At 70.0% G+C, this 57671-nt stretch carries 44 protein-coding genes and 1 pseudogene (1 of these 45 running past the window's edge); 24 read left to right on the top strand and 21 right to left on the bottom strand.

Annotated elements, in window-relative coordinates:
- A protein-coding gene (locus tag ACTWQF_RS13150) for a hypothetical protein (protein ID WP_443279527.1) crosses the window boundary here: on the top strand, positions 1-549 show its end. The gene continues 1785 nt to the left of window position 1, outside the view; only the last 549 of its 2334 coding nucleotides appear in the window; the start codon falls outside the window, past its left edge; its stop codon occupies positions 547-549.
- A 110-nt stretch (positions 550-659) separates the two neighbouring features.
- Here ACTWQF_RS13150 and ACTWQF_RS13145 read toward each other — a convergent pair whose 3' ends face one another.
- Complete coding sequence (locus ACTWQF_RS13145; RefSeq protein ID WP_443279526.1) at positions 660-2084, bottom strand: MFS transporter; 1425 nt, start codon at positions 2082-2084, stop codon at positions 660-662.
- A 431-nt stretch (positions 2085-2515) separates the two neighbouring features.
- Between ACTWQF_RS13145 and pglW the strand changes: the two genes are divergently transcribed.
- Positions 2516-7180 carry a BREX system serine/threonine kinase PglW gene (gene pglW / locus ACTWQF_RS13140; RefSeq protein ID WP_443279525.1) on the top strand — a complete coding sequence of 1555 codons (4665 nt, stop codon included), beginning with the start codon at positions 2516-2518 and terminating at the stop codon, positions 7178-7180.
- Positions 7181-7273: 93 nt separating this feature from the next.
- The gene (gene pglX, locus ACTWQF_RS13135; protein ID WP_443279524.1) at positions 7274-10867 is read left to right on the top strand and encodes a BREX-2 system adenine-specific DNA-methyltransferase PglX; all 3594 of its coding nucleotides are present in this window, start codon (positions 7274-7276) and stop codon (positions 10865-10867) included.
- 85 nt (positions 10868-10952) lie between these two features.
- On the opposite strand, the gene ACTWQF_RS13130 is transcribed toward pglX, so the two are convergent.
- The gene (locus tag ACTWQF_RS13130) at positions 10953-11165 is read right to left on the bottom strand and encodes a DUF397 domain-containing protein (RefSeq protein WP_443279830.1); all 213 of its coding nucleotides are present in this window, start codon (positions 11163-11165) and stop codon (positions 10953-10955) included.
- 2 nt (positions 11166-11167) lie between these two features.
- Entirely contained in the window at positions 11168-12022 is an 855-nt protein-coding gene (locus ACTWQF_RS13125; RefSeq protein WP_443279523.1) for a helix-turn-helix domain-containing protein, read from the bottom strand.
- Positions 12023-12227: 205 nt separating this feature from the next.
- Between ACTWQF_RS13125 and ACTWQF_RS13120 the strand changes: the two genes are divergently transcribed.
- Positions 12228-12797, top strand: coding sequence for an ATP-binding protein (locus ACTWQF_RS13120; RefSeq protein ID WP_443279522.1), 570 nt, complete (start codon positions 12228-12230; stop codon positions 12795-12797).
- On the opposite strand, the gene ACTWQF_RS13115 is transcribed toward ACTWQF_RS13120, so the two are convergent.
- Positions 12742-13875 carry a beta family protein gene (locus ACTWQF_RS13115; protein ID WP_443279521.1) on the bottom strand — a complete coding sequence of 378 codons (1134 nt, stop codon included), beginning with the start codon at positions 13873-13875 and terminating at the stop codon, positions 12742-12744. The two genes, ACTWQF_RS13120 and ACTWQF_RS13115, sit on opposite strands and share 56 nt — an antisense overlap.
- Before the next feature lie 245 nt (positions 13876-14120).
- On the opposite strand from ACTWQF_RS13115, the gene ACTWQF_RS13110 reads away from it, so the two are divergent.
- Genes ACTWQF_RS13110 through ACTWQF_RS13095 form a run of 4 tightly spaced genes read left to right on the top strand, consistent with a single transcriptional unit; the run spans position 14121 to position 24238 of the window.
- Positions 14121-17915 (top strand): BREX-2 system ATPase PglY, encoded by a 3795-nt coding sequence (locus tag ACTWQF_RS13110; protein ID WP_443279520.1) that lies wholly within the window; start codon positions 14121-14123, stop codon positions 17913-17915.
- Complete coding sequence (gene pglZ / locus ACTWQF_RS13105) at positions 17912-20758, top strand: BREX-2 system phosphatase PglZ (protein ID WP_443279519.1); 2847 nt, start codon at positions 17912-17914, stop codon at positions 20756-20758. The genes ACTWQF_RS13110 and pglZ overlap by 4 nt, the downstream gene beginning before the upstream one ends.
- Positions 20755-22083: a BREX system ATP-binding protein BrxD gene (brxD, locus tag ACTWQF_RS13100; protein WP_443279518.1), complete on the top strand. Its 1329-nt coding sequence runs from the start codon at positions 20755-20757 to the stop codon at positions 22081-22083. Before pglZ ends, brxD begins: the two co-directional genes overlap by 4 nt.
- 1 nt (position 22084) lies before the next feature.
- A complete protein-coding gene (locus ACTWQF_RS13095; protein ID WP_443279517.1) occupies positions 22085-24238 on the top strand; it encodes a DEAD/DEAH box helicase in 2154 nt (717 codons plus the stop codon).
- Positions 24239-24303: 65 nt separating this feature from the next.
- Here the strand turns inward: ACTWQF_RS13095 and ACTWQF_RS13090 are convergent.
- The 4 genes and pseudogenes from ACTWQF_RS13090 to ACTWQF_RS13075 form a co-directional block, all read right to left on the bottom strand.
- Positions 24304-24714 (bottom strand): annotated as a pseudogene (locus ACTWQF_RS13090) (hypothetical protein); the annotation flags it as partial.
- Positions 24715-24728: 14 nt separating this feature from the next.
- Positions 24729-26939 (bottom strand): acyl-CoA dehydrogenase, encoded by a 2211-nt coding sequence (locus tag ACTWQF_RS13085; protein ID WP_443279829.1) that lies wholly within the window; start codon positions 26937-26939, stop codon positions 24729-24731.
- A 58-nt stretch (positions 26940-26997) separates the two neighbouring features.
- Positions 26998-28290, bottom strand: coding sequence for a hypothetical protein (locus ACTWQF_RS13080; protein WP_443279516.1), 1293 nt, complete (start codon positions 28288-28290; stop codon positions 26998-27000).
- Positions 28287-29435, bottom strand: coding sequence for a hypothetical protein (locus ACTWQF_RS13075; RefSeq protein WP_443279515.1), 1149 nt, complete (start codon positions 29433-29435; stop codon positions 28287-28289). Before ACTWQF_RS13075 ends, ACTWQF_RS13080 begins: the two co-directional genes overlap by 4 nt.
- A 153-nt stretch (positions 29436-29588) precedes the next feature.
- Here ACTWQF_RS13075 and ACTWQF_RS13070 point away from each other — a divergent pair, with 153 nt between their 5' ends.
- From ACTWQF_RS13070 to ACTWQF_RS13055, 4 genes are all read left to right on the top strand, one after another.
- Positions 29589-30224, top strand: coding sequence for a class I SAM-dependent methyltransferase (locus ACTWQF_RS13070; protein ID WP_443279514.1), 636 nt, complete (start codon positions 29589-29591; stop codon positions 30222-30224).
- A 223-nt stretch (positions 30225-30447) separates the two neighbouring features.
- Entirely contained in the window at positions 30448-31317 is an 870-nt protein-coding gene (locus tag ACTWQF_RS13065; RefSeq protein WP_443279828.1) for an N-acetylmuramoyl-L-alanine amidase, read from the top strand.
- A 128-nt stretch (positions 31318-31445) separates the two neighbouring features.
- Positions 31446-32330, top strand: a complete 885-nt coding sequence (locus ACTWQF_RS13060) for a hypothetical protein (RefSeq protein WP_443279513.1) — start codon at positions 31446-31448, stop codon at positions 32328-32330.
- Between the two features lie 128 nt (positions 32331-32458).
- Positions 32459-33466 (top strand): LLM class F420-dependent oxidoreductase, encoded by a 1008-nt coding sequence (locus ACTWQF_RS13055; protein ID WP_443279512.1) that lies wholly within the window; start codon positions 32459-32461, stop codon positions 33464-33466.
- Positions 33467-33576: 110 nt separating this feature from the next.
- Here ACTWQF_RS13055 and ACTWQF_RS13050 read toward each other — a convergent pair whose 3' ends face one another.
- The 3 genes from ACTWQF_RS13050 to ACTWQF_RS13040 are packed head-to-tail and all read right to left on the bottom strand — an operon-like array spanning position 33577 to position 36846.
- Positions 33577-34644 (bottom strand): prenyltransferase, encoded by a 1068-nt coding sequence (locus ACTWQF_RS13050; RefSeq protein ID WP_443279511.1) that lies wholly within the window; start codon positions 34642-34644, stop codon positions 33577-33579.
- Complete coding sequence (locus ACTWQF_RS13045; RefSeq protein ID WP_443279510.1) at positions 34641-35420, bottom strand: methyltransferase domain-containing protein; 780 nt, start codon at positions 35418-35420, stop codon at positions 34641-34643. The genes ACTWQF_RS13050 and ACTWQF_RS13045 overlap by 4 nt, the downstream gene beginning before the upstream one ends.
- A 58-nt stretch (positions 35421-35478) precedes the next feature.
- Positions 35479-36846 (bottom strand): glycosyltransferase family 4 protein, encoded by a 1368-nt coding sequence (locus tag ACTWQF_RS13040; RefSeq protein WP_443279509.1) that lies wholly within the window; start codon positions 36844-36846, stop codon positions 35479-35481.
- A 262-nt stretch (positions 36847-37108) separates the two neighbouring features.
- On the opposite strand from ACTWQF_RS13040, the gene ACTWQF_RS13035 reads away from it, so the two are divergent.
- A complete protein-coding gene (locus tag ACTWQF_RS13035; protein ID WP_443279508.1) occupies positions 37109-37780 on the top strand; it encodes a TetR family transcriptional regulator in 672 nt (223 codons plus the stop codon).
- Between the two features lie 106 nt (positions 37781-37886).
- Here the strand turns inward: ACTWQF_RS13035 and ACTWQF_RS13030 are convergent, their stop codons facing one another.
- The 3 genes from ACTWQF_RS13030 to ACTWQF_RS13020 form a co-directional block, all read right to left on the bottom strand.
- The gene (locus ACTWQF_RS13030; protein WP_443279507.1) at positions 37887-38501 is read right to left on the bottom strand and encodes a DUF4865 family protein; all 615 of its coding nucleotides are present in this window, start codon (positions 38499-38501) and stop codon (positions 37887-37889) included.
- 27 nt (positions 38502-38528) lie between these two features.
- Positions 38529-38936 carry a (R)-mandelonitrile lyase gene (locus ACTWQF_RS13025; protein ID WP_443279506.1) on the bottom strand — a complete coding sequence of 136 codons (408 nt, stop codon included), beginning with the start codon at positions 38934-38936 and terminating at the stop codon, positions 38529-38531.
- Between the two features lie 136 nt (positions 38937-39072).
- Positions 39073-40047, bottom strand: coding sequence for a DUF5937 family protein (locus ACTWQF_RS13020; protein ID WP_443279505.1), 975 nt, complete (start codon positions 40045-40047; stop codon positions 39073-39075).
- Positions 40048-40094: 47 nt separating this feature from the next.
- Between ACTWQF_RS13020 and ACTWQF_RS13015 the strand changes: the two genes are divergently transcribed.
- Positions 40095-40724, top strand: coding sequence for an isochorismatase family protein (locus ACTWQF_RS13015; RefSeq protein WP_443279504.1), 630 nt, complete (start codon positions 40095-40097; stop codon positions 40722-40724).
- A 94-nt stretch (positions 40725-40818) separates the two neighbouring features.
- On the opposite strand, the gene ACTWQF_RS13010 is transcribed toward ACTWQF_RS13015, so the two are convergent.
- From ACTWQF_RS13010 to ACTWQF_RS12995, 4 genes are all read right to left on the bottom strand, one after another.
- Positions 40819-41433, bottom strand: coding sequence for a suppressor of fused domain protein (locus tag ACTWQF_RS13010; protein WP_443279503.1), 615 nt, complete (start codon positions 41431-41433; stop codon positions 40819-40821).
- A gap of 162 nt (positions 41434-41595) precedes the next feature.
- A complete protein-coding gene (locus tag ACTWQF_RS13005) occupies positions 41596-42477 on the bottom strand; it encodes a biotin-dependent carboxyltransferase family protein (protein ID WP_443279502.1) in 882 nt (293 codons plus the stop codon).
- The gene (locus tag ACTWQF_RS13000; protein WP_443279501.1) at positions 42467-43213 is read right to left on the bottom strand and encodes a 5-oxoprolinase subunit B family protein; all 747 of its coding nucleotides are present in this window, start codon (positions 43211-43213) and stop codon (positions 42467-42469) included. The genes ACTWQF_RS13005 and ACTWQF_RS13000 overlap by 11 nt, the downstream gene beginning before the upstream one ends.
- Positions 43210-43989, bottom strand: coding sequence for a LamB/YcsF family protein (locus ACTWQF_RS12995; protein ID WP_443279500.1), 780 nt, complete (start codon positions 43987-43989; stop codon positions 43210-43212). The genes ACTWQF_RS13000 and ACTWQF_RS12995 overlap by 4 nt, the downstream gene beginning before the upstream one ends.
- Positions 43990-44113: 124 nt before the next feature.
- Between ACTWQF_RS12995 and ACTWQF_RS12990 the strand changes: the two genes are divergently transcribed.
- The 5 genes from ACTWQF_RS12990 (at position 44114) to ACTWQF_RS12970 (ending at position 48780) form a co-directional block, all read left to right on the top strand.
- On the top strand, positions 44114-44839 hold the full coding sequence (locus ACTWQF_RS12990; RefSeq protein ID WP_443279499.1) for a GntR family transcriptional regulator: 726 nt from the start codon (positions 44114-44116) through the stop codon (positions 44837-44839).
- A gap of 122 nt (positions 44840-44961) precedes the next feature.
- Positions 44962-45747, top strand: coding sequence for a DUF969 domain-containing protein (locus ACTWQF_RS12985; protein ID WP_443279498.1), 786 nt, complete (start codon positions 44962-44964; stop codon positions 45745-45747).
- Positions 45744-46712 carry a DUF979 domain-containing protein gene (locus ACTWQF_RS12980; protein ID WP_443279497.1) on the top strand — a complete coding sequence of 323 codons (969 nt, stop codon included), beginning with the start codon at positions 45744-45746 and terminating at the stop codon, positions 46710-46712. Before ACTWQF_RS12985 ends, ACTWQF_RS12980 begins: the two co-directional genes overlap by 4 nt.
- Positions 46713-46813: 101 nt before the next feature.
- Complete coding sequence (gene pcp / locus ACTWQF_RS12975; RefSeq protein WP_443279496.1) at positions 46814-47476, top strand: pyroglutamyl-peptidase I; 663 nt, start codon at positions 46814-46816, stop codon at positions 47474-47476.
- Entirely contained in the window at positions 47473-48780 is a 1308-nt protein-coding gene (locus ACTWQF_RS12970) for a DUF2891 domain-containing protein (RefSeq protein ID WP_443279495.1), read from the top strand. The genes pcp and ACTWQF_RS12970 overlap by 4 nt, the downstream gene beginning before the upstream one ends.
- Before the next feature lie 76 nt (positions 48781-48856).
- Here ACTWQF_RS12970 and ACTWQF_RS12965 read toward each other — a convergent pair whose 3' ends face one another.
- The 3 genes from ACTWQF_RS12965 to ACTWQF_RS12955 all read right to left on the bottom strand — a co-directional run bounded on the left by ACTWQF_RS12965 (position 48857) and on the right by ACTWQF_RS12955 (position 51763).
- Positions 48857-49822 carry an LLM class flavin-dependent oxidoreductase gene (locus ACTWQF_RS12965; protein ID WP_443279494.1) on the bottom strand — a complete coding sequence of 322 codons (966 nt, stop codon included), beginning with the start codon at positions 49820-49822 and terminating at the stop codon, positions 48857-48859.
- A gap of 169 nt (positions 49823-49991) precedes the next feature.
- On the bottom strand, positions 49992-50225 hold the full coding sequence (locus ACTWQF_RS12960) for a ferredoxin (protein ID WP_443279493.1): 234 nt from the start codon (positions 50223-50225) through the stop codon (positions 49992-49994).
- Positions 50226-50266: 41 nt separating this feature from the next.
- Positions 50267-51763 (bottom strand): aldehyde dehydrogenase, encoded by a 1497-nt coding sequence (locus tag ACTWQF_RS12955; protein ID WP_443279492.1) that lies wholly within the window; start codon positions 51761-51763, stop codon positions 50267-50269.
- 188 nt (positions 51764-51951) lie between these two features.
- Between ACTWQF_RS12955 and ACTWQF_RS12950 the strand changes: the two genes are divergently transcribed.
- The 5 genes from ACTWQF_RS12950 to ACTWQF_RS12930 all read left to right on the top strand — a co-directional run.
- Positions 51952-53025 (top strand): MBL fold metallo-hydrolase, encoded by a 1074-nt coding sequence (locus ACTWQF_RS12950; RefSeq protein ID WP_443279491.1) that lies wholly within the window; start codon positions 51952-51954, stop codon positions 53023-53025.
- Between the two features lie 463 nt (positions 53026-53488).
- Positions 53489-54868, top strand: a complete 1380-nt coding sequence (locus ACTWQF_RS12945) for a prenyltransferase/squalene oxidase repeat-containing protein (protein ID WP_443279490.1) — start codon at positions 53489-53491, stop codon at positions 54866-54868.
- A gap of 20 nt (positions 54869-54888) precedes the next feature.
- A complete protein-coding gene (locus tag ACTWQF_RS12940; protein ID WP_443279489.1) occupies positions 54889-55602 on the top strand; it encodes an SCO2322 family protein in 714 nt (237 codons plus the stop codon).
- A gap of 3 nt (positions 55603-55605) precedes the next feature.
- Positions 55606-56958, top strand: coding sequence for a CbiQ family ECF transporter T component (locus ACTWQF_RS12935; protein WP_443279488.1), 1353 nt, complete (start codon positions 55606-55608; stop codon positions 56956-56958).
- Positions 56955-57671: ABC transporter ATP-binding protein (locus ACTWQF_RS12930; protein WP_443279487.1), on the top strand; the 717-nt coding region annotated here is incomplete at its 3' end. The genes ACTWQF_RS12935 and ACTWQF_RS12930, both read left to right, overlap by 4 nt.

Genomic DNA, 57671 nt, shown 5'->3' with positions numbered 1-57671 from the left:
CGGGAGGGATACGCCCTGCTCAATGACTCCATGAACCGGGCGATAGTGCACGACATCATGAGCGCGCCCGAAAGTGACCCCACGGGCGCCCTGCGCCGCACGGGGCACACCATCGGTTTCCTGGAAGAGGCCCGCTTCCAGGCCGTCGACGACGAGAAGGCAGCGGAGAACAGGGAGGCGAGCTGGAAGAGCACAGTGGGCTTCATCAGCGTCGCCGCCCCCGCGGCCTCGTTCCTGCCGCCCCATGTGGCCAACGTCGTCGACCGTGTCGCGTGGATGAGCAGCAAGGCGTGGCAGTTCGATGAGGAGGACCGCATCGCCAACGAGGCGACCCTCAACAACCAGAGCGCCAGCGAGCTGCGCGACAAGCAGCTCAAGGTGTACTCGGATCTCTGGTACGACGAGCACAAGTCCTTCGCCCAGACCCGCACGCCCGAGGGCCATGTTCTGTACCCGGACTACAACGAGAGGGAAGACGCGCGGGCGCGTATCGCCTATGCCGCCGACCACGGTGGCATAGGCGCGAACCGCTCGGCCGGAGAGGGTTAGCCGGACACGCGCGCGGAATGCCGACGCGGCGGGGGCCTGGAGCCATCATTCCCACCCTCGCCGCGGACGCTGCACGGCGCCAAGAGGGGAAGTGTGTCCAAACGGGACTGCTAGTCCTTCACGGTGCGCGGTAGCGCAACAAGCATGAACAGCACGCAGGCGCCGAGGAGTACGGCGCCCGCGTAGAAGGCCGTGCCGTATCCGGCGGCCAGTGAGGCGGGGTCCTCGGCGCCGTCGGTGCGGGCCGCGGCGACCGTGGAGAGTACGGCCAGGCCGAGCGCGCCGCCCATCGTGCGGCCGGTGCCGAACAGCCCGGACAGCAGGCCCGCCTCGCCCGGGTCGTCGGTCGCGGTGGCGATGGTGGCCAGCGGCGTCGCGGCCAGCCCGGCGCCGAGCGCCATCAGCACACCGGGCCCCAGAAGCGTCGTCACATAGGCGCCGTCGGCCCCCATGGAGCCCTGCCAGACATAGCCGAGACCCGCCATGGCGGCGCCCGCGACGGCAAGCAGGCGGTCGCCGATCCGCGCCATCAGGAACGGCGCGATCTTGGAGCCGAGGACGATGGTCAGCGAGTGCGGGATCAGGGCGAAGCCCGCCTGGAGCGGGGTGTAGTGGAGCACGTTCTGGGTGTAGAGGGACAGGAAGTACCACATGGCGAACATCGCCAGCCCGTTGATGAAGATGGCGACGTTCGCCGAGGAGACGGCGCGGCTGCGGAACAGCCGCAGTGGCACCAGCGGCTCCGCCGAACGGGCCTCCACGGCGACGAACAGCGCGAGCATCACCAGCCCGCCACCCAGCGGCCCCAGCGCGCTGGGCGCTGTCCAGCCCGCGCTGTCCGTCCGGACGATGCCGTACGCCACAGCGCCCAGGCCCAGCGTCACCAGCAGCGCGCCGGGCACGTCCAGGCGGCGTACCGACTCCTCGCGGCTCTCCGTCAGCCATACGGCCGCCGCCACCAGAACCAGCGCGCCCACAGGGACGTTGATCAGCAGCACCCAGCGCCAGGACAGTGCGTCGGTGAGCACCCCGCCCACCAGCCCGCCCGCGGCGCCGCCGCCCGCGCCGACCGCCGACCAGGTGGCGATGGCCTTGGTACGGGCCGGGCCCTCCGGCACGGAGGTCGTCAGCAGCGTGAGGGTGGCCGGTGCCAGGATCGCGGCGCCCATGCCCTGGATGCCGCGGGCCGCCAGCAGCTGCCAGGGCTCCTGCGCGAGGCCGCCCGCCAGGCTCGCGGCGGTGAACAGCGCCAGTCCCGCCAGGAAGACCCTCTTGCGCCCGAACAGGTCGGCGGCCCTGCCGCCGAGCAGCATCAGACCGGAGAAGGTGAGGGTGTAGGCGTTGACCACCCATTGCAGACCGGTCTCGGAGAGGGAGAGGGTGGCGCGCATCGAGGGCAGGGCGACGTTGACGACGGACACGTCGAGCACGACGAGGAACTGGCCGGCGCACGCGGCCAGTACGACCGCCCACAGGCGGGGCGGTCTGCGCTGCTCGGGAGGTGATATTCCGAGGGGGGACACCATTTGAGGCATGGCGCCTATCGTCGCACCGTAGTCTTGAAGGACTGCCAAGGATTCTTGTGACCACGACGAGCAAGCGCCGATCGGGAGGGCCGCATGCGCTCATGCGCGGCTCGAGCGCACCACCCTCTTGAGCCCTTCGTGACAGATGCCTTGCGCTGGTCAGGTTCACAGCACAGTTTGGCGGCTGTCCTTTGGTCGATACCGACCGAGCGGTGCCGGGCGACGGAGGGACCTGCTTGCCTTGTTCCCCCGCTTCCACAATGCTGTCCGCTTCGGCAGCCAGAAACGGGCCGACCACGGGACAGACTTGACATGGCGCTCCCAGTCCACGACTCCCGTATTCATTCGTTCCCGCCGAGCCTGAGCTGGCAGGATGACAGGTGTCGTAGCCGCTTCCGCGGGCATCCCGGGGACTTCGAGGAAGAAGGGGTACAGCAGGAATGCGTGAGGGAGGTCGCTGGACGACGATCACTCCGTCCCAGTACGAGCATGAACGCAAAGCCCTGCAGTACATCCGTGACCGGCTGCCGGACAGCGAACCGTACCGCGCATGGTCGAACTTCACGTTCACAGCGGACAGCGGGCACACCCCCGAGGTCGACCTGCTCGTAGCCGCACCCGGTGGGCTGTACCTCATCGAGATCAAGAGCTGGCACGGCCGGGTAGCCGCCAGTGGCAGCGACTGGCTGCACAACCGGCGGGTCGAGTCCAACCCCCTGCATCTGGCCAACAACAAGGCCCAGAAGCTGAAGTCCCTTTTGGCCAAGGAAAATCAGCGGCAGAACACCCGCATCAGGATTCCCTTCATCCAGCATGCGATCTTCTTCTCCGAGCCGGGGCTGCGCATCGACCTGCCCCCACACCAGCGGAACTGGCTCTTCGGCCCGGAGCCGCAGCCGGGCGGCCAGCCCGGCCCGTTGCCCTCGCTGCTCTCCGACCTGCTGCTCAAGATGCCTACGGACGTGCGCCGCGCAGTCGACGCCACGACATCCCGGGCGCTGCCGAACCTCTTGTCTGGCATTGGCATCGCCAGAAGCAGGAAGTACTTCCAGCTCGGGTCCTGGGACCTGGAGTCGAAGCCTCTCGATACCGGTCCGGACTGGGAGGACTATCTTGCGGACCACCGCGAGTTGCCCTCCGAGCACCGCCGTGTCCGTATCTACCTGGTCGAGCGCAATGCGGCGCAGACCGAGCGGGCCGCGATCGAGCGGGCGGCCCGGCGCGAAATGCAAGTCCTGCACGGCATCAGCCATCAGGGCATTGTTCAGGCCGACACATTGGAACGCCACGAGAACGGCCCCGCACTGGTCTTCCGGCACCCACGTCATGCGAAGCGCCTTGATCACTACATGGCCGAGTACGGCAGCCAGCTCGGTATCGACACCCGACTGGACATGATCAGGCAGTTGGCCGAGGCCCTCGCGTATGCCCATCGCCGCCGGCTGCATCACCGTGTGCTCTCCGCGCGCAGCATCCTCGTCGCCCCGGACGAGCGCCGCAAAACAGACATCAAGGAATCTCCGGAATCCGGGGGTGCCCAAGGTCCCACCATTGCCCAGTGGCTGCGCCCGCAACTCCAGGTGAGCGACTGGCAGACGGCGATCCGGACCACCGACTCGCTGAGCCCGGGGCCGAAGGGGCGCCCGGTCGCTACCCCGGCGAGCAAGCTTGGCCGCTGGGCCGACACCGCGGCGGAGCTGTACCTCGCACCGGAGACGACCTTCGCACCCGGTCCCGACACGGTGGCCATGGACATCTTCGGGCTGGGGGCGCTCACCTACCTGCTCCTGACGGGGCAGCCTCCGGCCACGGACCGCACCGAACTACTCGCACGCGTCGGCCACGAGGACGGCCTGCGCCCGGGGGCAGTCGCCGAGTCCGTGACGCCCTTGATGGACGACCTGGTGCGACTGGCCACCGCTGCCGTCCCGAGCCAGCGGTTCTCCAGCGTCGCGGAATTCCTGGAACAGCTCGAAATGGTCGAGGAGGACCTCACAGCACCGGAGGTTTCCCCGGACGAGGAGCAGGAGGAGATCAACCTCCTGGAGGCGCGCCCCGGTGACCTGGTTGGCGGGGAGTGGCGGATCAGGAAGAGGCTTGGCACCGGGTCCACCAGCCGCGTCTTCTACGCCGACAACGAGCGCACCAAGGCCAAGGAAGTCCTCAAGGTCGCCCTGTCGGACGACAGGGCCAAGCGGCTCGTGCACGAGGCCACCGTGCTGGGGGCCTTCCCCAGCGACTCACGGGTCATCCGGCTGAAGCGCCCGGACACCGTGCGGATCGGCGGCTGCACCGCCCTCGTGCTGGAGCACGTCGGTGAGTACACCGTCGCCCGCAAGCTGCGCGAGAGCGGCCGGCTGGAGACCGGCGAGCTGGAGACCTTCAGCGAGTACCTGTTCGGCGCTGTCGACTTCCTCGAAGGCGAGGGTGTCTTCCACCGCGACATCAAGCCCGACAACATCGCCATCAAGTCCCGGCCCAACCGCACGAAACAGCTTGTCCTCTTCGATTTCTCCCTCTCGGGCATCTCCGTGCGGGAGACCCAGGCAGGCACTCCCCGCTACCTCGACCCGTTCATCGGCACGCCTGACCGACCGGTGTACGACACCCACGCGGAGCGCTACGCCCTGGCTGTAACGCTGCACGAGATGGCCTCCCGCGAACTGCCCGTGTGGGGCGACGGCGCCACCGAGCCGCGCTACGTGGACGAGCCCGTCACTCTGGCCAGCGAGGCTTTCGACCCCGCCCTGCAAGCCGGTCTGGTCGACTTCTTCACCAAGGCGTTGGCCCGCGACGCCGAGGACCGTTTCGAGTCGCTTCAGGACATGCACAAAGCGTGGCGCCGCGTCTTCGATACGGCTGACTCCAACCATCCAGCCGGCTCCCGTCTCACCGGCCTGGAGGCCGACGAGGACCCCGAGAAGGCCGCGAAGGCGCGGGACGCCGCTGCGGCCAAGGCCACGCTCAAGACGTCGTTGGCGGGGGCCGGTCTAACAGAGCGAGCCGTCTCCGCCGCTCACCGGCTCGACGCTGCGGTCGTCGAGGACCTCTTGCCGTTGGGTGGGCGGATCACTGCTCTGCCGGGACTGGGTGCCCACACCCGCAAGGAACTCCAGGCGCGGATCAAGGAGTGGCGTGCCCGGCTGGGACCGGGCGCCGTCGACCGTCGCGCACAGCGCAAGGCCGCGGCACGCGAAGTCGCCGAGGCGGAGGCGGCAGCGCAGGCAGAGGCGGAGAAGGAGGCGGCAGAAGAGGAGGCGCGAGCGCATGCCGCTGGGAGCGGGGCCACGGGCGAGGCCCGCCCCGGTGGCGCCCCGGCCACCGGCGAGAAGGGCCCCGCGGACCCGGGCTCCGTGACGGATGCCGCTCTAACCCGTATCGGCCTGGACTCCATCGCGGCCCTCCTGGTCCCGGCGCTGCAGAAGAACCGCGGCAACGAGAACGAGGTTGAAGCCGTACGCCTGACGCTGCGGCTCCCGGACGCCGAAGGGCAACTGCCGGACCTGCCGATGTGGCCCACGCAGCAGCACGTCGCCGACCAGGTAGGGATCACCGCCCAACGCGTGGGCCAGATCCTCGGCAAGCACCGCAAGCACTGGGCCCAGATGGCGGTCCTCCGCAGCGTGCGCGCAGAGCTCGTCGAGCTGCTGGCCGATGCGGGACGAGTGGCGAGCATGGCAGAGCTCGCCGACGCGCTGCTGGCCCGGCGCGGCTGCGGCGAAGCAGCGGATGACCTGCGCCGGGCGCTTGCCGCCGCGGTGGTGCGTGCGGCTGTGGAGGCCGACAACGAGGCTGAGGGTCATCGGTTCCTGCTCCGGCGGCGAGGCGACCGGCTGCTCGTCGCGCTGGAGATAAGCGATGACGACGGCCCGGACACACCCGCGGCCCCCGCGCTGATCAATTACGCGCTCAGGCTCGGCGAGGTCGCTGACCGGCTGGCCGGCCAGGAGATCCTCCCAACGTCCGCCTCGGTCCTCCGCCAGCTTGGCACGGTCCGCGCGGAGGCGTTCGGTTTACTGCGAGAGTTCGACCACGCACGCCTGGTGAAGCTCGCCGCCGCCGCTTCCGCGAACGCGGCGGCCTCGCCCCGGCTGGAGATCTATCCGCGTGACTTGTCTCCCGTACGCGCGCTCCGTCTCTGCCAGGCGGGAGTCGCACCCGTTGCCACACCGGAGGGCGGGACAGGGGCCAGGGACAACGGTCAACAGGTGCTCCGTCCGGAACAGATCCAGGAGCGGGTACGGGCACGCTTCCCGGATCTGGCCCCGCTTCCGGCACACCCCCGGTTGCACCGACTGCTCCAGGAGGCGGGCTTCGAGCTGTCCTGGAAAGGCACCGGCCGCCGTGGCGGCTATGTGGCTCCCCGTGGCCCAGGTTCCACCACCGGTACGGTGCAGTCGCCATCCCAGGGGCATGCCGACCGGCCGCCCTCCCACTGGCAGGCGGGTTCCCCGGAAGAAGCTGCCGCCATACGTGTGCAACGGCTCCTCGCGGGAGCGCGGGAACGGGACGGCTTCCGTGCGCTGACTGTCAGCGTGGAACGGTACGCGGAGGCACGTGACCAGCTCGTGGAGCGCTTCGGTGCCCAGCCGGCCGACGTGAGCGCGCTGTTCACCGGCGCCTTGCGAGAACTCGTCGCCCGCAATGAGCAGCCCTCCTGGGAGACCGTGATGGAGGCCGACACCGCGGAACCGGGGACGGTGGACTACCACCGCTTGCACCACCTCTTCATCGATCCGGCCTGGGAGCTGGTACGGCCACGGCTGGAAGCAGCGCTGGCGGCGCTCGGGACCAACGCGGCGGACGTCGCGGGCTCCGCCCCGGCTGCGTCGGGTGCCTCGGCCGCCGTCGCGACGGACGCCGGTCCGTTGCTGCTGTACGGTGCGGGACCGCTGGCCCGCTACGACCGGATGCAGCTCCCGCTCCAGCTTGCGGAGACCAGCCGTACCCGAGGCGTGTGGCTGCTGTGCCCCATGGACGACCCGACGGTCGAGCCGATGGTGGACCAGGAGTATGTGCCGCTGGAGACGAGGGAACAGTGGATCGCGCTGCCCGACTCGTGGATCACGGTGCCACGGCAGCGCACAGCGGGCACAGCAGAGTGACGGGGGAGGAAGAATGGGGGCTGCGGCCCCCATTCTTCCTCCCCCCCGGTGGCCGCACCACGCCAGAACGATGAGGGATGAGGAGAGCGCTCCGTGATCGACCGTGACGCCTTGCTGAAGGACCTGCAACGCTGGGTGAAGGCCCTGGAGACTGACCTGCGTGAGCAGGTCGGCGAGGTGACAGAGGTCGGCGAGCGGCTGAGTGCCGAGTACAAGCACGCTTTCAAACTCAAGCGCACGGCGGCGACCGAGGAGGCGTGGCTGCGGGAACGGATCACTCAGGTCGCCGTAGCCTGGGTGTTGGGCACGGTCTTCGTACGGTTCTGCGAGGACAACGGCCTGCTGGGCAACACCCTGTTCATTGCGGGCCCGGACAAGGACCGGCTCACGCTGGCGGAGGAGGCACAAGCCCAGTTCCACCGCGACCATCGGGGCGCGGAGACCGACCGGGGTTGGCTCCTCAAGGCGTTCGAGGAAATGAGCCAGGTCCAGGCGGGAAAGCTGCTCTTCGACCAGCGGCACAACCCTCTCTACCAGATCCCCGTCTCGCAGGACGCCGCGATGGACCTCATCGAATTCTGGCGCAGGCGCGACGAAACGGGAACGCAGCTCGTTCATGACTTCACGGACCCTCAATGGAGCACCCGCTTCCTCGGTGACCTGTACCAGGACCTGTCGGAATCGGCACGAAAGTCGTACGCGCTACTCCAGACCCCCGAATTCGTGGAGGAGTTCATCCTCACCCGGACGCTTGAGCCCGCGCTCAACGAATTCGGCCACGAAAAACTGAAGATGATCGACCCGACGTGCGGGTCAGGACACTTCCTGCTGGGCACGTTCCGGCGCTTGCTGGAAGAGTGGAAGCAGGAGGCACCAGGGAAGGATGTCCGCGAGCGGGTCCGGCTCGCGCTGGAGTCGGTGCACGGGGTCGACATCAACCCCTTCGCGGTGGCCATCGCCCGGTTCCGGCTGATTGTCGAAGCACTGCGGGTCGCGGGATTTGAGACGCTGCAACAGACGGCGGGATATCGCTTCCCGATCCAGGTTGCGGTCGGTGACGCACTCATCAAGTCACGCGACGTGGCGATCCCGGGGATGGAGGAGTTCGGTGGGACCGATGCCCTGGCGGAGTTCGCGTACACGACGGAAGACGTTCACAATTACAAGGGCCTGCTGACGGAGGGCCGCTACCATGTGGTGGTCGGTAACCCCCCGTATGTGACGGTGAAGGACAAGGAGCTCAACCGGCTGTATCGGGAGCTGTATTCCGCGTGTGCGGGCTCCTATGCACTGTCCGTTCCGTTCGCCCAGCGTTTCTTCCAGCTCGCGGTGGAAGCGGAACGAGACGGGCGGGGTGCTGGTTACGTCGGGCAGATCACCGCCAACTCTTTCATGAAGCGGGAGTTCGGCCGAAAACTGATCGAGAGCTATTTCAGGTATTCCGTCGACGTCAACGAGGTGATCGACACCTCCGGCGCCTTCATCCCTGGGCACGGCACCCCCACGGTCATTCTCGTCGGCCGTCGGCGTACGCACCACCATCACAGCCCGACGGTGCGGGCCGTGCTGGGCATCAAGGGGGAGCCTGGCATTCCGGACGACCCGACGCGGGGGAAGGTGTGGCAGGCGATCGTCCAGCAGATCGATCAGCCTGGGAGTGAGAGTGAGTGGGTTGGGTCGGTTGATGCGGAGCGCACACAATTCAGTTCGCCCCCGTGGAGCCTCAGCGGTGGTGGAGCTCGCGAACTGCAACGAAAAATCGAATCGGTAGCAGTTACCACCCTGGGCGGGCGGGGAGCCACAGGGACTTCCGCCGTGACGCGGGAGAATGAAGCTTTCAGCGTCGGATCGCGTCCACTGATTCGGTTTGGTGTCCCTGAAGCCTATCGTCGCCCACTCGTGGATGGAGATCGTCTCCGTGACTGGGTCTGCACTGAATTTGATGCAGCCCTCTGGCCCTACGATTCAGCCAGCCTGGAACCAGCGTCGAGTCCTTCATTCGAGAAATTCCTGTGGCCTTATCGCGCCCAGCTCAGCAGCCGTGTCGCTTTCGGAAAGACCCAGACCCAGCGCGGCTTGCCTTGGACCGCCTACTCAATGTTCTTCAGCAGCCGTTTCGGCGGGTTGACCATCGCCTTCTCGTTCGTGGCTACGCACAACCATTTCTTCTTGGATCGTGAAGACCGTGTTTTCGACCGTTCTTCTCCGATCATAAAGCTCCCATCTGGGGCGAACGAGGAAGAGCATTTGCGACTATTGGGGGTACTGAATAGCTCGACCGCTTGCTTCTGGCTCAAGCAGATGAGCCAGGGGAAAGGAGGGAGTGGGCTCGGGCGGGGCGTGCAAGATGAAGGATGGGAAGAACGCTACGAGTTCACTGGGACCAAGCTTCAGGAACTCCCCCTCCCTGCTGAATATCCTCTCGAACTCGCCACAGAGTTGGACTCTCTCGCTCAGCGGCTCACAGAAAACAACCCTGCCGCCATCGCTTCATCCGAGACGCCGACCCGCGAACGTCTCGATGAAGCTAGCGCCGCCTACCGCTCAACACACGCTCGCATGATGGCACTCCAAGAGGAGCTGGACTGGCAGGTTTACTCCCTCTACGGGCTACTCGAAGACCTTCGTGCTCCGGCTGATTCCATTCCAAAGATCGCTCTCGGGGAGCGATCCTTCGAGATCGTGCTCGCACGCAAAATGGCAAGCGACAAAGCCGACACCCAGTGGTTCGCTCGCCACGGCTCGACTCCGACCACCGAGCTGCCCTCCCACTGGCCCGACGCCTACAAAGAGGTCGTCCGTAAGCGCATCGAGGTCATCGAGAACAACCGGTTTATTGGTCTGATCGAGCGCCCCGAGTGCAAGCGGCGTTGGGCTTCCGAGGGCTGGGATGCGATGCAGGCCAGGGCGTTGCGGTCCTGGCTGCTCGACCGGGCCGAGTCGCGGGACCTCTGGTTCCACGAGGTGGACGGGCTTGAGCAGCCGCGCCTCCTCACCTCCGCTGAGCTCGCCGACGAGCTCCAGGCCGACCCCGATTTCCTCGCCGTCGCCGAGCTATACGCACCCGGCAAGGAACTCACCAAGCTCCTCGCCGAGCTGACCGCTGACGAGCACGTCCCCTACCTGGCCGCACTCCGCTACAAGGCGTCCGGGCTCAGCAAGCGTGAGGGCTGGGAGGACGTGTGGAACCGTCAGCGCGAGGAGGACGCTGCCGCTACCGAGGCCGAGAAGAAGGCCATCCGCGAGGCGATTCCGACGCCCCCGAAATACACGTCCGCTGACTTCCTCAAGACGTCGTACTGGCGTAACCGGGGCAAGCTCGACGTGCCCAAGGAGCGGTTCATCTCTTACCCGTTCGCTTCCCGTGACAACGACCCCGCTCTGCTTCTGGGCTGGGTCGGCTGGGATCACCGCGAGCAGGCGCAGGCGCTGGCAACGCTCGTGGTCGAGCGTGAGCAGGAGGATGGTTGGGAGGCTGACCAACTGGCCCCGGTTCTCGCGGGGTTGCGCGAGGTCTTGCCGTGGGTTCGTCAGTGGCACAACGAGTTCGATGTGGCGTACGGTGGCTCACCAGCCAAGGTGTACGAGGACTTTCTCAGGGAGTACGCGAACCGTCTGCACCTCACCGACGAAGCCCTCACCTCGTGGCGCCCGCCGAAGGGCAGGGGACGCGCAGCGCGCGGGTGACTGCTTCGCGGCGAGCGATTCTCTTGCGGGTGTGAGTGTGTGGCCCCAATGACCCCCGGAGTGGCCACACACTCGTACCGGCGCCCTACAGATCGAACGCCCTCGCCTGTGTGTCCGCGAGGAACAGCCGCCATGTATCGGACAAGACCGCAAGAGCCGGTCCACTCGGGACCTTCGAGTCCCGCAGATAAACACTTCCGCCAGCGTCTGCGGCAACCTCAACGCAGTTGTTGTTACCGCCGCTGAAACTCGATTTGGTCCATATCACGGCCAGAGTTGAGGCATCGGGGATGTGCATACTCACTGGACTTCGTCCTTCAGTTTGCGGATCAGTTGGTAGGAGGCGTCGAGCGACAGAGCGTCGGCAACGATGCGCTGGAATGCTGCCGTGTACCGGTCTACCTCTGGCTGCTCCTCTATGTACAGAGCGTTGGTCAGGTTCTCGACCAGTACGACGTCCAAGTCCTGTCGCTCCGGGAAACCCAAGATCGCAAACGCGCCGCTGCGACCGGGGTGTGGCCCAGCAGCCTGCGGCATGACCTGGATCGTGACGTTGGGGAGCGTGGAGAGATCCAGCAGGCGTTGCAATTGATCACGCATGACGTGTGGGCCACCGGTGGTTCTTGTGCGAAGGGCCCCTTCATCCACGACAGCCCACACTTCCAAGGGTTCCGGGCGACTCAGAACAGCTTGACGCGCCTGGCGAACTTCCACCAATCGACTGACCTCCTCAGAGGTGTCGGTCATGTTGATGCCAGCAATGATGTCGCGCGCGTAAGCGGCTGTCTGGAACAGTCCGGGGATCAACCCGCACTCATAGGTCTGCATCGCACTGGCATCGGCTTCCAGGCTGATGAAGTCCGTGTAGGCAGGAGTCAGCACGTCCGAGTACGTCTGCCACCACCCGCGCCGATTTCCGTTGCGCGCAAGAGTCACCAACGCACGTCGCTTGAGCTCATCTTCGACTTCATACAGATCAAGCAGCGCTTGCACATCGGCAGGCCGCGCGGCTGAGCGACCAGTTTCAATCCTGGACACCTTGGCGTTGTGCCACCCAAACCGCTTCGCCACGTGGTCAATTGTGAGTCGCTGATGTTCACGCAAACTCCGAAGCTCGGCTCCGAGCCGTCGTCGCCGCACTGTCGGCGCACTCATCGACGTCACCTCCTTCTTCTGGCGATCAGCTTGCCGGTTCGGTCGCCTGCCAGGGCTCGATCCAGCAAGTACACCACCAAGTAAGGCGAACACTAGGCTCAAAGTGCAGATCTGCGCAAACGAGTTGCAGATCTGCACGGCGCGGCACCATGCTGGCTTGCATCACGCAGCGCGATCAGGCGCTCGCAGAGTGATTGGTGATGCCATGGGCAACCCACAAGCGGCCTCCGGCTTTCAATCCGGCTCCCCCGTCCACGAGTTCTCGATGCACTTCCCCTCCTCCCCTCAAGGCGCCCGCCTCGCGCGGAGGCTGGCCACCTCACGGCTCTACCAGTGGGGGTACAACACCGACGTCCCCGCGTTGCTCGTCGGGGAGCTGGTCGCCAACGCCGTGGAGCACTGCCACACCGAACGCGGGGAGTTCAGGCTGCGTGTCACGGTCGACGCGACCGGCTCCAGGGGCGGGGGCGCGGCCAGCACGCTCATCGCCCCCGAGGCGTCCGCCACATCGGCAGCCCCGTCCGCAACCGCGCCGGTTGCCGCCCTCCTCGTCGAGGTTGCCGACGCGTGCGGTGAGCATCGCCCCAGGCTTCAGCAGCCCATGGAGGACGCCGAGTCGGGGCGCGGGATGCTGCTCGTCGATGTTCTCGCGACCGCGTGGGACAGCTATGAGAACAAGGCTCCCGACAGGGGGAAGACGGTCTGGTGCACGTGCCCCCTCACGCGTCAGTGGCCCGGCGGTTCAGCTCGGCCAACTGTTCCGGGACGTACGTAAGGTGCTGGATGTAGCCCTGCCTCGCCCAGGTCTCGGGGTGGCCGGGATGGCGGTTCTCGGTGTCCGCGGCGCGCTCCTGGAGCCAGTCCTCTCCTCCGCTGTGGTTCACCCTGAACTCTGGGTCGGTGACGAGGCGTTCGGCCAGTTCCTGGATGCGGCTGTCGTGGCCGTTGCGGACCGGCCGCCCCTTGCCCACGAGGAAGTACTCGCTTGTCGTGTACCGGGGTTTCTCGTAGGCGTTCCGCACCTCAGTCTCCGCGGGGGCGTCGCACGCCCGCGGGGCGGCCGTACCGTAGTCGCCGTAGACGAAGCGCGGATCCCCCCGCGGTCCTTCTCCGTCAGTGTGCAGCCGTTGCCATGCGACCCACTCCACCCGGAGCAGCGAGGTCACGTCGTAGTCCTTGAGGAGCTCAGTTCCCCAGGGGAACGAGCCGCACAGCAGCACTACGGTTCGCCAGGGTGCCGAGCCACCCGTCGCGTTCCACGCCGCGCGTCCGAGTTTGACGACGCTGTCCACGGCATCGGTCTGGTGAAGGTCAACTACGATGTCCGTCTCCTCGGGTGGGACGCCCGTGCGTACGGTCAACGCCTTCAGGCGCTCGGGGAGGGAGTGGACGGCGGCCTCACCCACATCCGCCTCCCGGACCCGCACTCCCAGGCCGTTTCCCCACTCGGCGCCGACCGCGCCGGCCGCGCGCTGCTGGGCCGGGTCGCGTTCAGGGCCGGTGACGGGGCGCAGGGCACAGCCGAGGAGGTCCGAGCAGAGGACAGACCACACATGCTCATGTACCAGGGGGAGGGTGTCCTCCATGTGACGGGCATCGACCCAGCCTGGGTGCAGACCATGCCGCTCGCGGAGGGCGTCCGACTGCTTGTGCAGGTACGCGGCCAGCGCTGCCGGGCCGTCCGGCTCCAGCTCCCCCGAGGGCGTGGGGGCGCGGGCAACACGGGGCGGTATGACCCAGAAAGGCGCTGTCCGGCGTTTCGCCGCTGCGGCAACGGCCGTGAAGGCCTTGAGGCCGCTCGCTCTCACCGGCAGCCCCGGCACATACACCGGAACACACAAAGCCGTCGCCATGCGTCCTCCCCCCGGCCGCCGAAGTCAGCCCTTCTCAAAAGGTGACACCTGACGAACACGGCAGAAAGGGGGCAGTCTCCGTGAAGGTGCAGTTCTCGCCAGTTCCACTAGAACGGGGAGCTTGGGACCCCCACCATGATCGGCCGCACACCTTGTGCCCGCACGTGCGAGGGCAACGGCCTCGTGCGCGGCTGTCTGCTCAAGCCGCCTGCCGCCTGTCCTACCTGCCCCTTAAGGTTGGGGACATGGTCAGCCCGAACCCGTCTCCGCTGCTGCGTGATTACATCAAGATCCCCGAGAGGTCGAGCGACTCCGATCTCGTTCTCAAGCTCAGCGAGGGAGTCGAGGACACCGAGGGCACACTGCGTGACTACGTCATCACAGACCGCCTGGTGGAGAACTTCGACCAGGCGCTCGGGCTGGTCAAGGCAGGGGTAACAGGGGGCGATTCACAGGCCGCCTACCTGCACGGCTCCTTCGGTTCCGGTAAGTCGCACTTCATGGCAGTGCTGCACGCGCTGCTGCGTGGCGAGCGCGCCGCCCGGGAACGGGACGAATTCGCAGGGCTCGTCGCCAAGCATGACACCTGGCTGGAGGGCCGTCGCTTTCTGCTCGTTCCATACCACATGCTCAGCGCGAAATCGATGGAACAGCGCATCCTGGGCGGATACGCGAGTTTGGTACGTAAGCGGCACCCCGAGGCGCGTATTCCGGCGGTGCACCGGACGGATGCCCTGCTGGAGAACGCCGCCCGACTCCGGGAGCAGATCGGGGACGATGCGTTCTTCGCCAAGATCCCGGGCTCGGAGTCGGATGCGAAATGGGGCATCACCGGGCCGGCCTGGAACGCAGAGCTGTTCGAGGAAGCGATCGCGTCGCCGTATGAGAGCCCGCTTCGCAAGCAGTTGGTGAGCGGGCTGATCGAGGGCTGGTTCCCCGGCTTCTTCTCCAACGCGGAGGAGGACCCGAAGTCGTTCATCTCGCTCGACCGTGGTCTGACCGAGATCGCGGGGCACGCCAAGGAGCTGGGCTACGACGGGCTGATCCTCTTCCTGGACGAGTTGGTTCTGTGGCTGGCCAATTCCCTCGGCAGCCAGCAGGGTTTCGTCGCCAGGGAGGCGCAGAAGATCACCAACCTGATCGAGGGGGGTGACGCCCGGCGCCCGATCCCCGTGATCAGCTTCGTGGCTCGCCAGCGCGACATGCGCGATCTGGTCAAGGGCGAGGCGGCAGGCGCGGTTGAGGTGTCCATTCAGGACAACCTCAACCATTCCAGCGGCCGGTTCACCACGATCACGCTGGAGGACCGCAACCTCCCCGAGATCGCCAAGAAGCGGCTCCTGAAGCCGGTCAGCACGGAGGCGGAGGCGGCGATCGGGAAGGCGTTCACCCGGGCCACCAAGGTGCGCCGGGACGTGTGGGACACGTTGCTGGGGACCGATGGCACCACGGGCGCGGACATCGAGACCTTCCGGGCCACGTACCCCTTCTCCCCGGCCTTTCTGGACACCCTTGTCCACGTGTCGAACGCCTTGCAGCGCTCGCGCACAGGGCTCAAACTCATGCGCAACCTGCTGATCGACCGGCGGGACGAGCTGCGCCTGGGGTCTCTGGTTCCCCTGGGAGATCTCTATGACCAGATCACCCAGGACGGCGGGCAGCCCTTCACCGAGCGGCTGAAGGTCGAGTTCGACAACGCCGAGAAGCTGTACGACACCCGGCTGCGTCCTAAGCTCCTGGCCGATTATTCGCTCACCGAAGAGGACGTCGAACGGGTCAAGCTGGCCGCGCGCGGACGCACCGCCATGAGCGATGAGCCCGTCACGGACGAGCTGAAAGCCAGGGTGAAGGAGTTCACCGGCGACGACCGCTTGATGAAGACACTGCTGCTGGGTGCCCTGGCTCCCTCCGTTCCCTCGCTGGCCAACCTGACGGCGCGCAAACTCTCCGCACTCAATCACGGCAGCGTCACCAGCCCCATCCCTGGCGGGGAGGTCGAGAAGGTCACCGCCAAGGTCCGCACTTGGTCCACCCGGCACAGCGAGATCAAGGTGGAAGAGGGCGACAACCCGGGAGTCCGGCTGGAACTCGTCGGGGTGGACATCGACGGTGTGCTGGCCAACGCGTCGAGTTTCGACAACACAGGCGGCCGAAAGGCAATGATCAAACGGCTGCTGTGGGAAGAGATGGGCGTCACGGAGGGCCAGTTCGTCGACCGGTTCACGCTGTCCTGGCGTGGCTCGCGTCGCAGCATAGAGGTCCTCTACGGAAATGTCCGCGATGCCCAGGAAATCAAGGACGCCCACTTCCATCCGAGCGAAGAGGAAGCCTGGCGGCTGATCGTCGACTATCCGTTCGACGAGGGCACGCACACTCCGGCTGATGACCGGGACCGCGTGCACCGGCTGGTCAACGAGCAGAACATGCAGGCCCGTTCGGTGTGCTGGATCCCCGCGTCGTTCACCCACGAGCGGGAAAACGACCTGGGCCGGCTCGTCGTGATCGACAAGCTGCTGACGGGCCAGCAGTTCGACTCCGCTGCCGCACATCTCAACCCCGCCGACCGGCAACGGGCCAGGGACGCTCTGGAGCACCAGCGCGGATCACTGCTCACGTTGATGCGCGGCCTGGTGCGCCAGGCGTACGGTCTGGCAGCCAAACAGCCGGGGCAGGTCATCACCGCGTACGAGGACCACCTGCTGAGCCTGACTCCGTCCCTGCATCCGGAACTGCCGGTCGGGGACACCCTGAAGAACGCGGCGCACAGCATCGCCGATCAGATGCTGGCCCACCAGTTCCCCAGCCACCCTGACTTCGACCCTGACGGTGTCGGCGCTGTGGTCCGGACCACAGATGCCAAGACCGTGCTGGGCTATGTCCGGCGCGTCATGGAGTCCGGCGAGGAGAGCATCCTCGTGGAGCGGGACGACCGGCCCGTCATGCGCCGGGTGGCGAACGAGCTGGGGCTCGGCACCATGCACGAAGCACGTTTCACCCCTAGCCGTACGTGGGTGCAGCATTTCGAAAGGTGTGCCAACCAGGCCGGCCAGACCGACGAACTGAAGATCACTGATTTGCGGTCATGGCTGGACGGTGACGGAACGAAGCCCCGTGGTCTGGAGCCGTTGGTAGGCAATCTGGTGATTGCCGCGTTCGCCGAAATGAGCGACCGTGTCTGGTGCCGCTATGGTGCCGTCGTCAGCCCGGCACCGGAGCTCACCCAACTCACCGACGACCTCACCCTGCGGGAACAGCCGCTGCCCGACGAGAGAACCTGGGACCGAGCCAGGTCCCGCGCGGCAGAACTCTTCGGTATCAACGCCCTCGCGCTGCGGCGAGGCCGGATCATCGGGATGTTCGTCCGCCAGCTCACCGACGACACGCGCCGTTACAGCACCCCGGTGCAGTCACTCGTCGACACGCTGGAGAAGCACGCGGCGCAGCTCGGAATCGACCCCAACGCGACCACCGGGCGACTGCACACCGCCCGGGTCACCGCAGACCTGCTGGACGGGCTCGGCAGCCAGGGAGGCAGCGTCGATATCGTGCGCCATCTGGCCGACGCGGACCTCGGCGGCCCCGCGGAGCGGGCGGGGCGGTCCATCAGGTCCGCACAGCGAGTCGTCGAAGCTCTCAGCACCGCGCCTTGGGACAACTTCGAGTTGCTGGAAAGCGTCAAGGAACCCTACGCGGCCGAGGCCGCCGCCATTCTGGAAGCCCTGCGCGGCGCTGCGCGGAGCGACCAGCTGACCGTGAACCTGGTCGATGCCCTGGCGCGAGCACGCACCGAGACGTCGGCCCTGCTGGGCAAGGCGCTCACGAGCAGCCCTGCTCCCGCTCCGGGTCCCAGCGACCCAGCCCAGGGCGGGGCGAGCAGCGAGCCCGGAGAGCCCGGTGCGCGGCAGCCAACTAACTCCACCGAGACCACAGTCATTCGTGGCACCGCACAGCAACTCGGCGCGGGTCTGGAGGAGCTGAACGCCTTCCTCCGGGCGCACCCGCACACCACCGTCGAACTGAGCTGGCGAGTGATGGAATGACGGCTTCTGCGAATACGGCGCTCACCCGGTCCAGGCCGCCCCGGCTGGGACGGGCGGCTGTCGAACAGCGCGTCGGGCAACTCATCCGGCGCTATCTGGACCGCGCCGGCGGGCGGCGCCCCGCCTCCCGCCCGGTGATCCTGCTGCGTGCCGAACCGGTGTGGAACGGTGAGCGGTCGTTGCGGGCACAGGGCCGGTCCGTACGCGTAGCCGTGGGGGTCTCGCCGCTGGCGGTCCTCGACCTGATCACAGAGCACACCCATGCCACTGCCGACTCGGGGTCGGAGGAGGTTCTGGTCATCCTCACCGACCAGGAGGAGACGGTTCTGGGGCGGGCCGTACTGGGGCTGGTCGTACGACAGCGCGTGCACTCCGTGGACCGTTGGACGCTCGTCGCGGAGCAGTTCGGCGCACAGTTTCCCGAACCGAGGCTGACCGAAGAGGCCTGGGCAGCGGAGGCCCTGATGTCGGCCAAGGCCCCGAACGGCGGATGGCCGAAACTCTCCGGCAAAATCCTCAGCAGGGACGTGGCTCTGCGCCACCTCGCCGCAAGCCGGATGGGAATCGCCGAACGGCTCGGGATGAGCGCCGATGACCTGGACGCCTCAGTTCTGCTGCGTTGGTCGGCGCTGCCCGGCGCGCCCGAGTCTCTTGCTTCTCTTCGAACGGAAGAACGCCAGGGCCTCGTCCAGTGGCTGACTGAGATCACGGGACGCGCCGGGCGGGCGCTGTTCGCCCTGATCGATGCCGACCATGGAGCGGACGCACTCGCCATGGGCCTCGTCTGTCACGCGTTGTGGAGTCCGGACGCGCGTGGTCTGGAGAGGCAGAAAGGCAGAGTGGACCGGTTCTTCGGAGACGCCCAGCTCGACGACGCCACGATGCAGGCATTCGGCGACGCGGCCCGGGAGGTGGTGCTCCACCTGCTTCGGGGTTCAGGTGCGGGAGAGCAGGACTCTTCCGAGGACGCCTACCGCACCCGCACGTGGCGCTCCGTACTCACTCGCGCCGACAAGCTGCTGGACGCGTTCGGCGCCCGGGAAGCCGCATGCTTCAGCGATGTGCTGTACTCGGGATTCGAATACCGCGCCGACGCCGTCGCGAAGGCGCAGCACTCCTGTCTCAACGAGAGAGAGGGGGGGCACGACACCGCCAGTATTAGGGCGTTGACGCGCGCCGTATCTGAACTGACAGCGCACCGGTTGCACCGTATCCACGCGCACCGTGTGGAACGGGCTCGGATGGCCCAGCGGTTGGTGCAGTGGCTGGCCATCCCCATTCCTCGGCCAGAAAGCATGGCCGCAGCGATCGACGCGCACATCAGTGACTGGAGTTGGGCCGACCACGCAGTCGCCCATCTACAGGCAGGCGACGACACGCATCCGCAGCTACAGTCCGGCTACCGGAAGTTGTCCGAGCGGGTGGCCGAACGTCGGAAAACGCTGGACCGGATGTTCGCTGAGCAACTTCGTGAGTGGACCGCCCGAGGAACAACCCCGAGTGGGCTGGTCACGGTGGAGAATCTAATCAAGCAGGTGGTTGCGCCTGTGGTAGAGGGGGAGCGGCCGGTCCTGTTCGTGGTCCTGGAGGGGATGAGCGCTTCCGACGCCGTTCAGATCGCCGCGGAGATGAGGCACGGCTGGGACGAATACGACCCGTTGGGCAGTACAACCCGAGAGGCGAGGTCGCTGCCTGCCCGTCGTCGCGGTGCGGCGGCGGCCCTCCCCACCCGGACCCGTGTATCCCGCGCCTCGCTTTTCGCCGGAACGCTCTGTGAGGGCGGTCAGGAACTGGAGCGGGACCGCTTCTCCCGGCACCCTTCCTGGCAAGGACGCACGGCTCGGCTCTTCCACCAGGACGATGTCAACGGCGAGGCCGGCGAGACGCTGGGGGCGGAACTCGCAGAAGCACTTGCCGACCCGCAACAGCTTGTCGGAGTCGTGGTGAACACGATCGACGACGCGCTCAGAAGCGGACGTGAGCGCAGCGGCCCGAACTGGCATCTCGCTGATCTCGGCGTACTGGAGACGCTCCTGGAACATGCGGGCTACCACGGACGCGCAGTGGTGATCACCAGCGATCACGGGCATGTCCTGGAACGCAACGGTGAACTGCGTGACGTATCGGACGCATTGTCCGCCCGGCATCGCGAAGGAGTCGATGTCGCGCAGGCGGGAGAGATCGAGCTGGCCGGTCTCCGGGTGGTCGCCCCCGACCGGCGCATCGTGGCGCTGTGGGACGCCGACACCCGCTACACAGCACGTGGAGCTGACTATCACGGAGGGGTTTCCGCAGCCGAAGTGACCTTGCCCGTACTGGCGTTTCTGCCCCTCGGCGCGCAGCCCCCGGAGCATTGGCGCCCCTTGGGCGAGAGCGCACCGGCATGGTGGGGGATCACAGGCATGGGTCCAGCCGAGTCAGCTCTGCCTCAGCCTGTGGATGTCCCCGCTCCCAAGACGGACAAGAAACGGGCTCCGGTGCCCCCCAAGGGGCAGACGGCCCTCGCTCTTCAGCCCGTCGACCCCTTGGCGGCCTTCTTGGACGAGTTGCTGGCGTCAGAGATGTTCGAGGCCCGCCGGAGGCTGACGCCGAGGACGGTACCCAAAACGAAGATCAGGGCCGCGATGAGCGCTCTGCTGGAGGCGGGTTCCATCCTGCCCGTCGCGGTCCTGGGCGAGCGGGCGGGTGAACAGCCCGCACGCGCCGCGGGCTTCGCCACCATCCTGCAACGCATCTTCAACGTTGATGACTATGCCGTGCTAGCAGTGACGGACAGCGGACGGAACGTCAGGCTTGACAAGAACCTGCTGCGCCAGCAGTTCGAACTGAAGAAGGACGTATGAGCAGCGCCAGCACCACCAAACGGCGAGCTGTCATCGATGCCCTGCGGCGTGGGGCGGTCCCGGAGTCCGGACTCGATGTGCTCGCTGTCGGCTTGACCCGGTTCGAGTCGGCGCTCGACGAAGAGCTGGAGGCAGTGGCCTCGGGCCGCTCCGTGTTCAAGGCGGTACGCGGAGAATATGGTTCGGGCAAGACCTTTCTTACGCGCTGGCTGGGTGAGCGGGCGAAACAGCGCAACTTCGCCGTTGCCGAGGTGCAGATCTCGGAGAACGAGACACCCCTGCACAAGCTGGAGACCGTATACCGACGACTCACCGAGCGCCTGACCACCCCCGGGTTCCCGCCGAGTGCGCTACGGGCCGTCGTCGACTCCTGGTTCTACGCGCTCGAGGAGGACGTACTCGCCGGGGAAGACGTGGCTCCGGACGATGGCCTCAGACTGCATCAGGCGGTGGACAACCTGTTGAACGAACGCTTGGCGGACGTCAGCCGGGCGGCTCCCGCTTTCGCCACGGCGCTGCGCGGTTACCGCGCCGCCCACTCTCAAGGAGACGCGGCCACCGCGGAGGCGCTCCTCGCCTGGCTCGGCGGCCAGCCTCACGTCGCGGCGAGCGCCCGTCGAGCGGCCGGGGTGCGAGGCGAACTCGACCACTTCGGCGCCCTCGGTTCGTTGCAGGGCCTGCTGGCGATCCTCAGGGACTCGGGGCACCCTGGGCTGCTCCTCGTTCTCGACGAGGTGGAAACGCTGCAACGGGTACGTTCCGACGCCCGTGACAAGGCGCTCAACGCATTGCGGCAACTCATCGACGAGGTGCACTCCGGACGTTTCCCCGGCCTCCACCTCGTGATCACCGGAACGCCCGCCTTTTTCGACGGACAGCAGGGAATCCAGCGTCTGCCCCCGCTAGCCCAACGGCTTTCGGTGGACTTCTCCACCGAGCCCAGGTTCGACAACCCGCGCGCTGTGCAGATCCGTCTGCCGGGCTTCACCGTCGGCTCCCTGGTTGACCTCGGCTGCAAGGTGCGGGAGTTGTACGCGTCAGGAACTGAGTCCGGAGAACGGATCAGAAGCGTGGTCGACGACGCTTACGTCACCGACCTGGCCAATGCTGTGACAGGTGGTCTCGGTGGGAAAGTAGGAGTCGCCCCCCGTATCTTCCTCAAGAAGCTCGTTGCCGACGTACTGGACCGCGTCGACCAGTTCGAGGACTTCGACCCGCGGCAGCACTACGCGCTCACCCTCGCCTCTGCCGAGCTGACCGAGACCGAGCGTAACGCCGCGGCTTCCACCGCTGCGGACGCCGACGATGTCGAACTCAACGTGTGAGATGCGCGAGACCACGGACTCCCTCGACTGCCTTCATCCAGTCCTCCTGCACCACATTGTCAACACGTTGGAGTGGCCCGGCCTGCGCCCACTCCAACAGGCAGCCGTAGAACCGCTTCGGGCAGGAAAGGATGCCCTGCTATTGGCGCCCACGGCGGGCGGCAAAACCGAAGCAGCCGCCTTCCCGCTGCTCTCCGCCATGGAAGCGCAAGGCTGGACCGGCACATCCGTGCTGTACGTGTGCCCCCTCAAAGCGCTGCTCAACAACGTACTGCCGCGGTGGGAGACGTACACGTCGTGGCTGGGCCGCACGGCACGGCTGTGGCACGGTGACGTCCCCCAATCCCGCCGCAGACGGCTCCTCGCCGACCGCCCGGATGTGCTGCTGACCACGCCGGAGTCCCTGGAAGCCATGCTGGTCAGTGCCCACGTCGACCACTCCACGTTCTTCAGCGGACTGCAGGCTGTTGTGGTCGATGAAGTGCACGCCTTCGCGGGAGACGATCGGGGCTGGCACCTTCTGGCGGTGCTGGAGCGACTCCAGCGCGTGGCCGGGCGCACGCTTCAGCGCGTCGGACTCTCTGCCACTGTGGGCAACCCCGATCAGCTCCTGGGCTGGCTCCAAGGCACGTCCGCCGGAAAACGCCCCGCCAGCGTGGTCGCTCCGCCTCTGGCCGAGCTGCCGGACTCCGACGCGGAACGGGAGACAGTCCCCTCCGGAGATATCCAGATGGACTACGTGGGGTCTGTCGACAACGCGGCAAAGGTGATCGCCGCGCTGCACGCCGGGGAGAAAAGACTGGTCTTCTGCGAGTCCCGCCGACTGGTCGAAGAGCTGGGAGAACAGCTTCGGGCGAAGGGCGTGACCACCTTTTTGTCGCACGCGTCACTCTCCGTCGACGAACGCCGGAAAGCTGAGGAGGCGTTCGCCGAGTCACGAGACTGCGTGATCGTCTCCACAAGCACACTCGAACTCGGCATCGATGTCGGGGATTTGGACCGGGTCATCCAGATCAACGCGCCGCTCACGGTGGCCTCGTTCCTCCAGCGCCTTGGCCGCACCGGTCGCCGGTCGGGAGCAAGCCGCAATTGCCTGTTCCTCGCCTTGGACTCCGACGGCCTGTTGGCTACGGCCGCGTTGCTGCTGCTGTGGTCGCGGGGCTGGGTGGAGCCTGTCGTACCGCCGCCCGAGCCGAGGCACATCGTCGCCCAGCAGATCCTTGCCTTGTGCCTGCAGGAACACCGGGTGGGAGACAAGCTGTGGCAGGAGTGGTGGGGCGGTCTGGGGCCGTTCGGTCCGGGAGCACTTCCCCTGGTCCGGCACCTGCTCGACCAGGGGTATTTGGAGCAAGACGGCGAACTTCTGTTCATCGGCCCGGAAGCTGAACGCCGTTTCGGAAGACGGCACTTTATGAGCCTTACCGCGGTCTTCACAGCGGCTCCGGAGTTCACTGTTCTCTCGGGTCGTACCGAGATCGGTACCACAGACCCGGCCTTGCTTACCGAAGACGTCCGGGGGCCCCGCAGGCTGTTGCTCGCCGGACGCAGTTGGCAGGTGAACCACATCGACTGGGCCCGGAAGCGATGTTTCGTCGAACCTGTGGAGAAGGGGGGAAAGGCCAGGTGGGGCGGCATCGGCTGGTCGTCCCGAGCAGCGGATTTCCCGCTGGTCAGAGCCATGCGCGAGGTCATGCTGGGGAACGACCCGCCGGTGCGACTGACTCAGCGTGCCAAGGATCGCCTCGCCTCTCAGCGGGAGGAAATGCTTGAACTCGTCCACCCCGGGGGAACACTGATCGTTCGCGGTCCGGGACCGGAACTGCGCTGGTGGACCTGGGCGGGTCACCGTGCCAATGCGACTCTGACAGCCACGCTGGCGGGACTTGCCGATCCGACCCAGCGCATCAACGACTGCTGGATTCGTTTGCGCGAAGACCTCACCCCACAACTCTGGCGTGAGGGCACCTCCGACGCGACTGACCGACTGTGTCTTCCGGATGTGGACGTCCGTGCCCTTGTCGGCCTGAAGTTCAGCATCGCGCTTCCTGAACGGCTCGCGGTGGCCACGTTGGCCACCCGCCTCGCCGACCTCGACTCGGCTTCGGTTGTGTTGCGGGAACCCGTGCGATGGATCGATGCGAGACCGGTCCCGTAAGAAGGCCGAATGGAGCACGGAGAAGGGCGAAAATGGACTGTCACAGCCCTCTCCAGCCTTCGACCGTTGACCGAGAAGCAGTCGTGGAGTTCGATCACGTCCACGTCCTCGACGCCGAGCCCGCTCTCCTCGTACGCGCGCCCAGCGGCGGCCCGGGCCACGGGCGGCCCACCACGTCGATGCACGAGCAGGAGGCGAAGGTCTCCTCGGTGTCCGTGGCCATTGCCTGCCCGGTGATGGCCACAGCCTGCTCCGGATACCGGTGAGGCCGAGCCGGTAGACGGCGCGGTGGGCTGCTGTGGACGGCTGGTAGCAGTAGCCGACGGCGGCCTGCTCCACCAGTCCGTAGTCGACACCGGCGTCGGCGAGCGCGGCGCTGCCCGCCTCCTGGGCATCTCCCAGTACTGCCACCCGCGCGACTCGGGCTTGACGAACTTCGTCATCCCGATGCCGACGACGAAAGCTGTGCCGGTCATGGCTGCGTCCTCGGTCAGATGAGGGGGCGTGGCTCCGGGTCGCGGGGCAGACCGAGCAGGCGCTCGGCGACCACGTTGAGCTGGACCTGGGTGGTGCCGCCGGCGATGGTCAGGCAGCGGGACATCAGGAAGCCGTGCACGGCCTGCTCGCCCGCACCCTCGCGCACCGCGCCGTGCGGGCCGAGGAGTTCGAGGGCGAGCTCGGCGACCTTCTGCTGGTGCGGGGTCTGGATCAGCTTGCGGATGCTGGCACCCGCGCCCGGATCCAGCCCCTCGACGCGCTGGAGCGTGGTGCGCAGCGAGATGCAGGCCAGCGCGTGCGCCTCGGCGGCCAGCGCGCCGACCCGTTCCCGCACCGTGTCGTCGGCGCCCTCCAGCCCCTGGACCAGCGCTTCGAGGCCGGTGCCGAAGGTGAGCTGGTCCGCCATGTGGACGCGCTCGTTGCCCAGGGTGTGCCGGGCCACCCGCCAGCCGTCGTTCACCTCGCCGACCACCGCGTCGGCGGGCAGGTGTACGTCGTCGAAATAGACCTCGCTGAAGAGGGAGTCCCCGGTCATCTCCTTGAGCGGGCGTACATCGATGCCCGGGGTGTGCTTCATGTCGACGAGGAAGAACGTCAGCCCCTCGTGCTTGGGCGCTTCCGGGTCCGTACGGGCCAGCAGAATGCCCCAGTCCGCCCACTGCGCCGCCGAGGTCCACACCTTCTGCCCGTCGATGCGCCAGCCGCCGTCCGGGGTGCGTTCGGCGCGGGTGCGCAGCGACGCCAGGTCGGAGCCGGCGCCCGGCTCCGAGAAGAGCTGGCACCACTGCACCTCGCCGCGCAGGGTCGGGAGGAGGTGCCGGTCGCGCTGCCCTTCGGTGCCGTAGGTGATCAGGGAGGGCACCACCCAGGTGGCGATGCCCAGGTCGGCGACCCTCACCCCGGCCTCCTCCAGCTCACGCTGCACGGCCAGTTGCCGGACCGGGCCCGCGCCGAGCCCGTACGGCTCGGGCAGGTGCGGGGAGGCGTAGCCGGTGGGCGCCAGCGTGCGGCGCGCTGCCGCCGGGTCCTGGCCCCGCGCGGGGGCGATGGCCTCGCGGGCTGCGGCACGGTACGCCTCCGCCTCGGGCGGCAGCTGGATCCGCACCTCTCGGCGCGCTCCGCTTTGGGCGAGCCGGGCTGCGCGCAGCCGGTGTGTGGTGCCGGTGCCGAGCAGCTGCCGCGCCACCACGGCCCGGCGCAGATACAGATGCGCATCGTGCTCCCAGGTGAAGCCGATTGCGCCGAGGATCTGCACACAGTCCTTCGCGCAGCTGTACGCCGCCTCCAGCGCGGCGGAGGCGGCAAGCGCCGCCGTCAGGCCCCGTACGGGCGCGATGGCCGTCTCTTCGCGGGCCGCACGCGCCGCGTCCCAGGACAGGGCGCGGGCCTGCTCGACGCGGACGAGCATGTCGGCGCACAGGTGCTTGACGGCCTGGAACTGCCCGATGGGCCGCCCGAACTGCTCGCGGGTCTTCGCGTACTCGGTGGCCGTCTCCAGCGCCCAGGAGGCCACACCGCACGCCTCGGCGGAGAACAGGACGCAGGCGAGATCGGCTACGCGCTCGCTGTCGAGCCCCAGTACGCGGCTGCCGGGGACCCGCACCCGGTGCGCTGCGACCTCGGCCGTGGGGCGGAGCGGGTCGGTGCTCTCCTGTGTACGTATGTCCAGCGCTGCGGCGTCGACGGCGAACCACCGGGGGACGCCGGGTGCGCCTCCGGTCCGGTCGGCGGCGAGCAGGAGCAGGTCGGCCTGGGAGCCGCCGAGGACGGGCGGCGCGGTGCCGTCCAGGGTCCACGAGCCGTCCTCGTCCTCCCGTGCGGTGAGCGAGCCCGCGGCGAGGGCGACGGCACCGATCCGCTCACCCGTGGCGAGGGCACGGACCAGCTCGCGCTCGGCACCCGCGGTGTGCAGGAGCTCCGCGGCGAGGGCGTGCGGCAGATACGGGCCCGGCAGCGCAGCGCGGCCCGTCTCCTCCAGTACGACGGCCAGGTCCAGCAGCGAGCCGTCCGCGCCGCCGTCCGCCTCGGGCAGCTGGAGCCCGCAGAGCCCCTGCCCGGCGAGGCCGTCCCAGAAGCCGGGCCGGCCCTGCCCCGGCGGGCTCTCCAGAGGTTTCCGCCGCTCCTCGGCCGGTACGGCCCGCGCCATCCAGCCCCGCACGGAATCGGCCAACTCCCGCTGTTCCTGTGTGATCCCGATGCCCATTCCCATGCGGGAACGGTAGAACACGTTCCAGCAGGAGGGAAGGCGCGGCAGGCTCCGGCTACGAGGTCAGCTTCGGCCCCGTGACCTTCACCTTTCCGCAGCCGATCCGCTTCGCCTCGGCCGCGACGTAGGAGGGCAGCAGCTCGACCGTCGCCGCGTGCTTCTCGTAGAAGTCCTCCTCCTGCGCCAGGAAGGCCACATGGCCGGTCTGGCACTGGATGACGTAGACGCTCAGATCGCCGGAGACGGTGCCGTAGCCGTCGCCGCGGAACCGTACGGGGCTGCGGCGCGCCAGCGGCTCGACGAGATGCGCGAGGCGCGGGTCCTCGATGGTGGTGAAGCGGGTCGCGTCCGAGGCGAAGTCCCGGCCGTACTCGCACGAGTGCGCGGGGCCCGAGGTGCCGGGGGTGGAGCGCATGGCACGGGGGTAGTCGCCCGAGCCCTTCATCCAGGAGGGCAGCCGGGTGCCCTTGAGCCCGCACAGCTCGGCCGGGCCGTGTTCGTCCAGAACCTTCGGCTGCTTGGTCCGGGCCAGCTCGCCCGGCTCGGGGAAGCGGCCCTTGCAGCCCTTCTCGGCCAGCACCCCGTTGGTCAGCTCGACGACGGCGTCGGCCATCGCCGCCCGGTATTTGCGCTCCTCGGCGGCGTCGTCCTCGTGCGATTCGAGCGAGCCGGAGGAGAGGGAGACGACCGTCGGCGGCCCGTCGTCGGCCCTGCCGCTCGTACAACTCGCGGGCAGCGCCACCCAGGCGCGGGTGGCGGAGGCCATGCCCGGCGTTTCACCGCCGAGCGGGGCCATCGCCGGGGAGAGGAATTCATGCGTCCACTCGCGCCCGTCCCACGCCTGGAACCGGTCGAGGTCCCGGACCTCGGCCGAGATCTCCCACTTGAGCTCGTCGTCCTCCCACCGCTGGAGACGGCACTCGCTGGCGCGCCGGTCGCTGCTGCGCGAGGACTCCAGCGGCGTCTCCTTCGCCCGTATGTCCCCGTCCGAGAAGAGGCGGTCCACCGTGCCGGAGGAGAGCGAGCTCCAGCACATGTCGCGGGGCAGGAAGGGCAGTTCCCCCGCGCGCCAGGCCATGGTTCCCCCGGCCAGCAGCGCCCCCACGACGGCACCGACGACGGCCACGCCCGGCTTGCCCCGCACGACGCGCCGCAACCGCTCCCGGGCCCCTGGCCGGGGTTCGGGCTTCGGTTCCGCTGCGGGCTTCGGTTCCGTTTCGGGTGCCGGCTCCGCTTCGGGTGCCGGCTCCGCTTCGGGCTTCGGTTGTGCTTCGGGTGCCGGAGACCGGGTGGGTTCCCGTTCCTCCTCGGGCATCTGGTCCCTTTCCCTGGGCTGTTCGTCGCTCATGATCGCGGCGCCACCGCCGGGCAGCCGAGGCGGTCGGCGACGGAGTTGGCCGTGGCGGCGAACACGCGGCGCGGGTCGGGATCCGCACGGTCCGCCAGGAAGCCGTCGAGCTGCATGAAGAAGACGGTGGGCTTGCCGTCACAGGAGGCGGTCAGCAGCCCGTTCCCGCCGTCGACCTCGCCCGTGCCGCGCCAGCCCTTGCCGGGAGACGTGTCGTCCGCCAGCCCCGTGAAGAGTGCGACGAGCCGGGGCCGGGAGGTCATCACGAACTGCGCGGCGGGCGTCGGGGCCTGTACGTCCGTCTCGTCGGCGACCGAGCAGGTCTGCACGTCGTCGCCGACAGCTCCGACCCGGGCCTCGTGGCGGTCGTCCTTGCCGAGATCGAACCGGAAGCCGGGGATCCGGCACATCGCCGAGCTCCGCCCGCCGAGCAGGTCGTCGCCGCCTGCGGCAGCCAGCGGGGAGGCGGCCTCGAACGGCTCGCCGGGGGCGCAGCCCGCTTGCTGGGCGGCCTTGTTCGCGAGGGAGAGCAGCAGATCGGCGACCTCCGCTCCGGAGCCCACAAAGGGGGATGTTCCGTCCCCGGAGCCTTCGATGGTCACCACGGTGGGCCGCCCGTCAGCGGTGTCGCACTTCTTGGGGAGGACGAAGGCGGCACGCCGGTTGCTCAACAGACCGGGCAGCCCGTCCGGCAGCGGCGCGGACTCGGCGTCCAGATAGTCGCTCAGCCAGGCGCGGTGTTCTTCCGCGTCGCGCGGTACGGGGGCGACCTCGGCGGTGACCTTCTGTTCGTAGGAGGTGGACGCGTCCGAGGAGCCGCCGTACGCGTCATCGGTGTCCGAGGAGCTGCCGCTCTTTGTCCGGAGCGTCACCGAGCAGGTGGCGCGCTTGCCCTTGCGCGGGGCGGCCGACTGCTCGCTCGTACGGTCGGCGCCGTGCGTGTCCTCGGCGATGAACTCCGATACGTCGTCCCCGTCGCCCTCCTGCCAGGCGCCCCAGCAGAAGCTCTGCTTGGCGAAGGGCCAGGTGTCGGTGGCCCAGGTGCCCAGCCCTGCGCCGGCCAGTACGGCGAGGCCGAGCAGGACCGCGAGGCTCCTGCGGCGGCGGGACGCAATGGGCGTCCCGGGCTTGTCGCTTGCCGTCACTCCGCTCCCCCGTCGTCCCGTAGCAGTGCGGTGAGGGTACCTGCCACCCGTGTGGGGGGTGTCGGTAGGGCAGCATGGCAGCAGCCCACCGGCCCCAGGTGAACAGCGGCCCCGGCGTGCGGGAGCGCGCCGACGACAGCAGAGGAACGAGTGATGAACCCTCCGGCCCCCGACCCCAGTACGCTCGCCGCGTTCGAGGCGGCGAAGGGGTTCATGCCGCTGGACGAGGGGCTGGCGCTGTACGCGGCGGCTGCCGAGGCGGGTGCGCTCGGGCTGCCGCTGCTGGAGGTGGGGACGTACTGCGGGCGCTCCACCCTGCTGCTGGCCGACGCGGCGCGGCGCACCGGCGTTCCGGCGCTCACCGTCGACCACCACCGGGGCAGCGAGGAGCAGCAGCCGGGTTGGGAGTACCACGATCCGGAGGTCGTCGATCCGGTCGTGGGGAGGATGGACACGCTGCCCACGTTCCGCCGTACGCTGCACGCCGCGGGCCTGGAGGAGCATGTGATCGCGCTGGTGGGACGCTCGCCCCAGGTCGCGGCGGTGTGGGGCACACCGCTGGGGCTGGTGTTCATCGACGGCGGCCACACCGAGGAGCACGCCACCGCGGACTACGAGGGCTGGACGCCGCACCTGGCGCCGGGCGGGCTGCTGGTCATCCACGACGTCTTCCCCGACCCGGCCGACGGCGGACAGGCCCCGCACCACATCCACGAACGCGCCCTGGCCTCGGGCGACTACACCCCGGAGCCCGCCACGGGTTCCCTACGGGTGCTGCGGCGTGGCTGACGTTCCCCGCGTCTGCCCTGTTCCGGGAAGAGAGTGCCCCTGTTCGCCATCGCGGGCTGCCGGTTTGTTTGTGGCTGGGCGCACAGTTCCCCGCGCCCCTGACGGGGCGCAGCAGTCCCGGGCCGGGTACGCACGGTCCGCCGGGCAGGGCCTAGCATCTACGCCCGTGTCTTACGAATGCTTCGCGACGCGGGGACGGACAGGCCGACGAGTAGCGGCCGTGATGGTCACGGGGGCCCTGTGTCTGGGGGCCGCCGGGTGCGGGGCGTTCGGTGGCGGTCACGACGACGGAAAGGGGGACGAGGGCGGAAAGCCGTCCCGCTCCTCGTCCGCCGGGGCCGGCAAGAAGGGCGGCAAGAACGGCGACGGTGACGGCAACGGCGACGACGACGGACAGCAAGGGGCGCGTAAGCCCGCCAAGTCGCCGTTGCAGGGCAAGGTGATCGTCGTCGATCCGGGCCACAATCCACACAATCGCGACCAGCCAGGCAAGATTTCCCGGCCCGTCGATATCGGCACGGGAAAGAAGGAATGCGACACCACGGGCACCTCGACCAATTCCGGTTACTCCGAGGCCGAGTTCACTCTCGATCTGGCACACCGACTCCGCACACAGCTACGGGAACGCGGTGCGACCGTGAAGTTCACCCATGACGGCGAGGCCCCGTACGGACCGTGTGTGGACGAGCGTGCGAAGAAAGGGAATCAGGCACAAGCGGACGCCGCCATTTCGCTCCACGCGGACGGCGCACCCAGCGGAAGCCGCGGTTTCCATGTGATTCTTCCCGCATCCGTGCACAAGGGCGACGCCGACACCCGCAAGATCGTGGGCCCCTCCCGGCGCCTGGGCACCGACCTGCGTGACGCGTACCGCAAGGCCACCGACGTTCCCCCCTCCAACTACCTGGGCGACGGCAACGGTTTGGACACCAGAGGCGATCTGGGCGGTCTCAACCTCAGCAAAGTTCCCAAAGTCTTCCTCGAATGCGGCAACATGCAAGACCCGGCCGATGCCGCACTCCTCACGTCGGCGAAGTGGCGCGAAAAGGCGGCGCGCGGAGTCGCGGACGGGATCACCGCATTCCTCGACTGACCCGGCCGAGACGCGGGGAAGATGAAACCGACAGGCGACCCCCCTCAGAGGCCCGTAATGTCATCCGTACGATGGGGTGCTCACCCCCGGCAGACCTCAACCATGACAAGACCTATTAAGGACCCCACGTGAACATCCGCTCGCTCACCCGAGGCGATGGCGCGGTGATAGGAGCAGCGGTGCTGCTGTTCATCGCCTCGTTCCTCGACTACTTCTCCGTCGACTGCGGCGATTCGTCGTACTGCGACGAGATCGAACTGCCCAACGCCTGGGAAGCCGAGACGCTTCCGCTCGTCCTGGCCACGATCTTCCTGCCGGGCATCCTCGGGGCCGCACTGATCGTCGGCGGCCGTTTCCTGCCGGAGGGCCGCAAGTTCGGCGCCGTCTCCTTGCCGCAGGCGGGGGCGACCATGATGGTGATCGCGCTGTGGTCGTCGGTGTGGTCGATGGCCAGCGCAGACGATAAGGCGGAGATGGGCCCCGGCGCCATCATCGGGCTGATCGCCGCACTGATCGGCGCAGCTGCCGCAATGATCAGCCCGGCGGTCCCCGCCCTCGCGGCCCCGCTGGTGCCCGCCGGTGGCGGCGCAGCCCCCGGCCCGTACGGCCAGCAGTACCCGCAGCAGGGTGGCGGCTACGGCTACCCGGGCGGTCCGCAGGGCGGCCAGCCGGGTCCCTACGGTGCGCAGCCCCAGGGCGGCCAGCAGCCGTACGGGCAGCAGCCGGGCCAGCCGCAGGGCGGCCAGCCGGGGCAGCCCGGCCCCAGCCAGCCCGCGGGTGGTGCGCAGGGTGCCGCAGGTGGCGCCCAGGACCCGAACTTCCAGCCGTTCTGGTTCGCCGTCCCGATGGCGCGCCCGCTGTTCCCGGAGGACGGCTCGCCGCAGCCGATCGCCGAGCTGGCGCCGGGTACCTGGTACCTGGCCGTGGAGCAGCGCGGTCAGGCGCTGATCGCGCAGACGCAGGACGGGCGCCGCGGCGTCCTCCAGGACACCTCCAACATTCAGCGCGGCTGAGCCCTCGGGCTCCGCGCCGAGCCCAGCGGCCCCTCGCCCTTCCGGGCGGGGGGCCGTTGCCGTACGCTGCCGGACCAGCGAACTGACGCCCCGTCAGCTCCGGCGTCCGGGTGGAGGGGAGACGGCGCATGCGGCTCGGACTGGCGCTCGGCTACTGGGGGCGCGGCCCCGACCCCCGCCACCTCGAACTCGCCCGGCAGGCCGAACAACTGGGCTACCACTCGGTGTGGACGGCCGAATCGTGGGGCTCGGACGCGTTCACCGCACTCACCTGGATCGCGGCGCACACCTCCCGCATCCGGCTGGGCACCGCCGTCGCGCAGATGGCGGCCCGCACCCCGACCGCCACCGCCATGCACGCCCTCACCCTCGACCACCTCTCCGGCGGCCGGATGCTGCTCGGTCTCGGACTGTCGGGGCCGCAGGTGGTGGAGGGCTGGTACGGCCGCCCGTTCCCCGCCTCGCCGCTCACTCTGACCCGCGAGTACGTGGACGTCGTACGGCAAGTGCTGCACCGCCAGGCGCCCGTACGGCTGGACGGGCGCTACCACACGCACCCGTACGCCGGTCCGGACGGCACCGGCATGGGAAAGCCGCTCAAGCCGATCACCCACCCGCTGCGGTCCGATCTGCCGGTGCTGCTGGGCGCCGAGGGGCCCAAGAACATCGCCCAGACCGCCCGGATCGCCGACGGCTGGCTGCCGCTGTACTGGTCGCCCACCCGGGCCCCGGTGTACGAGGCGGCGCTGGCCGAGGCGCCGCCCGGGTTCCTGGTCGCGCCCATGGCGCAGGCCCGGATCTGCGACGACGTCGCCGAGGGGCTGCTGCCGGTGAAGGTCATGCTCGGCTTCTACATCGGCGGCATGGGGCACGCCCGCCGCAACTTCCATGCGGAGCTGATGGGACGCATGGGCTACCCGGAGGCGGCACAGCGGGTACGGGACCTGTTCGCCGCGGGGCGGCGGGAGGATGCGGTACGCGCCGTGCCCGACGCGTTCGCGGACGAGATCTCGCTGGTGGGCCCGCGGGAACGGATCGCGGAGCGGCTGGAGCTGTGGCGCTCGGGGCCGGTGACGGATCTCCTGGTGACGGCACCGGATCCCGGGACGCTACGGGTCCTGGCGGACCTGGCCTGAGGGGGCGCCCCCTCAGGGGCGCGGGGAACTGCGCGCCCAGCCACAACACAGCCGCAGCCTGCGGACGGCAATCAGGGGCACCCCAATAGCAAAATCCCCCGGCGCGGGGCTCAGCAGCAGTCGGGCTCCAACCCTTGAGGGAGCCCCTCGCCACCAAAGACCTGCACCGTCGCGTCGTCCCCTCCCAACGCGGCGACGGCCAGCAGCAGCGCCCCCGCCGTCCAAGTCGTCCGCTCCTCGGGCCAGACCGCCTCGTCCTCGAAGACGTACCCCGTCCAGTACATGCCGTCCTCGGCGCGCAGGTGCTGCATCCAGCGCAGGATGTCCAGCGCGTGGTCCGACTCGCCCGTCGCCCACAGGGCCAGTGCCAGCTCGGCGCTCTCGCCGCCGGTCACCCACGGGTTGGGGGTCACGCACCGTACGCCGAGGCCCGGTACCACGAAGCGGTCCCAGCCCTCTTCGATGCGTTCCTTGGCGGCGGGACCGCGCAGGGCTCCGCCGAGGACGGGGTAGTACCAGTCCATGGAGTAGCGGCTCTTGTCCAGGAACCGTTCGGGGTGGCGGCGGATGGCATGGCCCAGCCACCCGGCGGCCAGCTCCCAGTCGGGCTGCGGCTCCTCGCGGTGCTCGGCCAGCGCCAGCGCGCACCGCAGGGCCTGGTAGACGGAGCAGGACCCGGTCAGCAGCGCCTCGTCGCAGGTGGTGCCGTCGGCGTCGCGCTTCCAGCCGATCTGCCCGCCGGGCTGCTGGAGCCGCAGCACGAACTCGACGGCCGCCGAAACCATCGGCCACATCCGGTCGGCGAAGGCGTCGTCCCCGGTGGACAGATAGTGGTGCCACACGCCGACGGCCACGTACGCGCAGAAGTTGGTCTCGCGGGTGCGGTCGGTGGGCGCCGCCGCGTCCCCGTCGGCGTAGGCGGCGTACCAGGAGCCGTCGGGCAGCTGGTGGGTGGCCAGCCAGCGGTAGCCGGCCTCGGCGCGGTCGTGCTCGCCCGCGGCGTCCAGCGCCATGGCGGCCTCGACGTGGTCCCACGGGTCGAGATGGTGCCCGCGGAACCACGGTATGGCGCCGTCCTCGCGCTGTGAGGCGAGGATGCCCTCGACGGTCAGCCGGGCCTCGGCGGCGGTCAGCACACCGGGCAGCACCAGCCGTTCGGTCCGCTCCGGGCTGGTCACTTGGCCGCCGCTGCCGGCTCGTCGGCCAGGCTGTTCACGTCGGCTGCCCCGGCGAGGTGCGGAAGATGCGGTTTGGTGGCGTAGGCGACGAAGCTCTTGCCGATCAGCGGGTCCAGGGCACGTTCGGCGAGCCGGGTGGCCAGCGGGCGCTTCATGATGTCCCAGACGAGCAGCTTGTGGTAGGCGCGCACCGGCAGCGCCTTGTCGTTGTCCACGCCGAACGCGCACTTGAGCCACCAGTACGGCGCGTGCAGGCCGTGCGCGTGGTGGGTGCCGTAGGGGCGCAGCCCGGCCTCGCGCAGTTTGGCGAGGAGTTCGGTGGCGCGGTAGATACGGATGTGGCCGCCCTCGACCTCGTGGTACGCGTCGCTCAGCGCCCAGCAGACCTTCTCCGGTCCGTAGCGCGGCACGGTGACGGCGAGCCGGCCGCCCGGTTTCAGGACGCGCACCATCTCGGCGAGAACGCCCTTGTCGTCGTGGATGTGCTCCATGACCTCGGAGATGATGACGACGTCGAAGCTGTCGTCGGGGAAGGGCAGAGCGAGCGCGTCACCCTCCATAGCGGTCGCGGTGGCCCCCTGAGGGGCCTCGCCCGCCTCGGCCATCGCCGCGAACCAGGTGGCGACCTCGCGGATCTCCTCCGCGTTCCGGTCCAGGGCGACCACGCGTGCGCCGCGCCGGTAGCACTCGAAGGCGTGCCGTCCCGCCCCGCAGCCCAGGTCGAGCACGCGGTCGCCTGCGGCGAGCGGGAATCGGGAGAAGTCCACGGTCAGCACGGGGGATCAGCCTTCCACATGGTGTTCGGGGGCGGGGGCGGGGGTGAGGGACGGCCGGTCACCGGCTGTCGGCGGCGACGCGCACCGGCTCGGCGGGCGGCCGCACCACCGGCACCGGCGAGACCGCACGGGAGGGAGCCCCCATGGCGGCGCGGTAGCACTCGACCGTGCCGATCGCCGCCCTCTCCCAGGTGAACTTCCGCAGTACCCGCTCCCGCCCGGCAGCCCCGAGCCGGGCCCGCAACTCCGCGTCGCCCAGCAGCCGTACCAGCCCCGCGGCCAGCGCCCCCGCATCGCCGGGCGGCACCGCCAGACACGTCTCGCCGTCGCGCCCGGCAACCTCCGGGATGGCGCCGCCGGTGGTGGCCAGCAGCGGGGTGCCGGTCGCCATGGCCTCGGCCGCGGGCAGCGAGAAGCCCTCGTACAGCGACGGAACGCAGGCAACCTGCGCCGAGCGGACCAGCCCGGCCAGCTCGGCGTCGCTGATGCCCTTGACGAACTCGACGGCGCCGGCCAGCCCGTGCGCCTCGATCGCGTCTGCGACCGGGCCCTCCTCGGGGCGTTTGCCGACGACCACCAGATGGGCCTCGTGCCGTTCGGTACGCGCCTTGGCCAGCGCCTCGATCAGGAACACCAGGCCCTTGAGGGGGACATCGGCGCTGGAGGTGGTGACGATGCGGCCCGGCACCTCGGGCACGGCCGGGTCGGGTGCGAACAGTCCGGTGTCCGCGCCGATGGGCACCACGCGGATGCGCTCGTGCGCCACCCCCAGATCGTCGGCGATCTCCTGCCGGGAGGAGCCGGAGACGGTGACGACCGAGGGCAGCCGGCGGGCGACGCGGCGCTGCATCCGCGTGAAGCCGTACCAGCGGCGGACCGAGGCGCTCTGCCGCCAGCCGGTGGCCGCCTCCAGCTCCAGCCGGCGGTCGACGGTGATGGGGTGGTGGATGGTCGTCACCAGCGGCGCGCCGAGGGCGCTCGGGCCGCCGAGGAGCCCGTAGCCCAGCGTCTGGTTGTCGTGGACGACATCGAACTCGCCGCGCCGCGCGGCCAGATGGCGGCGGGCGCGCAGCGAGAACGTGAGCGGCTCGGGGAAGCCCCCGGTCCACATCGTGCCGACCTCCAGCAGGTCGATCCAGTCGCGGTACTCGTCCCGCTTGGGGGTGCGGAAGGGATCGGGCTGGCGGTAGAGATCGAGGCTGGGCAGCCTGGTGAGGGTGAGCCGGCCGGTCGTCGCCCCGTCCGCCGGCAGTTCGTCCAGCACCGGATACGGCTGCGCTCCGATGACCTCCACACTGTGGCCGAGGCGGGCGAGTTCCCGGGACAGATGGCGTACGTAGACACCCTGGCCGCCGCAGAAGGGGTTGCCCTTGTACGTCAGCAGCGCGATGCGCAGCGGGCGGTCGGTTACGGCCTCTGCGGTCACTCGCGGCCCCCTTCGTCACTGCGTTCCGCCGGAGCGTAGCCGCTCGCGCTAACCTAGAACAAGTTTCAGGATTGACTTTCGGGAGGGACGGGTCCCGGCTCCGGTGGCGCCGCGGACTCGTGCCCGGACTCCAGAATTTACCGGCCAGTCACTTCGGGGGAGCCGCCGGAGCAGGTGATTCGCGCCACCTCGGCGGCGCCTGCAACAATGCACGGCTCCCCACAGGGCTTCAAGAACGCCACGGAACGGGACCAACAACGCGATGCCGACACCGCCGCAGCCCAAGCCCAAGCCCAGAGGCGGGAACCAACCTCTGCAGTCCCCTCCTTTGCGGCCTTCCGCGCCGTCCCCGCCGCTGACCGAGCGCCAGGAGGCCCGGCGCCGCCGCATCCTGCATGCGAGCGCGCAGCTGGCGCGCCGGGGCGGATTCGACGCGGTGCAGATGCGGGAGGTCGCCGAATCCTCGAACGTGGCGCTCGGCACCCTCTACCGCTACTTCCCCTCCAAGGTGCATCTGCTGGTCGCCACCATGCAGGACCAGTTGCAGCACATGCACGAGACGCTGCACAAGCGCCCCCCGGAGGAGACGGAGGCGGCGGCGCGGGTCGCCAAGACGCTGATGCGCGCCTTCCGGGCACTGCAGCGGGAGCCGCAGCTGGCGGACGCGATGGTACGCGCCCTCAACTTCGCGGACCGGTCGGTCAGCCCGGAGGTGGACACGGTCTCCCGGCTCACCACGGCGATCATCCTGGACGCGATGGGGCTGGAGGGCCCGCCCACCCCCGAACAGCTCTCGGCGGTCCGCGTCATCGAGCACACCTGGCATTCGGCACTCATCACCTGGCTCTCCGGGCGGGCCTCGATCGCCCAGGTGAAGATCGACATCGAAACCGTCTGCCAGCTGATCGACGTCACGGGTGCGCCGCCGCGCTGATGATTGCCCTTACAGGGCGCGTCCCCGTACTGCGAAGCTTGGGCAGTCTGCGCCAGGGGCGCAGGGTGGGCAAGCGCAGCCCCCATGCCGGGTACGCAAGATCCGCTTACCAGGTGTTGCCCTCCGGCAGCGCGTGGGTGCCGGGGGAGGACAGGTGGAGTACCTCGTACCGTTCGGTGGCCTCGGTGTCCGAGGCCACTGCGTCCTGCCACAGGACGAACCGCATCATCTGCCAGTGGTGGGGGTCGACGGCCAGCGCGGCTGTATGGACGCCGTCGCGGCGGGCGAGCGCGCCGAGCGCCGCCGTCTCCCGCTCGAACCATGAGGCCAGGCCCAGCCCGGAGCCGTCGGAGTCCGAGTCGACGGGTACGGGTGCAAGGAGCCGTGAGGCCGCCCGGGGAGGAGCAGTACGGGCGGGCCCGGCGTGGCAGGCGACGCCGGCCCAGTGCCGGGCGATGGGGCGCCCGAAGTCGCGGATGATGTTCTGGAACCCGCCGCCGCCGACCAGGAATTGGGCCATCGCGCCGGCGTCGTTCCACAGGTAGAAGGGCGCGTACTGGTTGACCGGAGAGCCGTCGAGGCCGCGCTCGCGGATGACGTACGCCTTCAGGGCAAGTCCGGCGCGGTCGTCGAGCACATGGCCGCCGTCGGCCACCCGCTTGCGGATGACCTTCATGTCGTAGTCAGCGGGCAGGGTGATCTCGTATTGCTTGGCGTACACGAGAGGGATGCCTTTCGGGTTCGGTGGTCACACGGCCGACGGGCGGGTGTGGTACTCGGCGTCGGTGACGGGGGCTCCGCGTTCGGCCCCGGTGCCGTCCTCGGCGACTTCCTGGATGGCCAGGTGGGTCATGACGCTGCTGGGCGCCGCTCCGTGCCAGTGCCATTCACCGGCACCGATGTGCACGCTCTGGCCGGCGCCGACGGTCTCCACCGGGCCACCGCGACGCTGCACAAGCCCCGTGCCGGCGGTGATGACCAGCAGCTGACCGAAGGGGTGCCGGTGCCACATGGTGCGAGCCCCGGGCGCGAAGTGGACGGTGTCCACTTTGAGCCGCGAGGGCGCTTCCGGTGCGGCGACCTCTTCGATCCAGACCGACCCTGTGACCCAGTCAGGCGGCGCGGCGGCGGTGGACGGCGTACGTGATATGCGCACGGATGTTCCCTTCTCGTTCGCGGTAGTGGCGCGCCCCGCTGCGGCAGCGCGGCCTTCCATTCGTAGTGTACATACTAGTAGGTACAGAGCGGTCAGATGTCCCCGGCCCGACGTGAGGCGCGGCTGACCCGGTGCCTCAGGAGGCGCAGAGCGAGTGCCCCAACTGCGAGCACTCGTAGAAGACCTCACGCCCGCTGCGCTTGCGGGTGATCAGGCCGCATGCGCAGAGCACCTTGAGATGCTGGCTGACCGCCCCCGGCGTCATGGACAGTCGCCGCGCCAGGATGCTGGTCGTCGCGGCTTGACTGAGGGCGACCAGGATCCGGGCGCGGGTATGGCCGATGAGAGCGCTGAGCGCGTCCGAGGTGGGGACGACCCCCTGGGACCAGACCGTGCCGACACCGGGCGCCGGATATATCAGGTACGGCTGATACGGCTCGGCCATCACGGGTGTGTCGGGCCAGTGGAAGACGCTCGGCACGAGGATCATGCCGTCGCCGTCGAGAGGGCCGCTCCGCCGCCAGGCGCGGGTACGGATCCGCAGCCGGCCCTCGGACCAAGTGATGTTCGGGTGGAGGTCGTTGAACATCGCGCCGGCGCCGTCGCGGGCCAGCTGCCGGGAGCGGCGCAGCACCTCCGACTCGAACAGCCCCCGAATCTGCGGCCAGAACTCCGCCAGCGCCACTTCCCAGTACCGGCGCAGCTCGTCGGCCGCGCGGGCCACCCCGGCGGCCGGATCGGCGAGGAATTCGCGGACGGGCGGGGTGTCGACGCCGGGAACCCGGCCCGCCTCGCGGGCGGCCTCGTCCGGGTCCGCCGTGGCGACCAGCTCCAACTCGGCGTCGACGTCGGGCAGCGGGCGGGTCGGCGGCGGAGTCAGGAAGTCGGCGATGTAGGGGCCGAGCGGCACCAGTGCGAGCAGCAGCCGAAGATCGAGTCCGGCGAGCCGGGGCCGGACGGCGTGGATCCACGGCAGGTGCAGCGCGTGGCGGCCGGGGTCCTGGAGCGTACGCAGGCTCGCCACAGCCTCGGACACGGGGGAGAACGCGAACCTCAGGCGTGCGAGGTCGGCGGAGGTGAAGTCGAACTCCGCATACGAGGATTCAGCCACAACTGAAACATTTACGGAGCCGGGCTCCCCTGGTCAACCATCGCTCCATGACGAAGAACCGATTCCACGAGTCCCTCACCACCGACAACGCCGCCCTCCTGCTGGTGGACCACCAGATCGGGCTGTTCACCGGCGTACGCGACATCAGCGTGGGCGAACTCACGCACAACGTCACCTGTTTCGCAAAGGCCGCGCTGCGCCTCGGCATCCCCCTCGTCGTCACCACCACCGCGGCCGACAGCATGTGGGGACCCCTCATCCCCGAACTGCGGGCCGTACTGCCGGAAGGGCTTGAGGTGATCGACCGGAGCACGGTCAACGCGTGGCACGACGACAGGGTCCGGAACGCGGTCGAGGCGACCGGGCGCGACAAGATCCTCATCGCCGGGGTCTCTCTCGAAGTCTGCGCCGCCTTTCCCGCGATATCCGCGACCGCCGAGGGCTACGGGGCCTACGTCGCCGTCGACGCCTCCGGCACGTTCTCCACGACCAAGCGGGAAACCGGTCTGCTAAGGCTCCAGCAGTCCGGCGTGATCGTGAGCGACTACGCCACCCTCGCCGTCGAGATGCTCGCCGACAACGCGGATCGGCTCGCGCCGGGCGTGTACGCGGATCTGGACATGCCGTTCGCGACGCTTGTGGGCCAACTTGCTGCTGCCCACGGGCGGGCTGGCTAGGGGGTGCCCCTGTCTGATGTCCGCAGGCTGCGGGTGGATTGTGGTTGCTCGCGCCCACGCGGCGGAGCCGCACATGAGCACAGCCCCGCGCCCCTTACGGGGCGCAGACGTCGCGGGTGTCGAGCAGGTTGCTGAAGAAGGTCTCGGGTCGGGCGGTCAGGGCCTGTTGGCGTTCGGCTTCGCTGATCGGTACGGCGTTGAGGATCCGTACGGGAGCGGTGCCGGTCTCGATGGTGGCCCGTTGCCCGGCAGTCCAGGGGCCGGCCAGGAAGACGCTGCGGCAGCCGGGGAAGGTGGGGATCTCGTCGGGGAAGCTGACGATTTCTCCCCAGCCCAGCGGCTCACCCCGGGTCCAGGGATACGCGGCCAGGTTCGCGAGCCGCACCGCCAGGCGCTGCTCGTCCGCCGGAGCGACCGGCCCCCGGCGGAAGAGGCGCAGTTCGGCGCGGGCGCCATCCGCGGGTCCGGCGAAGGCGCCCGCGGGCTCGGGACGGGTGCCAGTGGGCTCGGGACGGGGCGGCATCGCGTGGGCGGACATGCCGATCGTCGCGAACGCCGTGGCCCCGTCCGGGCCCGTCGGGTCGTAGAGCATCACGTCGAGCCGCTCGAGGGGTGGCGGGCCGTGGTCGAAGGTGATGCCGTCGCGTTCCTCCCCCCACTCGTCGCGCAGGGCGTGGAAAACGTCACGGAGTATCGGGGGAGCCGGCACGTCCGCGATCCTAGGCCGTTCCGTTGTTCCGGTAAGGGGGTGCCCCTGCCTGAAGCGTGCGGACTGCGCGTGCTCTGTGGCTGAGCGCGCCCACGCGGCGGAGCCGCACATAAGCACAGCCCCGCGCCCCTTACGGGGCGCGCCCTCCATGCCGGGTGCGCATCATCCGCCGGACGCGGTGAAGCGGACCGGGGTGCCGGGGGTGGCCTGCGCGGCGGCGCTCAGCGCTCCGGGCGGGACGACGCCGATGACGGGGTAGCCGCCGGTCGTGGGGTGGTCGGCGAGGAAGATCACGGGCCGCCCTTCGGGGGGTACTTGTATCGCGCCCAGCGGCATTCCCTCGCTCGCCAACTCCCCTTCCCTGGCGCGGGCGAGGGCCGGGCCCTCGGTCCGCAGCCCGATCCGGTTGCTGGCGGCGGACACCCGGTAGGTGCCGGTCACGAGCGTGCGCAGTCCCTCCGCGGTGAACCAGTCGTCCCGCGGCCCATAGCTGACGGGCAGCACCAGTTCGCGCGGGGGCGCCGCCCAGGGCGCCGCGTCGGGAACGGTGCGGCCCGCCGAGGGGAGCGGGGCCGGGGTGCCGAGCGGGAGCACATCCCCGTCGCTCAGCGGGGCCGGGCCGAGCCCGGAGAGCAGATCGGTGGCGCGGCTGCCGAGCACCGGCTCGGCGCCGACTCCTCCGGCGAAGCCCAGATAGGAACGCACCCCATGGGTGGCGGCGCCCACGTCGAGCATCGCACCAGGACGCAGCCGCAGAGGCTGCCCCCAGGGCGCCGGCCGCCCGTCGACCGCCACCCGGCAGGGCGCCCCGGTGACCACCGCGACGGTGGGGCCCAGCGCGCGCACCGTACAGCCGGTGAGGGTGGTCTCCAGCGTCGCGGCGGTCTCGGGGTTGCCGAGCAGCAGGTTGGCGAGGCGGTGCGCGGCCAGGTCGAGCGCGCCCGAGCGGGGCACGCCCAGGTGCGCGTACCCGGGGCGGCCAAGGTCCTGGACGGTGGTGAGCGCACCGGCCCGTACGGTCTCCAGTCCGCCCTCAGTCCGCACGGTCACTCCCTTCGGACGGGGCCCCGGCTCCGTCCGGTGCGTCCGGTGCGTCCAGGGGGACGAAACGGACTCGGGTTCCGGGTGCCAGCAGGGCGGCCGGGGTGCGGTCGGTGTCCCACAGCACGGTCTCGGGGGCCGTCCCGATCAGCTGCCAGCCGCCGGGTGACGAGCGCGGATAGACGCCGGTGTAGGTGCCCGCGAGCCCGACGGCCCCGGCCGGGACCCGGGTGCGCGGGGTGGTGCGCCGGGGCACGTGGTACTGCTCGGCGAGCCCGGTCAGATAGCCGAAGCCCGGTGCGAACCCGCAGAAGGCGACGCGGAAGTCGGTGGCCGCATGCCGACGGGCCACCTCGTCCGGCGTGACCCCCCACAGCGCGGCGACCTCGGCGAGGTCGGGACCGTCATAGCGGACGGGTATCTCGACCGCCTCTTCGTTGCGGCCGGTCAGCGGCGGTACGTGCCAGCCGGGCAGCTCGGCGGCCAGCCGCCGCGCCGCGCCGCTGTCCCCGAACTCGTCGAGCAGCACGGTCCTGGCCCCGGGCACGATCTCCCGTACCGGCGGCAGGCTGCCCTCGGCCCGACGGCGCAGCAGCTCGGCGTGGAGGGCCTCGGTCTGCTCCGCCGTCGCGAGCTCGACCAGCAGGCCCCGGGTCCCCACCGGGCGGACCACGGGCCGGATGGCGGGCCGGATCACGGGAGGGGCGGGGGCGGCCGTCGGGTCGGCCGGAGTGCTCATGTGAAGGCCCGGACCTGTACGCCCGCCGTGGCCAGCTCCTCGCGTACGCGGCGGGCGAGCTGGGCGGCGGCGGGGGTGTCGCCGTGCACGCACAGCGAGCGGGCGCCGGTCGGCAGCACGGTGCCGTCGGCCGCGACGATCTCGCCGTCCCGGGCCAGCCGCACCGACCGCTTGACCACCCGCTCGGGGTCGTGGAGCACGGCGCCCGGCTCGGAGCGCGGCACCAGCGTGCCGTCGGGCCGGTAGGCGCGGTCGGCGAACGCCTCCTCGACCGTGGGCAGCCCGGCAGCAGCCGCAGCCGCCAGCAGCCGGGAGCCCGGCAGCCCGAGCACGGGCAGCCCTCCTCCGTCGCCGGTCGCGGCGCCGGACAGCTGGACGCCCGCCACGACGGCGGCTGCCTGCTCCGCGTCGTGCACGGCGCGGTTGTACAGGGCGCCGTGCGGTTTGACATAGGCGACCGCCGAACCGGCCGCGCGGGCGAAGATCTCCAGGGCCCCGATCTGGTACGCCACTTCGGCGGCCAGCTCGGCGGCGGGTACGTCCATGGCCCGGCGGCCGAAGCCGGCCAGGTCCCGGTAGGAGACCTGCGCCCCGATGCGGACGCCGCGCTCGGCGGCCAGCTCGCAGACGCGGCGCATGGTGAGAGGGTCGCCGGCGTGGAAGCCGCAGGCGACATTGGCACTGGTGACCGAGGCGAGCAGGGCCTCGTCGTCGGTGAGCTGCCAGCGGCCGAAGCCCTCACCGAGGTCGGCGTTAAGGTCGATCTTCCGGTCCATCAGCAGCAACGTAAGCGATTGTTGAACAATCCGGCAAGAGTCCCCGGCGACCTCGCACTTCGCGGGCGCCGTTCTCCTGCCGCACCGGGCCCGGCCGGCGCCCGCTCACCCAAGGGAGACCACGATGACCGCCGACCCGTCCGCCGCCCTCTCGGAGCTCGCCGCCGACCGGTCGCTGCTCGGGCGCACGAGCACGGCCGAGCGCGTCGCGGCCATCCTGCGCGAGCGGATCGCCCAGGGCTCCTTCCCACCCGGCATCCGGCTCTCCGAGGAGCGGATCTGCGGCGCCCTGGGAGTCTCCCGCAACACGCTGCGGGAGGCGTTCCGGCTGCTGACCCACGAGCGGCTGCTCGTCCACCGGCTCAACAGGGGCACCTTCGTCCGCGTACTGACCGATACCGACATCCGCGACATCTACCGCGTACGACGCCTGGTCGAGTGCGCCGCCGTGCGCGGGCTGGGTGAGCCGCCGTACGACGTGACGGAGGTACGGGCGGCCGTCTCGGCGGGCGAGAAGGCCGCGGCCGGCGGGCAGTGGCAGGAGTGCTCCACCGCGAACATCCGCTTCCACCAGGCGCTGGTCGCACTGGCCGGGAGCGCCCGTACGGACGAGATGATGCGCGGCGTGCTGGCCGAACTGCGGCTCGCCTTCCACATCATGGGCGACCTGCGGCGCTTCCACGACCCGTATCTGGCCCGCAACCAGGAGATCGTCCGGGCCCTGGAGGCGGGCGACGCGGCGGGCGCGGAGCGGCTGCTCGACGCCTACCTGGAGGACTCGCTGCGGCAGCTGCTGGACGCGTACCCGGAGGAGGCGGCCGCCGAATCACGTCACCCCCCAGAGCGGTGACGTCTACACAGGGAGCGTGACGGCGGGCCGGGATTTCCGCATGAGTGAGGTGCCTCACTCTTGTCGGATCGTTCAACAATCCTCTAGCCTCCCGAGGAATTCGCTCACGGAAGGCGGACGACATGATCGTTCTCCTCGGCGTCCTCGTAGTGGTCCTCGGCTTCGCGACGCGCCGCAACCCCCTGCTCGTCGTCGGCGTGGCGGGGATCGTCACCGGACTGCTGGGCAAGCTCTCCCCCGTCGAGATCCTCAAGACCTTCGGCGAAAGCTTCGCGTCCAGCCGCTCGGTGACCATCTTCGCCATCACGCTGCCCGTCATCGGCCTGCTGGAGCGCAACGGCCTCCAGCAACAGGCCCGTACGCTCATCGGCAAGCTCGGCAACAAACTCACCACAGGGCGTTTCCTGACCCTGTATCTGCTGCTGCGGCAGGTCACGGCCGCCGTGGGGCTGCAGACCATCGGCGGGCCCGCGCAGAGCGTCCGCCCCATGATCGCGCCGATGGCGGAGGCTGCCACCGAACGCCGCTGGGGGCACCTCCCAGCGGTAGCTGGGGGAGGTGGGCGGCCACTGCCCGAGAAGGTCCGCGAGAAGGTCCGCTCGCACGCCGCCGGCACCGACACCGTGGGGCTGTTCTTCGGCGAGGACTGCTTCCTCGCCATCGGCTCCATCCTGCTGATCACCGGCTTCGTCAACAGCACCTACGACACACACCTGGAACCGCTGCACCTCGCACTGTGGGCGATACCCACCGCCGTATGCGCCTTCTTCGTCCACGGCGGCCGGCTGCTGCGGCTGGACCGCACGCTGGAGCGCGAACTGGTCACCGCGAACGCGCAGCTGGCCGTCGAGCGGGAGGACGCGCTGGACCGCAGCGCCCGTAGCGAGGAAGGCGGGGCTGCCAAGTGATCAAGTCCGAGTGGTTCTTCTGGCTCGTCGGTGCCGTCTTCCTCGCCATGGCGGCGCAGATGGTCTTCGACCGCAGCAACCCCAAACGGCACGGCACCGCCGCCTTCTGGGGCCTGCTGGGCCTGTGCTTCTTCTACAGCACCTGGGTCAACGAGAAGTCCCTGCCCGCCGAGCCGCTGGGCGTGGCCGTCCTCGTCCTCATCTGCCTCGGCGGCTTCAACCTCACCGGCAAGGGCAAGCCCGACACCACCAGCGAGAGCGAACGCACCCGGCTCGCCGCCCGCTTCGGCGGCAAGCTGTTCATCCCCGCGCTGACCATTCCGCTGTTCGCCATGGTGTGCGCCGTACTCGTCGACAAGTGGAAGATCGGCGGTACCCCGCTGCTGGAGGAGGGCAGCGAGACCATCCTCGGCCTCGGTCTGGGCGCCATCGTGGCGCTGGGCGTGGGCATGTGGGTGCTGCGCGAACGCCGGGTGACCGTACCGCTGCACGCCGGGCGCGGACTGCTGGAGTCGATGGGCTGGGCGCTGCTGCTGCCCCAGCTGCTGGCCGTGCTGGGGGCCATCTTCCAGACGGCGGGCGTCGGCACCCAGGTACGGAAGATCACCGAGTCGGTGCTGCCCGACGGGCAGAAGCTGGCCGCTGTGGCGCTGTACTGCGTCGGCATGGCCGTCTTCACCATGATCATGGGCAACGCCTTCGCCGCCTTCCCTGTCATGACCGCCGCCGTCGGCTGGCCGGTGCTGATCGAGCAGCTGAACGGTGACCCCGCCGCCGTGCTCGCCGTCGGCATGCTCGCCGGGTTCTGCGGCACGCTGTGCACCCCGATGGCGGCCAACTTCAACCTCGTCCCCGCCGCGCTGCTCGAACTCAAGGACCAGTACGGGCCGATCAAGGCCCAGGTGCCGACCGCGGGCGTCGTGCTGGGCTGCAACATCCTCATCATCTATCTCTTCGCGTTCTAAGAGCCCCGGCCCCGGGGCACCCGGCATACCCGGCGCACCCGGCGCACCCGGCCGTCCGGCGAACGCCCCGGGCCACGATCGTCAAGCGGAGCTGAATGCGCATGTCTTCCGTCAAGGTGCTGGTCACCGGGTTCGCGCCGTTCGACGGTGCGGAGGTCAACCCGTCCTGGCAGGCCGCCGAACTGCTCGCCGCCCGGCCCCCGGCCGGACTCGACATCAGCGCCGTACAGCTGAGCTGCGTCTTCGGCACCGCGCTCGACGAACTGCGGACCGCGGTGGACGCCGCCGGGCAGGGGCTGGAACTGGTCGTCTGCCTGGGGCAGGCGGGCGGGCGCCCCGACCTCACCGTTGAACGCGTCGCCATCAACGTGGACGACGCGCGGATACCCGACAACGCGGGCCGGCAGCCCGTGGACGAGCCCGTCGTCCCCGGCGGTCCCGCCGCGTACTTCAGCACCCTGCCGGTCAAGGCGTGCGTCGCCGCAGCCCGCGACGCCGGGGTCCCCGCCTCGGTCTCGCAGACGGCCGGCACCTTCGTGTGCAACCACGTCTTCTACGGACTCGCCCACCTGCTCGCCACCGAACGGCCCGGCGTGCGGGGCGGCTTCGTCCATGTCCCGTACTCCACGCAACAGGTGGCGGACCGCCATCCGGCACCGCCCTCGCTGTCCGTACCCGACGCCGTACGCGGCCTGGCCGCCCTGCTGACCGCCGCCGCCCACACCACCACCGATCTCCGCGAACCGGGAGGGGCCACACATTGAGCCTCCTTGCGCTTACGGAGCGCGCCGCGCGGTTCGCCGAGGTGGCGCTCGCCAACATCACCCGCGAGTACCCGAACGCTCCCGCCCATCTGCTCGCGGGGCCCGCAGAGCTCGTTCCGCCACGGGTGCTCCATCCCGCGTTCTACGGCGCCTACGACTGGCACTCGTCCGTCCATATGCACTGGCTGCTCCTGCGACTGCTGCGAATCCCCTGGCGGGGGGAGTTGCGGGAGGGGGAGCCGCGGGAGGGGGAGCGGTGGGAGGGGGAGCGGTGGGAGGGGGAACTGCGGGAGGGACAGCCGCGGGAGGGGGAGAGGGAGAGGGAGCTGCGAGAGGGGCGCACCGCAGTGGTGCGTACGCTGCACTCTCATCTGACCCCTGAGGCCCTCGCCACCGAGACCGCTTACCTCCGCGCCCACCCCTTCTTCGAGCGGCCCTACGGCTGGGCCTGGCTACTGGCGCTCACAAGCGAGAGCAGCGCTCTGCTTTCGGAGCACGAGGGGGCGGCGTACGGGGAGGGGAAGGGAGCGGCGCTCGGGGGCGAGAGCAGCGCTCTGCTTTCGGAGCAGGCGGCGAAGGGAGCGGCGCTCGCGGGTGAGAGCGGTGCTCCCATACCGGAGCACGCAGCAACGGGAGTGGCGCCCGCAGTTGAGAGCGGTGCTCTCGAAATGGTGCGGCAGTGGCGTGCCGCACTGGCCCCCGCAGCCGAAGCGGTCACCGAACTGGTGCTGGCCTGGCTGCCGAAGGCGACCTACCCCGTTCGGCACGGTACGCACGCGAACAGCGCGTTCGCGCTCGGTGTCTTCCTCGACAGCGCCGAACGCGCGGGCCAGCAGCGGCTGGTGGGGCCGGTGGTGGCGAAGATCCACGAGTGGTACGTCCCCGACCACGGCGCCGCCACCCGGTGGGAGCCGTCGGGGCAGGACTTTCTCTCCCCGCTGCTCTGCGAGGCGGACGCGGTGCGCCGGGTGCTGCCGCAGGGGGAGTTCGCCGAATGGCTGGAGCGGTTCCTGCCCGAGTTGGACGGCACCGGCGGACCGGAGTTCCTGCCCCCACCGCGGGTGTCGGACCCGGCCGACCCGCAGCTCGGGCATCTGCTCGGCCTCTGCTTGAGCCGGGCCGCGGCGCTGCGCGGTATCGCCGGAGCGCTCCCGTCCGACGACCCGCGCGTCGCCACCCTCACCACTGCGGCCGAGGCCAACCTGGCGGCGGGACTGCCGGCCACCACCTCGGGCGACTTCACCACGGACCACTGGCTCGCGACGTTCGCCACGCTCGCGTTGGGCGGCGGGGTCGCCGCCTGACGGGAGGGCGGGCGGGGTCGCCGCCTGACGGGAGGGCGGGCGGGGTCGCCGCCTGATGGCAGGGCCCGGGCGGGATTCAGCGCAGCAGGGGGGTGACCTCCTGGGCGGCGAAGCGGACGAACGACTCCGGGTCGGGTTCGTCCGCCGTGGGCTGGAGGATGACGGTGTCGGCGCCGGCCTCCAGGGCCGCACGGACCGCCTCCGCCACCGTCGCGGCGTCCCCTGCGACGCCGGGCCCGGTGGCGGGGTCGTGGCCCTCGCGGGCGAGTTCGGCCCGGAGCCGGGCTGCGGCGTCGGGGCCGGTGGCGGTGTTGAGGTAGTGGACGACCTGGTGGCGGTCGGTGCGTCCGGCCGCCGCACGCCCCTCGTCGATGAGCTGACGCGCCCGGCGGATGCCCGCGAGGGAGGTGTTGGCGTCGAGCACCGTACCGTCCGCCGCCTCGCCGCTGAGCCGCAGTGAACGCGGGCCGCGCGCCCCCGCGAACACCGCCGTGTCCGCGGCAGCGACCGATTCCGGGGCAGCGGCCGATTCCGCGGCAGCGGCCGTAGTCGGATCCGCCTCGGTGGGCCGGGCGAGCGGCGGCCAGTCCAGGGCGACGCCGTCCAGCCGCACATACCGGCCCTGGGTCGTGACCTGTTCCCCGCGCAGCAACGCCCGCATGGCGTCGAGGTGTTCGCGTAGCAGGGTGACCGGCGATTCGGCGCGTGCTCCGACCTGGCCCATCCAGTCCTGTACGCCGTGGCCGAGCCCGACCGCGAACCGGCCGGGGAAGAGGCGGCGCAGCGTGGCCGTCTCCATGGTGGTCAGCGCTACGTTGCGCAGCGGGACGGGCAGCAGTCCGACGCCCACCCGCAGCCGTTCGGTCCAGGCCAGGGCGGCGGCGGCCGTGGCGATGCCGCTCTCCAAGAAGCAGTCCTCCCACAGCCACAGCTGCTCCAGCCCCGCCTCGTCGGCGGCGCGCACGACGCTCCGTAGCCGTTCGGGCGGCAACTGCGGCCGGAAGACGGCACCGAGGGAACCGACAGCACCAAAAGATGTCATACGGCTGTTCCTACCCCGCCGCAGGCGCCCTCGGCAACGGAATACCTCCCGCCACTTCCGGCCCTGGCTCCCCCGGTCGCTCCGCCGGTCACTCCGCCGTCACTCCCCCAGGCACTTCACCTGCTGCTCCACCTGTCGCCCCGCCCGTGACTCCCCTCTCCCCCACCCGTCATTCCTCCGGTGGGAAGACTGGTTCGCCCGTCTCTGCGAGGGTGATGGAGATGGCCTCGGCGGGGCAGCTCTCGGCGGCGCTCAGCACCTCTTCGCAGGGTTCGCGGTCGGGCGTGACGGGGCGGGACTGGCGGGCGGCATCCAGCCGGAACTCCTCCGGCGCACCGCCCACGCACATCCCCGACCCGATGCACAGTTCCCGGTCCACCTCGACGTGCCAGCGGTCAGCCATCGGCCCTTCTCTCCTCCCACGCACCTCTCCCGGGGCAGGGCTCACGCCTCCGCGGGCAGGTGGATCATCTTGTGCTCCAGGTACTCGGCGTAGCCCTCGGGGCCGAACTCGCGGCCGATGCCGGAGTTCTTGTAGCCGCCGAAGGGCCCGAGCATGTCGAGGCTGAAGGTGTTGACGGAGTAGGTGCCGGTGCGGACACGGCGGGCGACGTCGATGCCGTGTTCGGTGTCGGCGGTCCATACGCTGCCGGAGAGGCCGTAGTCGGAGTCGTTGGCGATACGGACCGCCTGCTCCTCGTCCTCGTACGGCAGCAGACAGATGACGGGGCCGAAGATCTCCTCGCGGGCGATGCGCATGGAGTTGTCGACGTCGCCGAAGAGGGTGGGTTCGACATACCAGCCGGTCGGCATGGACTCCGGCCGGCCGCCGCCCGCGAGCACCTTGGCGCCCTCCTCCTGGCCGAGGGCGATGTAGTCGAGGGAGCGGCGGCGCTGGCGTTCGGCGACCAGGGGGCCGACCTCGGTGGCGGGGTCGAGCGGGTCACCGACGGTCAGCGCGTCGGCGGCGGCCTTGAAGCGTTCGGCGATCTCGTCGTAGTGGCTGCGCGGCGCGAGAATGCGGGTCTGGGCGACGCACGCCTGGCCGTTGATCATCCAGGCGAACGGGGTGATGCCGGCGACCGCCGCGTCCAGGTCGGCGTCGGGCAGGATGACGGCGGCCGACTTGCCCCCCAGCTCCAGGGTGACGCGCGTCAGATTGCGGGAGGCCACCTCCATCACCCGCTTGCCGGCGGCCACGGAGCCGGTGAAGGACACCTTGTCGACGCCCGGGTGCCCGACGAGGTACTCGCTCACCTCGCGGTCGGCGGGGAGGATCGACAGCACGCCCGGGGGCAGCCCGGCCTCATCGGCGATCTCGGCCAGCAGATAGGCGTCCAGCGGGGTCTCAGGCGAGACCTTCAGGATTGCCGAACAGCCGGACAGCAGCGCGGGTGCCAGCTTCGCGGCGGCGGTGAACTGGGGCACGTTCCACGGCACCACCGCCGCCACCACGCCCACCGGCTCCCGGCGCACCAGCAGCGGGCCGAGCACCCCGGCCCGGTGTTCCTCGTACGGGAATTCCGCGGCGATCTTGAGTGCGGCGTCCCACACCATCATCGCGGCGAGGGACTGGACCAGGACGGCCGAGGTGCAGGGGGTGCCGTTCTGGGCGCTGATGACCTTGGCGATCTCCTCGCTGCGTACGGCGAACGCATCCTTGATGCGGGTGACGGTCTCGATCCGTTCGGCAAGCGGGCGGTCGGCCCACACCCCGGAGTCGAAGGACTCGCGGGCGGCGCGTACGGCGCGGTCGACGTCCTCGCGTGCGGCGTGCGGAACGCGGCCGATGGGCTGTTCGGTGTGCGGGGAGACCACCTCGATGGTCCGGTCGCCGGCCGGGTCGGTGAAGGTGCCGCCGATGTAGAGCTGCCGGTGGTCGGCGAAGGCGATGCCGCCGCTTCCGCCGGGGCCTTCGGAGTTGCTGGGGTTGTCCGTCATGACCGTGCCCTCCCTCTCCCGCCCGCCTGCGACAGCTGCGGGGCTGTGGCGCCCGACACTTAGCTGACAGCGCATCAGAACTAGTACCAGTTCTAGTTCTAGGGGACAATGCCTCTGCCGGACCGCCGGCCCGAAGGCGGCGCGGCCGTCGCACCCGCGCACGGAACCGGGAGGGGGAGCCGCCGCCCATGACGAACGGACCGCAGGCCGACGACCACGGACCGCGGGTCACCGACCACGGGGGCGGGATCTGGAGCATCCCCGTACCCATCCCGGACAACCCCCTCGGGCACACCCTCGTCCATGTGATCGAGACGGACGCGGGCCCCGTACTGGTGGACACCGGCTGGGACGACCCCGCCTCCTGGCAGACCCTCACCGACGGGCTCGCCGCATGCGGTACCTCCGTAGCGGCGCTGCACGGTGTGCTCGTCACCCACCACCACCCCGACCACCATGGCCTGTCGGCACGGGTACGGGAGGAGTCGGGCGCCTGGATCGCCATGCACGCGGCGGACGCCGCCGTCGTCCGCCGCACCCGCAGCTCGGACCGGAGTCAGTGGCTCGGCTACCTCGCCGAGAAGCTCGCCGCGGCCGGCGCCCCGGACGCGCATACGGCGCCGCTGCGCACGGCCCTCGCGGAGGGCCGGGGCCGGACGCTGCCGGGAGCGCGGGCCGCCCTGCCCGACCGGGAGATCGAGCCGAACGAACTGCTCGCCCTGCCGGGGCGGCGGCTGCGCGCGGTCTGGACCCCCGGACACACCCCGGGGCATGTGTGTCTGCACCTGGAGGAGCAGCACCCGGGCCGTTCCGGCGGGGGCGGGCGGCTGTTCTCCGGCGACCATCTGCTGCCGACGATCAGCCCGCACATCGGCCTGTACGAGGACCCGGACAGCGACGAGATCACCGATCCGCTCGGCGACTACCTCGACTCCCTGGAACGGATCGCCAGGCTGCGGCCCGCCGAGGTACTGCCCGCGCACCAGTACGCGTTCACGGATGCGCAGGCCCGCGTGGACGAGCTCACCGCTCACCATGCGGAGCGGCTCTCCGACCTGAGAGCACTGCTCTCGGATCGCGACCTCACTCCCTGGCAGCTCGCCGAGACCATGCGCTGGAACCGCCCCTGGGAGGAGATCCCGTTCGGCTCCCGCAACATCGCCGTGGCCGAGGCCGAGGCCCACCTGCGCCACCTGGTCAAGCTCGGCCACGCGGAGGCCGTCCCCGCCAGCACCCCGGTCACGTACCGCGCCACCGACTGACAGCGGCAGCGGCGGCGACACCGGCAGCAACAACGACAACGACAACGACAGCGGCACCGGCACCGGCACCGGCGGACGAAGCGGGACCGGGCCGACGGAACGGCCGGGTGGGCGATCCGGCTACAGTGGCCGACAGCCAGACAACGCCTCCGACCGGGGGAAGCCGGTGCAAATCCGACGCTGACCCGCAACCGTGAGCGGCCCGCCACACCGTCGCCGTACGTCGGCCGCGGTCGCATCCCGCGACCCGGCGCACGCGCACGGAGCAGCAGACCGCAAGCCGGAGCACCCGGGCGGAGGTGGGCTCCTGTGGCCGAACCAGGCCACCGGCCCGTCGAGGTATACGGAGCCGAGCCCGGTGCACCGCGGTGCGGGGCCGCGAACGCGCGAGTCCCGACGGCGAGGCGGCCGTGCCCGGCTGCGGTCCGCCCCCGTCACCTCCCGTCACCGAAAGGCACTCGCAATGTCACCGCGCCGCCGCCGCGCCACGGTCCTCGCCGCCGCCACCGTGCTGTGCGGGACAGCCGCACCCGTGGCATCTGCCACCCCGTCCCTGGGATCCGCCACCGCGGCATCCGCCACCGCGCCCGCAGCCACCGTCGCCGCCCAGCCGTCCAAGCCGTCCAAGCTGCCGGACGGGCTCTACGGGACGGCAGACCCCAAGTACGACGGCGTGTGGCGGCAGTCGATGGCACTGCTCGCGCTGGACGGCACCGGTGCCGTGCCTGCGAAGAAGGCCGTGGACTGGCTCGCCGAACAGCAGTGCGCCGACGGCTCGTTCACCGCGTACCGCGCCGACACCGGGAAGAAATGCGACCCGGACTCGACCCCCTCCGACACCAACGCGACCGCCCTCGCAGTCCAGGCGCTCGCCGCGGTCGGCGGCCGGAGCGACGTGATACGGGAGGCCGTGGAGTGGCTCACCTCGGTCCAGAGCAAGGACGGCGGCTGGGGCAGCGCACCGCACGCCGCCTCCGACGCCAACTCCACCTCACTGGTCATCGGCGCCCTCCACGCCGTGGGCAAGGACCCGGCGAAGTCCACAGCGCAGGGCGGCGATTCCCCGTACGACGCGCTGCTCTCCTTCCAGCTCACCTGCGGCTCCAAGGGCATCGATGAGGCCCCCGGCCAGCAGGGTGCCTTCGCCTACCAGCCGGACAAGAAGGGCAGGCTCGCCCCGAACGACGACGCCACTGCCGCCGCCTCGCTCGCCGCGCTGGGCGAGGGCGCGTTGCCCGAGCCGTTGGGCAAGAAGGGCAAGGACGGCAAGGACGGCAAGGACAAGCCGGTCGAGCCGCTGAAGTGTGCCTCGGGCGGGGACGAGAAGAGCGGCAACGGTGTCCCGGGTGGGCGTAAGGCGGCGGCCGGCGCAGGGGCCGCATATCTGGCCGGCACGCTGAAGAAGAACGGCGGCCACTTCAGCTCGGTGATGAGCGGCGCCAAGGAACAGCCCGACTTCGCGAACACCGCGGACGCCGTTGTCGCACTGGCCGCGGGCGGCCACCGCAAACCGGCAGAGTTCTCCCTGAACTGGCTCGCGAAGAACCTCGACAAGTGGGACAAGTCCAAGAACGACCCGGCCGCCATCAGCTCCCTGATGCTCGCCTCCCGAGCGGCAGGCGGCGACCCCACCGAGCTCGGCGGCACCGACCTCCTCTCCCGCCTCAACCACACCGGCCCGAAGCCCGCCAAGATGCCGACCGACAACGCCGGCTCCTCGTCCTCCGACAAGAAGGATGACGGCACCACCATCCCCGTCTGGGCCTTCATCCTGGTCGGCCTCGCCGTCGGCGTCGGCTTCGGCATCCTGCTGAGCGGCCGCCGCAAGAGGCAGCAGCTGTGAGGGCCCGGACACGGACGTCCATGAGCGTGTCGGCCGCCGCCTTCGCGGCGCTCGCTCTGTTCCCGGCCACCCTGGCCACCCCGGCAAGCGCGTCCGCCGTTCGGCACCCTGCCGCCGACGCGGACGGCTACCGCTACTGGTCGTTCTGGCAGCAGAAGGAGAACGGTTCCTGGTCGTACGCCACCGAAGGACCGGCCACTCAGCGCCCCGAGGACGGTGACACCCTCGGCTTCCGGTTCGCTCTGAGCGAGAACTCCCAGCAGGCCGACAAACCGCGCGGCACCGTCACCTTCGCCGACGCCTGCGCGAAGACAGCAGCCAAGGCGGACAGCAAACGGGTCGCCGTCCGCATCGACTTCGGCACCCGCACCGACGCCCCCAAGGGCGAGCCCAAGACCCCGCCCGCTCCCCGTACCGGCTGCGCGCGCATATCTGAGAACGGCACCGCAGCCGACGCCCTCGCCAAGGTCGCCACCCCGCTGCGCTACAACTCCCAGGCCCTGCTGTGCGCCATCGACCACTACCCCGCCAAGGGGTGCGGCGAGCAGGCGAAAGGCGATGGCGGAAACGGCGGCAGCGGAACCGCGAAACGGGACGGGAGCGCTGGGAGCGAGGACAGCAAGGACCGCCAGGGGGAGGGCATATCGACGGGGCTGGGCCTGACAGCGGGCATCGCGGCCGTGGCGATCCTCGGTGCCGCGGCACTGTGGCAGGCGCGCCGCCGAAGGCAATAACTGATGCACCGCTCCACATCGAGAGCACTGCTCACCAAGAGAACGGCGGCCGGGGCCGGGACCCGGGCCGGGGCGGTGCGCCGCTCTCTTCCGAGAGCACCGCTCTCGACCCGCAGCACCGCTCTGCACCCGGGCGCGTGGTGGCTCTGGGCCCTGGGCCTGGCCACCGCTGCCTCCCGCACCACCAACCCCCTTCTCCTCGCCCTACTGATCGCGGTGGCGGGCTACGTCGTCGCCGTACGCCGCACCGACGCGCCCTGGGCCCGCTCCTACACCGCGTTCCTCAAGCTGGGCATCCTCGTACTCGCCATCCGCCTCGTCTTCGCGTTCTTCCTCGGCTCCCCCATCCCCGGCAGCCATGTGCTCGCCGAACTGCCCGAGGTGCCGCTGCCCGAGTGGGCCCGTGGCGTACGGATCGGCGGGCGCGTCACGGCGGAGGGCATGGTCTTCGCGCTGTACGACGGGCTCAAACTGGCGACCCTGCTCGTCTGCGTCGGCGCCGCGAACGCGCTCGCCAACCCCGCGCGGCTGCTCAAATCCCTGCCCGGTGCGCTCTACGAGGCGGGAGTCGCGGTGGTGGTGGCGATGACGTTCGCCCCCAACCTCGTCGCCGACGTACGACGACTACGGGCGGCCCGCCGACTGCGGGGACGCGCCGACCGCGGGCTGCGCGGCTTCCTGCAGGTCGGACTGCCGGTGCTGGAAGGCGCGTTGGAGCGCTCGGTGGCGCTCGCGGCAGCGATGGACGCGCGCGGTTACGGCCGCACGGCGCAGGTACCGGCCGCCGTACGCCGTATCACCACGGCGCTGACCCTCGGCGGACTGCTCGGTGTGTGCGCGGGAACGTACGGTCTGCTGGCTGCCGAAGGCGCGGGCTTCGGCCTGCCCGTACTGCTGACAGGACTGGCCCTCGCCATGGCCGGACTCTGGCTGGGCGGCAAGCGGGCGGCCCGCACCCGTTACCGGCCCGACCGCTGGGGGACACGCGCCTGGCTGGTCTCGGCGTCCGGCGCCGCCGTCGCGGCACTGATGATCGCAGCCGCCGACGCCCTTCCCGAACCACTGAACCCCCCGGCCGTACCGCTCACCGCGCCCCGTCTCCCTCTCTGGCCGGCCGCCGCTGTCCTCCTCGGCCTCCTCCCCGCGTTCCTCGCCCCGGCGCCGGCCCGCTCCCCGGAGTCGGCCCCGGCACCGGGCTTGGCACCGGCACCGGACCTGGCACCGGCATCCGCATCGGCCGGTGAACCCCAGCTGCACGCCAGGGGGATCGGGAACAAGGAGGGGGAGGGCGGGCCCCGGTCCCGTTCCGCGCGGGGGCTGCGGGGCCGACAGTACGACGAGGAGAGTCCGCAGTGATCACCTTCGAACAGGTCACCGTCGTCCACGACGGCGCGGCGGCCCCAGCCCTCCCCGTGGTGAACGCCCATATCCCGGAGGGCGAACTGTGTCTGCTCATCGGGCCGAGCGGAGCGGGCAAGTCCACGCTGCTGGGCACCGTCCCGGGTCTGGTCCCGCACTTCACCGGCGGCACCCTGCACGGCCGGGTGACCGTGGCGGGCCGTGACACCCGTACCCACAAGCCCCGCGAACTCGCCGACATCGTGGGCACCGTGGGCCAGGACCCGCTCGCCCACTTCGTCACCGACACGGTCGAGGACGAACTGGCCTACGGCATGGAGTCCCTGGGCCTTCCCCCGGGCACCATGCGCCGCCGCGTCGAGGAGACCCTCGACCTGCTCGGCCTCAACGAACTCCGGGACCGGCCCATCGCCTCCCTCTCCGGCGGCCAGCAACAGCGCGTTGCCATCGGCTCCGTACTCACCCCGCACCCCAAGGTCCTCGTACTCGACGAACCCACCTCCGCGCTGGACCCGCCCGCCGCCGAGGAAGTGCTGGCCGTCCTCCAACGGCTGGTCCATGACCTGGGCACCACTGTCCTGATGGCCGAACACCGGCTGGAGCGCGTCGTGCAGTACGCGGACCAAGTGCTGCTGCTGGCCCCGGAGGGCGAGGGGGCCGTGGCCGGAGTTCCAGGGCACTCCCCGGGGGGTTCCCCCTCCCCTCCCCCT

The sequence above is a fragment of the Streptomyces sp. 8N114 genome (assembly GCF_052245835.1).
GTDB lineage: Bacteria > Actinomycetota > Actinomycetes > Streptomycetales > Streptomycetaceae > Streptomyces.
The sequence above is the reverse complement of the archived record's forward strand: the minus strand, read 5'-3'. Positions and strand labels throughout refer to the sequence as shown.

Excerpts from the sequence above, each read along its gene's own strand:
- ACTWQF_RS12965 (WP_443279494.1), bottom strand. The coding sequence starts at position 49,822 with ATGACATCTTTTGGTGCTGTCGGTTCCCTCGGTGCCGTCTTCCGGCCG.
- ACTWQF_RS13085 (WP_443279829.1), bottom strand. The coding sequence starts at position 26,939 with ATGGGCATCGGGATCACACAGGAACAGCGGGAGTTGGCCGATTCCGTG.
- ACTWQF_RS13000 (WP_443279501.1), bottom strand. The coding sequence starts at position 43,213 with ATGAGCACTCCGGCCGACCCGACGGCCGCCCCCGCCCCTCCCGTGATC.
- ACTWQF_RS13015 (WP_443279504.1), top strand. The coding sequence starts at position 40,095 with ATGACGAAGAACCGATTCCACGAGTCCCTCACCACCGACAACGCCGCC.
- ACTWQF_RS12995 (WP_443279500.1), bottom strand. The coding sequence starts at position 43,989 with ATGGACCGGAAGATCGACCTTAACGCCGACCTCGGTGAGGGCTTCGGC.
- ACTWQF_RS12960 (WP_443279493.1), bottom strand. The coding sequence starts at position 50,225 with ATGGCTGACCGCTGGCACGTCGAGGTGGACCGGGAACTGTGCATCGGG.
- ACTWQF_RS13070 (WP_443279514.1), top strand. The coding sequence starts at position 29,589 with ATGAACCCTCCGGCCCCCGACCCCAGTACGCTCGCCGCGTTCGAGGCG.
- ACTWQF_RS13095 (WP_443279517.1), top strand. The coding sequence starts at position 22,085 with ATGCGCGAGACCACGGACTCCCTCGACTGCCTTCATCCAGTCCTCCTG.
- pglZ (WP_443279519.1), top strand. The coding sequence starts at position 17,912 with ATGACGGCTTCTGCGAATACGGCGCTCACCCGGTCCAGGCCGCCCCGG.
- ACTWQF_RS12940 (WP_443279489.1), top strand. The coding sequence starts at position 54,889 with ATGAGCGTGTCGGCCGCCGCCTTCGCGGCGCTCGCTCTGTTCCCGGCC.
- ACTWQF_RS12955 (WP_443279492.1), bottom strand. The coding sequence starts at position 51,763 with ATGACGGACAACCCCAGCAACTCCGAAGGCCCCGGCGGAAGCGGCGGC.
- ACTWQF_RS13125 (WP_443279523.1), bottom strand. The coding sequence starts at position 12,022 with ATGAGTGCGCCGACAGTGCGGCGACGACGGCTCGGAGCCGAGCTTCGG.
- pcp (WP_443279496.1), top strand. The coding sequence starts at position 46,814 with ATGTCTTCCGTCAAGGTGCTGGTCACCGGGTTCGCGCCGTTCGACGGT.
- ACTWQF_RS12990 (WP_443279499.1), top strand. The coding sequence starts at position 44,114 with ATGACCGCCGACCCGTCCGCCGCCCTCTCGGAGCTCGCCGCCGACCGG.
- pglW (WP_443279525.1), top strand. The coding sequence starts at position 2,516 with ATGCGTGAGGGAGGTCGCTGGACGACGATCACTCCGTCCCAGTACGAG.
- ACTWQF_RS13120 (WP_443279522.1), top strand. The coding sequence starts at position 12,228 with ATGGGCAACCCACAAGCGGCCTCCGGCTTTCAATCCGGCTCCCCCGTC.
- ACTWQF_RS13115 (WP_443279521.1), bottom strand. The coding sequence starts at position 13,875 with ATGGCGACGGCTTTGTGTGTTCCGGTGTATGTGCCGGGGCTGCCGGTG.
- ACTWQF_RS12950 (WP_443279491.1), top strand. The coding sequence starts at position 51,952 with ATGACGAACGGACCGCAGGCCGACGACCACGGACCGCGGGTCACCGAC.
- ACTWQF_RS13065 (WP_443279828.1), top strand. The coding sequence starts at position 30,448 with ATGGTCACGGGGGCCCTGTGTCTGGGGGCCGCCGGGTGCGGGGCGTTC.
- brxD (WP_443279518.1), top strand. The coding sequence starts at position 20,755 with ATGAGCAGCGCCAGCACCACCAAACGGCGAGCTGTCATCGATGCCCTG.
- ACTWQF_RS13035 (WP_443279508.1), top strand. The coding sequence starts at position 37,109 with ATGCCGACACCGCCGCAGCCCAAGCCCAAGCCCAGAGGCGGGAACCAA.
- ACTWQF_RS13130 (WP_443279830.1), bottom strand. The coding sequence starts at position 11,165 with ATGCACATCCCCGATGCCTCAACTCTGGCCGTGATATGGACCAAATCG.
- ACTWQF_RS12935 (WP_443279488.1), top strand. The coding sequence starts at position 55,606 with ATGCACCGCTCCACATCGAGAGCACTGCTCACCAAGAGAACGGCGGCC.
- ACTWQF_RS12985 (WP_443279498.1), top strand. The coding sequence starts at position 44,962 with ATGATCGTTCTCCTCGGCGTCCTCGTAGTGGTCCTCGGCTTCGCGACG.
- ACTWQF_RS13080 (WP_443279516.1), bottom strand. The coding sequence starts at position 28,290 with ATGAGCGACGAACAGCCCAGGGAAAGGGACCAGATGCCCGAGGAGGAA.
- ACTWQF_RS13055 (WP_443279512.1), top strand. The coding sequence starts at position 32,459 with ATGCGGCTCGGACTGGCGCTCGGCTACTGGGGGCGCGGCCCCGACCCC.
- ACTWQF_RS13110 (WP_443279520.1), top strand. The coding sequence starts at position 14,121 with ATGGTCAGCCCGAACCCGTCTCCGCTGCTGCGTGATTACATCAAGATC.
- ACTWQF_RS13145 (WP_443279526.1), bottom strand. The coding sequence starts at position 2,084 with ATGCCTCAAATGGTGTCCCCCCTCGGAATATCACCTCCCGAGCAGCGC.
- ACTWQF_RS12945 (WP_443279490.1), top strand. The coding sequence starts at position 53,489 with ATGTCACCGCGCCGCCGCCGCGCCACGGTCCTCGCCGCCGCCACCGTG.